The sequence below is a fragment of the Bdellovibrionales bacterium genome (genome assembly GCA_019750295.1).
Lineage (GTDB): Bacteria > Bdellovibrionota > Bdellovibrionia > Bdellovibrionales > JAGQZY01 > JAIEOS01.
Genome location: JAIEOS010000048.1, coordinates 57,672 through 115,342 on the forward strand (window position 1 = coordinate 57,672; position 57,671 = coordinate 115,342).

Genomic DNA, 57,671 nt, shown 5'->3' on the forward strand with positions numbered 1-57,671 from the left:
TTTCTTGATCAGGGATTTTTTCAACAGAAGCCCATTCCTACATCGAAAGACAACATAAAACCTCTAACGGATGACACTGCGACATTCACTCATCGTGAGTTGGCCTACCTGCCTCAATGGTATTTGGGTCTAGCACTATTGAGTGTGTTCATTCTTATTTATCTAGGGTGGAAATGGTTTGGCCGCGGAAATTATCTTTCGGTGGCGTTGCCTCTCTCCCTTACAGGTGTAGGCTATATGTTCTTTGTAGCCGGTCTTGCATCGAAGATATTTATCTGGTTAGGGCACCCGGCTTATGTTGTGCCTGCGCTTTACATTCCCCTCTATGCCATCAGTTTGATGGGTGGATTATGGTTACTGAAGGCGAAGTTTAGTAACGGTCTTTACTCTTTACTTATGCTTTTAGCTTTGGCCACGGGAATTTTAATCTTCGAGGCCCCGCTGTCAAAAGCGATACTCTCCCAACCGTCCTTTATGATAAAAGTTATTTTTACACTGATGACGGTCGGTATTTTTGCGATGCTTGCGGAGATACCCTACATTTTTGGGTTGCGAAGTTTTCAAAATACAACACTCGCTCGCGCCAATGCACTTGAGCATGTTGGTAATCTGACGGGCATCCTTTTTTCGCTTTACGTTCAGGAAATCTATGGCGTCGGCTTGTTGTTTAAACTGACTCTGGGTATTTTTGGGATCATTGCCGCTTTATTTATTTTACAGCTTTTTGGTAAAATTAAGATTCAGCAGGTTTAAATCGCAAAATATTTAATTGGTATCGAGTTTTAAAATAAACTGAGTGAGAAATGCAGAAAATCGCTCCTCGACGGACTGAGCGCGCTCGGTGACCTCTTCATGAGTGAGTCTGTTGTTGGATATGCCTGCAGCAAGATTGGTGATGCAACTGACAGCACAGACTCGTAAGCCCAGATGATTTGCGGCGATACTTTCGGGCACCGTACTCATCCCAACGGCTTTACCGCCGATCAATTGAAGAAAGCGAACTTCTGCGGGAGTTTCGTAAGCGGGACCACTCACGCCGCAATAGATTCCACGCCAAGAACGAATCTGCATAGCATCTAATGTCGAAATTAATTTTTGAGTGAGTTTTTTATCGTAAGCCTCTGTCATGTCGGGGAATCGTGGTCCTAGATTTTTTATGTTTGGTCCCATCAAAGGATTTATTCCCATCAGATTAATATGATCTTCGATGACCATAAAATCTCCAGGAGACATGTGAGGATCTAATCCGCCCGCGGAATTCGTCAACATGGCCATTTCAATTCCTAGCATGGCTAAGGTGCGAATCGGATAGACGACCTGCTCCATTGTGAAGCCTTCGTAGTAATGGACGCGGCCTTGGAGAATTGCGACGGGGGTTGCTCCCACGTGACCTAAAATTAAGCGGCCGCTGTGACCTTCTACCGTGGGTGCTCCGAAGTGAGGGATTTCGCTGTAGGGAATCGAAGTTTCAACTTTTACATTTTTAACAAAAGCGCCCAGCCCCGAACCCAATACGATTCCTAACTTAGGTTTGAGTGATGACTTGGCTCGGATAAAGCTTGTAGTTTCTTGTAGGTTCTCGATAACCGCCATGCCGCGTGCTTCCCGTTCTAAAGTTTGTCTAATATCAAACTGGTCATTGCCGGCTTTTGCAAGGAAATCTTATAAGCCGTAGTCAAAAACGCTTCGGACTGAAAGATCTTTTGCGAATCGCTACCAAAGACAGAAAAAAGTTTTTCGTTTTTATTGATCCGATCACCGACCTTTTTATGAACAATAATACTTGCAGCAAGGTCTAATTGTTCCCCAGTCACTTTACGGCCTGCACCGAGAGCAATCGCAGCATAACCGATAGCTTCGGTGTCGTAGTTGGCAAGGTATCCATCAGATGTGGCGCAAATATGATGCCATCCGTCTACAGGGGGTTGAATGATTTGGTCGGGATCACCACCTTGAGATTTTACAATCTCGCACCATTTTTGGTAGGCCCCACCGTTCTCTAAGGTGGTTTTAGCGTGCTCGTAGGCCGCCGGATGATCTTTCCATTGACCAGAGAGAACCAACATTTCTGCGGATAACTGTAATGTCAGTTCGCGCGTATCACTAAAATCTTGAGGACCATATCCGAAGTAAGACTGACCGGTCATGAGCGACATGCACTCTAAAATCTCAATGCCGTTTCCTATAAATCGACCCAAGGGCTCTTCCATATTTGTGATGTAAGCTCGAGTCTTAACTCCATTATCTTCACCCGTTTTAACTAGCCATCGTGCAAGTTCACGAGCTTGGGAAATATTTTTCATAAATGCACCGGAACCACATTTAACGTCTAACACAAGACCCTTAATACCTTCGGCAATTTTTTTAGAGAGAATACTTCCGCAGATGAGCGGAAGGGACTCTACAGTTCCTGTCACGTCTCTCAGAGCGTAGATTTTTTTATCAGCCGGGCAGATGTCTTCGGTTTGACCGATGATTGCACCTTTTATTTTTTCAACTTGCTCCTGAAACTGCTCCAAGGTGAGCTGAGTTTTAAATCCTTTAATGCTTTCTAGCTTATCAATCGTTCCGCCAGTGTGGCCTAAGCCACGGCCTGCAATCATAGGAACACGAACTCCGCAGGCGGCGACAAGGGGAGCAATAATTAAACTTGTTTTGTCACCAATTCCGCCAGTACTGTGTTTATCAACCGGAAGTGAGTCGGTGTTTTTGAAAGTTAATGTTTTACCAGAATGGAGCATGCAACGAGTGAGCACTGCGGTTTCAGCGGGTGTCATCCCTTTGAGAACAATCGCCATCAATAGAGCGCTCATTTGGTAATCGGGAATTGTTCCTTTGTGATATCCGGAAACAAAAAAATCAATTTCGTGTTCACTAAGATCTTGTCCATCGCGTTTTTTGCGGATCACGGCCGCAGGAAGAAGCATCATGAGCGGGCCATCCAGTCTTTAAGAATTTCTACGCTTTTGGAAGCACCGACACGTTCAACGTTGAGCGCATAAAACTTTTGGAAGTCATCGTAAGAACGAATCCCACCGCTCGCTTTGATTTTTAAACCGGGACGACCGAGTTCGCGCATCAACTTTATGGCCTCGACAGTCGCGCCCGTTCCAAAAAATCCTGTGGACGTTTTGATAAACTCTGCGCCGCTCTCGTTGACCGCCTGAATGGCTTGAGAAAGCTCCTCGCGGGTGAGGGCTCCGGACTCGACGATAATTTTTGATAAAGCTTTTTTATCGACGGCTTGGATCAAAGTTTTTAATTCGTTTTTGACGAGATTGAAGTCACCGCTCTTGAGTGCGCCGACGTTCATTACAAAATCGAGTTCGTCAGCACCCAACGAAATCGCATCTTGCGCTTCGGAGAGTTTAGCTTCTGTCGTGTTCGCTCCCAAGGGGAAGCCAATCACGGTGCAGACTTTGACGGCACTTCCTGCTAACTCTTTTTGAGTGAGGCGGATCCAGCAAGGATTTACACAGACCGAAAAAAAATTGTGCTCGCGAGCTTCGCGGCAAAGATTTTTCACATCATCGCTGGTAGCATCTTGTTTAAGAACTGTATGGTCGAAGAGATGAGCTATAGTTTTCATATAACAATAGGTAACAGTTCCCTTTTTGATATGCGATGTATAAAAAAACAATTTTGTTTTTTTATACATCGCATATCAAAAAGGGAACTGTTACCTATTGCATTAGCTGGTTTTTTTGGGGAACGGGGTGGGAATTCCGGGGGCGCCGAGGGGCGACTTGATCGTCGTGCTGGTGCCCGAATTTCTGTCGGAGATGGACTTTGCCATGAGAGCCTTTCCAGTTTCGATCGCAATTTGGTTTTCCTGCATCAGTTTCGTAAGAGCATCATCTAGAGTCTGCATTCCTTCAGCCCGTCCGGTCTGCATTGTCGATTTGATTTGGAAAATTTTGTTTTCGCGAATCAAGTTTCCAATGGCCGTGTTATTAATAAGAATCTCATGAGCTGCGACTCGCCCCTTTCCTAATTTAGGAAGAAGCAATTGCGAAACGACGGCGCGCAAGCTCTCTGACAGTGCGGAACGTATTTGAGACTGTTGATCCTCGGGGAAGGTGTCGATAATTCGGTCGATCGTTTTAGGTGCGCTCATTGTATGGAGCGTGCCAAACACCAAGTGTCCTGTCTCTGCGGCTTTCAATGCAAGGGCAATAGTCTCCGGATCTCGCAACTCTCCCACGAGAATCACATCTGGGTCTTCTCGAAGAGCGGCTTTAAGTGCGGTGCTAAATGATCGTGTATTCGTTGTGACCTCTCGTTGATTGATCAGTGACATCTTATTGGAGTGCACAAATTCGATAGGATCTTCCATCGTTAGGATGTGAAGTTTTTCCGAAGCATTGATCTCATTGATCATGGCCGCAAGTGTTGTCGATTTTCCAGAACCTGTGGGCCCAGTGACCAGAATGAGTCCCTGGGGGGCACGGATAATGTCGTAGAGAGGTTTTGGTAATCCGAGCTCGTCCATAGATTTAATTGTTTCCGGAATAAAACGAAAAACCGCTCCGACACCTTTGCGATGCAAGAAAACGTTGCAGCGAAAGCGACCAATATTAGGTGCTTGATACGCGCAGTCTAATTCCCAGTTTTCTGCGAATCTCTGGCGTTGCTCTTCGGAGAGGAGTTCAAAAATTAATGCTTTGCACTCTTCGTTGGTGAGGTCGCGATAATCGAGCTTTTCGATCTGACCATCGATTCTTAAGCAAGGAGGCGCTCCTGTGGTTAAATGAAGGTCAGAGGCCCCTTGTTTTACCATCAGTCTAAATAAATCATCGAGCTTTGCCATATCCACTCCGTCATTAAAATAACTCATATATTTTTCGGCATTTACGGGGTAAAAATGAAGAACTCGAACGAGGTTTTATGGTTAAAACTGAAATTCTTATCCAGTCCAATCGTCTAGAGACCCGTGTGGCGTATCTCGAAAAAGGGGAACTCGTCGATTACAAGGTCGAGCGAAATACAAACCCCACTTTGGTCGGTGCGGTTTACCGTGGCCGAGTGGTGAGAGTCCTGCCCGGGATGCAAGCGGCTTTTGTCGATATTGGTCTAGAGAGAGCGGCGTTTCTTTACGTGGGAGATGTTCGTGAGGAGGATTTCGTTTTCGAATCCGAAGATGAAGTCGCTGGTTTGTGGAGTGACAAAGAAAAACCAAAAATCCAGGAGCTGTTAACTGAGGGTCAGGCCATTCTCGTGCAAGTGGCGAAGGATCCTATTGGATCTAAGGGTGCGCGAATCACGACACATATTTCTATGGCGGGTCGACGGATCGTCTATCTTCCCACGCTCAGCCACTTTGGAGTCTCTCGCAAAATCGAAAAAGAAGCGGAGCGAGAACGACTCAAGGGTCTCATGGAAAAAAATATCACCGAAGGCGGAGCTATCGTTCGTACCGTAGGTGATGGAATGACCGAGGACGAGCTCCATAGCGATCTCGAATATCTTCAAAAAGTGTGGAAAGATATTCAAGAGAATTACAAATCTTCTCAAAATGTTGGAGCTGTTCACACCGAGGTGGAGTACAGCTTAAGAGTATTAAGAGACATGTTAAATCCGGATGTGGATCGCGTGTGGGTCGAAGGGCAGAATACCTACGAGCGGATTCAGAAATTTGTCTCTCAGTTTATGCCGATTTATACTAATAAAATTCATCATTACTTCGAAAAAGAACCCTTGTTTAGTCGGTTTGATATCGATGTCGAAGTGGAAAAAGCTCTCGCGCGCAAAGTGTGGTTGCGTTCGGGTGGATATTTAGTGATCGACGAGGCGGAGGCCTTGGTCGTTATCGACGTCAACACCGGAAAGTTCGTTGGTAAAAAAGATTTAGAAGACACCATCTTTAAAACCAATATGGAATCTGTCAAAGAGATCGCGCACCAGATTCGACTTCGTGATTGTAGTGGAATTATCGTGGTCGATTTTATTGACATGCTCGAGCAGGATCATCGGCAAAAAGTTCTTAAGGCTCTCGAGGAGGAAGTGAAGCGGGATCGGGTGCGCGTTTCGGTCATCTCGATGACGGGACTTGGACTTGTGGAAATGACGAGAAAACGTTTGCGCTCGAGTCTTCGTCGTACACTTTCGGACCCTTGTTTTTATTGCGAGGGATTGGGAACTCTCAAAAAGAAAGAGACCATCGTTTGCGAAATTTTTCGAGATCTCACTCAGGTTCTCACCAAAAAGACAATCACCCATCCCATGATTGTTCACTGTCATGGCGATGTAGTGAATTGGGTCTACAGCGAAGAGAGCGAAATGATGGACACTTTCGAGGAAGAGCTCGGCGTACCGGTGATTTTTCGCACAGACTCTCGCCTCCACTTTGAGGAATTTCGAATCGAAGTTTAATTTAGATTCTTTTTAGATATTAAAGAATTGAAGAGTGGTGGCGGATGGTTTTTCGATGACCGTCGCCTTAACTCCTGCGGGAACCTGAAGTTTAACCGTAGATATGTCGCCATTGGCAAGATAAGCCACGGCTTTCTTTCGCAATCCAGAGCTGCGGTCCACATCGATAAGGTAAAAGCCTGACTTTGAGATGACTTCGTTTGAAGCCTGAAGGAGAGCTCCTAGAGATTCACTTTCCAAAATCAGTAGAGACGTTTGAACTGTAGTTTTGCTTTGTCTAAAATATCCTTCAAGCAGCGAATCTGCGGGTTTCTCAATCCAACATAAATCCTGAGGCTTTACGGAAATGCGAATATCAGGCTCTGTGCAAGACCAAAGCTGCAAAGCCTGGCCATTGTGACTTTGTCCCGCTCTTAAGAGAGTAAAACGCGAGTCTGCACTGAGCTCATTTAAAGCCTGGTAATGATCTCCGATGGAATCAAAAGCCATCATAAGTAAATAAGGACATTTTATAGCCATAACAACTTTGACCAAAAAAACGAAATGCCGTCAAAGTTTATTTTCGGCAAGCATCGATAGTGCTTTTATATTTCTGATGGAGGCGAGGATTTGAGCGCAGAAGGCCCATGGACGTTTTGAAGTCGCTCGCCACCATCCGAGACAATTTACAGTTCTTTTGATAGGCAACAAGAGCATCATCATAACGTTTTGTTTGGTAGAGCGCGCGAGCTTGCCCTAAGTACGCGGGGGCGGAAGTGTTATCGATGCCGACGGCGGCTGTGTAGTGTTCAACGGCGGCGACGGGATTACCTTCTTTCATGTAAAAATCGGCTAACTCTTTTCTTGCCAAAAATGATTTTGGTGTCGCTGTGACCGCGCTGATTAAGGTCTTTTTTGCGAGCTCTTTAGAATCATTGGCCATATAGGCCTGACTCAAAAATACGGCGCCCTCGGGACTTTCCGGAAGTTGAGATCGTGCGGTTTCGCAAACTTTAATCGCTTCATCCCAGTACCGAGCCTCCACAGCGTATCGACATCGGTTAATCATATAGGCTTCTTTTTCCCCATTGTTCTCGATGAGCTTTCTGTACACTAAGGTGGCCTCTTCGGCGTAAACCGAAAGATACTTTTCAATCGTTGCCGCCCACTGAAGGTAGGCATCTTCTTTTTTGGGATCTATGCTGATGGCAGTTTTAAAAGCTTCGACAGCAAGAAGCACTTTGGCTTTCTTTTGTTCCATTGTGGCTTCCTTACCGGCGAGAAGGGCGTAGGATTTACCTTCGATAAATTTAGAATGAGCCGTCGGCGCATTTTTATTCGACCAAAAGGTGAGAATATTGAGGGCTCCTTTGGCATCGGCGATTTCGAGTTGTGCTTCGGCGAGGCGAATGAGTTCGGTGCCTGTGAGTTTTTCTTGAGCCGGCAGAATCACGTCCACTGCAGATTTCCACTGTTTCTTTTTGATGTAAAATTCGAAGAGAAATCTCCGACTTGTTACGTTTTCGGGGTTAGCCTGGAGATTTTTATACAATTGTTCGACTTCCGAAGAGGCTAAGTCTCTGTCGAGGGCATAGGCTTTTGAGAGGGAAAATACCCCCAAAAAGACGTACAGAATAAGTTTAAAAATGCCGATATTAGACATGTACGATTGTATTATCGGCATTTCACTGGAGAAACTTTTGGGAGCTCGACTTAAGACGAGTAAGGGCCTTTGGGGGCGTTTAGATCACCGCGGACAAGCGGTTCTCGAGTACATTTTAGTACTAGCCGTCACTGTCGCTATTATTCTCGGTGTGATGTACCAGTTTAGCGATGCCTTTAAAAAATATGTCGCCAGCTATTTTGGGGATTATGTCGCCTGTCTTCTCGAAACAGGAGAAATGCCTTCGCTCGGTGGCGATAGCGGTGCAACGGCCTCCATCTGTAATTCGGAGTTCGAACCATTTTCAATTGCCTCAGGCCGACCGTTGAGTGGCAATGGCGTGGGTAACGGGAGCGGGGATCGTAGTTCCGCCGCCGCGAGGAGGGCGGGTGAGAGTGCGGCCCGGGGGAGATCTCGCCGTTCGGGATCCGCCGGCTTTACATCCACGGGAAATACCACTCGCAACGGAGAAAATTTCCGTCGCCGCGGAGGTCGTTCTCGATACTCCCCCTCAGACTCGACTGGGAGTAGCGAGAATAAACAGAGTTTGAATTTGGCCCAGAGTGAAGATCGCAAAGGTTATCGAGCGCAACAAATGTATCGCCAGGGTCGCTCTCGATTAGGCAATCGATTTAGTGTTTTCGATGAAAAACGTTCGGAAAAGGGAGGCTTCTTTACGAAGCAAAAAATCACCGCCAAAACAGGTGAAACTATTATTAACAAACGCTTGCCCTTTGATCCTAAAAAACTAACGCTTCGACGAAATACGGCGTCGACGAGTTTGAGTCTGGATTTGTCGGTCAGCGATTATATCCGTTACATTATTGTATTTGGAATTATCATTGCGATAGTGATCTTCTTCGGTGGTCAGATTGCTCAGCTTCGCAAAAGCTGGGAAAAATAGTTCGAACAAGCTATTTGATTTCGACCGACCTTATCTCTCCAGGTTTAAGATTCGAAACAAAGATCGGTCTTTGATTTTTAGCCAAATGAAGAAGGACATCCATCTTTTTTTTCATCGGAATTTGGAGTGTCGGACCGCGCTGTTTCCAGAGAATGCGACCTTCTCGATCCGAAATACTTACCCATCGACTGCCACAAGTGAGTCGTAATTTGGGATCGCGACAGGTGAAAGTAATGGTGGTCATCTCGCTGGAGTGCTCACTCTCCGCGGGGTTCCGAGATCGGTCGGTTGCAAGTTGAGAACACCCTGCGGTTTCCTCACAGAGCATTCCTGCGGATGGAAAAGGGATCATTTCTTTTCTCGATGAACATGAAGCTAAAATAATGGAAATAAGGAAAAAGAAAATAATTCGAAGATTCATAAGAACCTCTCTTTCTACGCGATGAGCGTAATACGAAAGAGAGGCGTCTGTAAATACGAGAACTTTGAGCTCCCAAAAATTTTAAGAAGTTTTGCTGCCGCCCGTGGGGTTAACACCGCCCAACACACGTCGCTTATCCAGTCCGTACTTTTCAACCTTCATAATAAGCCCAGCTCGACTGATGCCGAGTTCCTTAGCTAATTTAGACTTGTTCCAGCCGGTACGGCGTAGGCCTTCGCGGATGAGGTCTTTTTCTAAATCTTCGATGGCGTCTTTTAAAGTACCCGCAACTCGAGTTCCCTGAATTTTTGTCGCTTCGTTGCTCTCGAGAATCTTTGGAGAGAGCATATCAGCGAGAATTTTACTTTCGGTGCCCGATAATACAACAGCTCTTTCCATCTCGTTTTGTAACTCACGAACGTTTCCTGGGAAAGGATAGTCATAGAGTTTCTCGAGAGCCCGTTTAGTGAGGATCCGTTTAGGGAGGCCTGCTTTTTTACATGCGGATTCAATAAAAGCCTCTGTGAGCAAAGGAATATCTTCCTTGCGTTCACGCAGTGGCGGAACGCGAATGTTAATGACGTTGAGGCGATAGTAAAGATCTTCTCGGAATGTTCCTTCTTCGACCATTTTGCGGAGATCGCGATTGGTTGCCGCAATAATGCGAACATCCACGCGCTTCATCTCCAGCGCACCGACGGGCGTAAAAGTTCCTTCTTGGAGTACTCGAAGAAGTTTAACTTGCATCTGAGGAGAAGTATCTCCGATCTCGTCAAGGAAGAAAGTTCCCTTGTCGGCAAGTTCAAATAGACCTTTTTTGTCCTTATGAGCTCCAGTAAAGGATCCTTTCGTGTGTCCGAAAAGTTCAGACTCTAAAAGATTATCGTTAAAGGCGGAACAGTTAGAAACCACAAAGGGTCGGTCTTTACGAACAGAATTGTAGTGAATCGAGTTCGCGATCAAATCTTTACCTGTTCCGTTTTCCCCCTGAATCAGCACGGTACTGTCGGTGGACTTGATCTTGTCCATCAAAGAGTAAAGACTTTGCATGGGTTTAGACTTTCCAATAATTTTATCGTACTTGTAACGGCTACCTAATTCTTTATTCAATTCTTTGATCCGCTCTTCGCGGCTAGTGATTTCGACATGGAGTGTGATGATCTCGCGAGAGATCAGCTCCACTAAGTCCATAAAGTGATTTTTTTCGTTGGGAGTTAAAAAGCGAAGACTCTCGATGATTCCCGCAATGGCTTCGGGGTTGATGCCACCCGCGGCAAAGCGCTCAGCCAATTCACTACGACGGTGAGTTTCGCTAGCGTCTTTAACAAAACCCATGGCGACGACAGTTCCCATAAATTCGCGTTCAATTTCTATCGGGAACACGGCAACATCAAAACCTGTGGCATCCCATTTCTTTACAGCATATCTGTTTTGAGACTGACGAAGATCCACCAAACTTTGGTTGACGAGTTGTGAAAGACTCTCGCGTGCATCTCCACTTTTAAGGAAGTGAAATACAGCTTTATTGACTTGATCACCTTCAGCGTTACCAAAACCACGGAGTGTTCCGGCTTCGTCTGTGAACACCACATCGATATTCCACCAGGTCGCTAAAATTTGTTTTAGTTTTTTGATGACATGGATGTGTTCGAATTCGTCCCAATTAATTAACATTGCGTGACCCCTTTATGTAAAATAACTCAACAGCTTATCGTCAAAATTTTAAACAACTTGATTGGGACTTTGGTAGAGAACTCTTCCGTTTCTCTCAGGGCTTTCGCGGAGAGAGATAACTGTACGAAGGTCTCCGTGCGGTGGGGGTGTGCAGGGAGGACGTTATCCTGAGCGAAGCGAAGGATCTTTCGGGAGTCTTTGCTTTGCTCAGAACGCATGTGCTTTTAGGGAGATTTGAATTTTCTGGGTGATCTTTGGGGGTTAGGGGAATTTGAATTCCGGTGTGAAATTCAGGGGTTAGTGGGAACGATTTGTTGCTATTTAATGGGGGATTTTATATGTTGCCCGCATGTGGAAATCAGCTCGAAAACTATGGCCTCTGGTCTATCCTTATCGTATGGGGCTCCTTGTGGCTTTTCTGGCGGGATTGGCGATCGCGGTGTTTTCAACGATCTTGCCTTTCATGGTCCAGCTTTTAATTCAAGCTTTAGAGAAGAAAGATATTTTAGGACTTAATCCAGAGCTGGAAAAAATTCTGCTCCATGTGTTTTCGCAGGAGACGCTTCGCAGTTTTTTTGAAAATCATTTTCTCGTGGTTAAGACGGTCGCACTAGGTTTACCGGTTTATTATCTGATTTTCGGTTTCTTTCGCTATTACAACACCTATAAGTTTCAATACATTGCCGAGATGGTCACCAACGAAATGCGTTTTCGTCTCATGGATAAGTTCCTTACTTTAAATTCTAAATTTTATATGCACAATACTCACGGATCCGGTGGTCTACTGAGTCGCACGCTCAATGATACGATGATGATTCAGGGGGGGATGGGTTATTATACGGATCTCTTCCGCGAGCCGATCATTGCTATTGTGCTTACAATTTATATGTTTGTCCTCAACTGGCAAATCAGTTTGTTTTGCGTTTTATTTTTGCCGTTTTTTTCTTATCTCATCCGTAAATTGACCAAAACATTACGTCGTCTCAGCACCGACAGCCAGGAAACATTAGAGCTCGTGACTAAGAATTTAAAAGAGGGCCTCGACGGAATGCGAGTGATTCAGTCATTTAACCTCGAAGATCACATGCGTGCCAAATTTAGGAATTCAATTAATGATTACAACCGAATTCGTCGGAAAGTCATTAAGCGTATGCAGCTTGCAAGTCCGGTGAACGAGGTTTTAGCGTCTCTGTTGACTGCCGGAATTGTCGTTTGGATTGGCCATATGATTTTTGGAGGGCAAGCTGATGTCGGTGAATTCATAGCTTTCATCGTAGCGGCGGGATTTCTTGATAAACCGGTTAAGCGCATTCAACAGGCGATGGTCATGTTACACCCGACATCTGTTTCTCTAGATCGAATCTTCGAGATCATTGATAGCGAGCAGCTCGTTTCCGAAATTTCAAACCCGAGACCCTTTCCTAAAGATTGGAAAACCATCGAATTTAGAAACGTCAGTTTTAGTTACGGAACTGAAATTGCATTGAAAAATGTAAATCTTAAAATTAATCGCGGCGAGATCGTGGCTCTTGTCGGAGAGAGCGGAAGTGGAAAGTCGACGATGATGAATCTGTTAGAGAGATTCTTCGACCCGGATCAGGGCGGTATCTATGTCGATAACATTCCGTTGAAGGACTTTTCTCTTAAGGATCTGCGCGCCAATATTGCGTTAGTGACTCAAGATGTTTTTCTCTTTAACGAAGATCTCGAAGAAAATATTCGCGCCGGAAATCATGTCAAAGACGTTTCAAAGGTCCATGAAGCCATTGATAAAGCCAACGCTCGAAAATTTATCGATCGTCTGCCCCAAAACATCAAATCCCTAGCCGGCGAGCGTGGATCTAATTTTTCAGGTGGAGAAAAGCAGCGAATTAGTATTGCGCGCGCTATTTTTAAAGATGCACCAATTCTTATCCTGGACGAAGCCACAAGCGCTCTCGACTCCGCCAGTGAGGTGGAAGTCCAAAAGGGGATCCAATCCCTCATGCAAGGTCGTACCGCGTTTGTGATCGCCCACAGGCTCTCAACGATCGCTAGTGCAGATCGTATCGTCGTTATGAGTAAGGGTGAAATCATGGAGGAAGGAACTCACAAGGAGCTCCTCGGAAAAGACGGAAGTCTTTATTCGTACTTCCACAAGCTGCAACTGCGATAATCTTATCTATCTTGAAACTCGTATCATATTGAGATGCGACTAAAGTTGAGGTCGTTTTATCCGATAAGTCTCGTAGAGGGGTACCTATGAAATATATTTTTATCATTGCCACATCATTCATCATCTCTGTTCATGCGTCCGCGCAATGTAGCGGTAGCGATGATTATTCGGATTGTGTTATCGACAGTAGCGATTCAGAATTTCAGGCGACTCCAGCGGTCAGCCATGGTGATGACGGGGCGCAACTCCAACAAGTGTCGAGTGATGTGGGGTGCCTCCAAAGCCCGACTGATAAAATTTATCGACATCCCATGGCCTCTATTAACGCTCATGTGAAGCATCTTAATAATGATTTTGGTCCGGCGGATAATGGCCGCCGTTGGCACATCATTAGTTGTGATTAAGTGATTAATTCGATGTCAGGTCTCATCAAACCGGCGCGCTCAAAGAATTCTCTATTAAATATGACTAGGCGTCGCCGGACCAACCGTCTTGGCTGAAATCTGGCTCCGCACCATCGCTGCTCGGCGGGGTCTGCGGCTCGTCGCCCTCAGAACTTTCAAAATTAACAGGTTTAATAGTTACTGCGCGATCTTCGCATTGCCAGCGCTCAGCGAAGGAACCATTGAGTCCCGGAGCGATCCAGCGAACTTGCCCCTCCGCTGTATTCGCGTAGCCGCGATTATCATACCCCTTTTGTGGAGAACACGCTCCATAAGCAAAAGCCGTCGACTGAGAAAATGTCGCTGCGAAAAAACTAACAGCCATAATTAATATTCCGAACACAGATTTTAACATCGAGCCTCCAGTCGAACGATAAGGAGTCGCATCCCCACCAGGTCACTTATCGGTGATTATGGACTAATCTTAAGTAGTGTCTCAGGGTGAGACACTCATTTTGCGAGTGAGACCAGCGCGCTCAAAGAACTCTTTTAAGAAGAGGCCGGTGTGTGTTTTTTTCTTTATAATCTCGAAGGGGGAGCCTTGCGCGACGATTTTACCGCCGCCTTCTCCGGCCTCGGGACCGATGTCAATAATATAATCCGAACGGGCGATGACATCTTGGTTGTGTTCAATCAAAATTACACTACCGCCCATGTCGACAATTTTATTGAGAACGGTCATGAGCAAGTGAACTTCGCGAAAGTGTAAGCCCGTGGTGGGTTCGTCTAAGATATACAAAGTCTCTCGGTGAGAGGACTCGCTCAGCTCTCTGGCGATCTTAATTCGCTGAATTTCTCCTCCGCTAAACGTGGAGGTATTTTGTCCCAGTTGCAGGTAATCTAAACCCACTTCTTTTAAAAACGATAGGGCTTTTCTAATTTGCGGATAGGCAATAAAGAATTCCATGGCTTCGAGAATCGTCATTTGCATGATGTCGTAAATATTTTTATTCTTATAACGAACATCGAGAATTTCTTCGCGAAATTTTTTTCCTTTGCAAGCCTCGCAAGTGATCTTCACATTATCCATAAAAACCATATCGACGTCTTCGTAACCTAGACCGCGGCAAACGGGACAGCGTCCTCCATCCACGTTTAAACTGAAAGTTCCTGGAGTATAGCCCCGCTCCTTGGCCAGCATGGTGGACGACATCATTTCTCGAATGGCATCGTAAATTTTTAGATAAGTCATTGGATTACTTCGCTCGGTACGTCCGACAGAGTGTTGATCGATGTAAAGAACATTTTTTAAATGCTCATAGCCCGAAATTTTTTTAAAGGGTTGGGCCTTTACATACTCTTCGGTTTCTAAAACCTGAGTGAGGGCTGGGAATAGAGTTTGCGTGATCAATGTGGATTTTCCCGAACCACTCACGCCAGTCACCGTTACTAAACGATTAAGAGGAATGTGGAGATTCACGTTTTTTAAATTGTGCCCGGAGGCGCCCTGGAGATGCAGCTGATATTTGTACACATCCATATCCACAGTTCGTGGAATGATGGGCACGATCGGTGCCGTTTTCGGCGCGAGATAGTTTGATGTGAGTGAATTGGGATCTTTGAGGAAGTCTTTGACGGTGCCCTCGAACATGACAGTTCCACCGAGAGAGCCTGAACCTGGGCCCATTTCGATAATGTGCGTACTGCTTCGGATCACGCTCTCATCATGTTCAACGACGACGAGAGTATTCCCGTAGCTATTGAGTCTTTTCAACTGATCAATCAAGCGATCGTTGTCGCGAGGGTGAAGTCCAATGGTCGGTTCGTCGAGCACATACAGTGTTTCCGAAAGCCCCATGCCCAATTGCTTCGCGAGCATGAGACGCTGGTACTCTCCACCGGATAAGGTTCGAGTGGGTCTGTCTAAAGTGAGATATTGAACTCCGATATTGACCAAAAACTCCAAGCGAGATTCCAACTGCGTGTAAACCTCTTTCACCGACTGCATCTGTGCTTCGGTGAGGGGGAGATTTTTGAGCCATGTCAGCGCCTCTAGCAAGGTCAGTTTACTCACATCCTGAACCGACTTGTCTGAGATCGTCAAATGACGGGTAAAGTTTTTGAGGCGCCCTCCATTGCAATCGGGGCACATGAACGAGCTTTTAAATCGCGATAAAAACACGCGGACATGCATCTTGTATTTTTTAGTTTCAAGATAATCAAAGAGCCCCAGCACGCCGTAGAAGGACGCGTCGCCCTTCCAGATAAGTCCCTTTTGCTTTGGCGGAAGATCTTTCCAGGGGAGGCGAGTGTCGATTTTCTTCGCCTTACAAAACTTGAGGAGTTCACGCTTATCATCTCGTGCGCTTGGCATTGTAAATGGGTGGAGAGCCCCCTGCTCGATGGAGAGATTGGGATTCGGCACCACTTTCTCTTCGTCGATGGTTAGAGTGTTACCAAAGCCATTACAAGTCGTGCAAGCTCCCATCGGCGAATTAAAACTAAAGAGCTGTGGAGAAAGTTGTGGAAACTGGTAGTGGCAAGTGTTGCACGATAAGGTCTCACTAAACGGGTAGGTATTCCCATCTGTGGACACTACTAACAGGCGACCTCCGCCCAAACTTCGGTTGAGATGAAGTGAGGCTTTGTAGGCTTGAGACATCGAATCCACCAGTCGACCCGAATCTTCTTTACTGACGGCGAATCGATCAATGACCACGTAGAAATCTTTTTTGGGAAGATCGCTGGTTTTACTTTTGGCGGTGAGTTCGGTAAAAGTTCCCAAATCTTCCAGAGAGGTCACTTTTTTCTTTTTCGCGTTCATTTGAAAAAGACGTGTGTAACCTTCGCCGAGAAGTAGTTTTAAGAATTTGGGATCGGCCAGCACCTGCGACTCTTTGTAGACGGGAGCGAGCAAGTACATTCTTTCGCCGGAATGATTCTTGATGAGTAGGTCTGTAATCGATGCGGGGGCGTACTTTGTAATAGGGCCGTGTCCGTTAGGGCACATGGCGGTACTGACTTTGGCGTAAAGGAGTCGAAGATAATCGAGAACGTCGGAGCTAGTTCCCACGGACGAGCGAGAGTTGCGAACAGAATTTTTCTGTTCTAAGGCAATCGCCGGCGGAATGTGATTGATGTATTCCACAAGAGGTTTGGGGGCTTTGTTTAAAAACTGGCGGGCGTAACTGTTGAGGCTTTCGATGTAACGCCGTTGGCCTTCGGCGTAGAGCGTTTCGAAAGCCAGAGAGCTCTTTCCTGAGCCGCTGGGCCCGCAAACCACAGTAAAAGATCCCAGAGGAATTTGGACATCCACTCCTTTGAGATTATTCTGCGTTACGTTTTTAAGTATGATGTGTTCCATACAGCGGATGAAGATACAGAAGTGATCCCCATTTTACAAGCGTAAGGTTCCAGCTCCCTACGTGCACTTTTCCCCACCGGCGTGGGGAAAAGTGCACGTAGGGAGCTGGAACCTTTAGAAGTCTTCGCGGAGGAAGCTTTTGTCCTCGACGTCTTTTTCTTGATCGGTCTGTGGGTTAGCTCCAGGTTCGGTTCCAGCGCGAAATGGGACACGAAGAGCGTCGGCACCATTTGAAACTTTACCCGTCACTTTATCTACCGTCGCAAACGTAATGCCTTCGGGGGGTTCAAATGTCGCAATCGGTAAATCTTTATGCACGTGCTGCATGTAGGGAAGCCAAATGGGGAGAGCGGAATCGCCGCCAGTTTCGCCGCGTCCTAATGTTTTCTCGGTATCTAATCCCACCCAAACACTCGTAGAGATTTGCGGTGTAAAACCGAGAAACCAAGCATCGTAATAACCATTCGTGGTTCCGGTTTTACCCCCAGAGGCGCGACCGAGGGCGGCTGCGCGTCCTCCGGTGCCGTCGGGCTCCATGGTGACTCCTTGGAGCATACTCACCATTAAGTATGCCGTTTGGGGCGAAATCAATTGATCGTGATCTGGAAAATAAAAAGAATTCACCAACGGTTTTAATTTGGGATCTTGTTCCATCTTTTGCTGATGGGCTTGGACCAGCCGAGGATATTCCTCTCGTTTGGTGGCGAACTCTTGCTCGATCGCCGCAATTTTTTCTTTAAATCTCTCATCGAGGGAGACATTTTTAAGTAAAGTGTTTCCTGCGTGGTCCTTCACCTCGCGAATGATAATAGGAGTAAAACGCTTTCCTTTGTTTGCAAAGACGGAAAAAGCTTTGTTCATCTCGTAGACGGTCACACCACTCGTACCTAGAGCCAAAGAGAGGTCCATGTTGAGCGGACTAAAAATTCCCAAGCGGCGAGCAAATTCCGCTGAAAAGGGCACGGTGGCTTTTTCCAACACTCGAATGGTTGGCGTATTTAAAGAGCGCTTGAGTGCTGTTCTCATAAGAACGTCTCCGGTAAATTTCCCGTCATAGTTCTCAGGCTTCCAAGCCTCTTCCTCTTCTTTGTCTTTGCTCGAAGCGGCTGTGGTTTGTGTATTCTCGTCCCCTTGTAATTTTTGTCCCCCGTAGACAATGGGAGCTCCCATGATCGGAGTCGCAGGAGTGAGGCCTGCATCCAGCCCCGCCGCATAAACGATCGGCTTAAATCCTGAGCCGGTTTGGCGCAAGGCTTGAATCGCACGATTGAATTTAGATTTTTTGTAGAAGTCGTATCCACCGACCATCGCAATAATGTCCCCAGTTTCGAGATCAAAGGACAGAAGAGCGCTTTCGACCTCCGGCTCTTGCTCTAATGCGAGATGCGCAAAGTTTTTATAATTTGTTTTAGGAGCATTTTTGCCAACGGCCGGGGCGCTGTAGGATTTATTGAGAATCATAACGTCGATCACGTCGCCGGGAAGCAACGCCTGAGAGACTTTTTTGATGTGGAGATGTTCTCCGTAATGAAGATCGGGATTAAATTTTCTCGCCCACGCCATATCCTTGAGGGGAATTACACCTTCGCCCTCGGCAAAGTTGACGTAAGCTACATTGGCCACATCATCAATTTTAACGACGAGGCCCTCGACGATTTCCCCAAGGGAGATGTAAGGAGGGATATTGTCCATTCCGTCGCCGACCGGTTGATGAAACGTCTTAAATTCTTTAAGCGTAGGAAATGATCCGTCGGCAGCGATCTCTAAATATTTTCTTTTATCTTTAAATAGAAAATCTCGGGTGGAAGTTAAAAATTTTTGAACATCCTCGGTATTGGCGAGATCAATTTTTCGTTTAGGCCCCCGATATCCACGACGCTTGTCAATGCGGCGTAGACCTTCCTGAACAACCTCTTGCGCTTTCTTTTGCGCGCTCAGATCCATTCCCATATAAATTTTTAAACCTTGATTAAGAACGACGTCCTCGCCTAAAGTTTCCACCAGAAGTTGGCGCACGATTTCGGTGTAGTACGGACCCACATCTTTATAAGATTTTTTAATCTGAACTTTGAGCACTTCCTCTACCGCTTTATCGGCTTCTTCTTGAGTGATACTCCCAACTTCGACCATTCGCCGAAGGACATGGCGCTGGCGATCTTTTGCGAGCTTAGGAGTCAGAACGGGATTCATTCGGCTGGGCATGGGTGCAAGGCCCGCGATCATCGCCATCTCGGCGAGGGATAATTTATCTATCGGTTTCCGGAAATACGTTTCTGCAGCCGCGACAATGCCGTAGGCTCCCTGACCGAGATAAATCTGATTGAGGTAAAGATAAAGAATTTCCTCTTTGGAAAGATGCTGCTCCATTTTGTAGGTAAGGAGAGCTTCCTTAATTTTACGTGTGTAGTTCTTTTCGGGAGATAAAAAGAGTGAGCGAGCGGTTTGTTGCGAGATGGTCGATGCTCCCTGCCGTTTGGAACCTGCCATGGTGTTGACCCAAATCGCTCGAGCAATGGCGATATAATTAAATCCGCCGTGAGTAAAAAATTCGTCATCCTCGACGGCAAGAAAGGCTTTCACAAAAAGAGGAGGCATTTTGTCATAAGGAACTAGAACGCGCACCTGATTGTAGAGCTCATTGACCTTTTGTCCTTTACGATCAAACACTTCCGAGACCAGTAAGGGTTTGTAATCAGCAATACTAAAAAGCGGCGGAAGTTGCTTGTATTGGTAATATAAAATTCCACCGGCAGAGACCGCCGCAAGAACAATGATGATGAAATTAACCAGAAGAATATTTTTAATGATTCGGCGCAAACGCAAAAGGGGGTCCTTTCCCTAAGATGTCGTATTCCTTATATTTTAAGGCTTAGGGAGAGTCGAGACAAGAGTGAGTTTTATTCTGCTAACGGACCTAGCAGTAGGTCCGTATAGATGGAAAGGTCATTTTGGAATTCGACCGACTGGTACTATTGAATACTTTGGCTACTTGTAGGTAGTCGTGTGGGCTCGGAGGCGGCTCCGTTCGAGGAGGCACAGCGAGTGGCGGGGCAGACCCGATTGGCTCTTTCAAAATGTTGAATGACGTCTCGTGGGACTTCGATTCCACGAGCCTGTAAATTGCTGTTCATACAGTGGTTACGAATTTGATCCATATTGTCCAAAGCCTGTTGAGCGGAGCTAAAGTTCGCCGCGCTTTCGTTTCGTTGGCCCTGAGAGGTCGCAATGGTGAGAGCTTGCATCATCATTGCCATCCTTTGCGTTTGCGCTTGCTGTTCAAGAGCTTCGCGTCTCATATCTGTGACTTTGTTCACGTGATCGCGCTGACTCTGCATTTGAGCTTCCAACTGTGGAATTTTATTTTCTGTATACTGAATATCGGCGGCAATCTCTTCGGCTTTTACTTTGTAAGACTGCATTTTTGTCGTCAGTGCATCGTCAGCTAATTTTTGTTTTTCGAGAGTCTCGGGATCGGACATACACTCGCTGTAGAAAACATTGCGTTGCTGCTTCATGCGGAAGCGAGTGCCGCGGGCGGCTCCAGTGCTTTGTGTTTCGAAACGAGTGGCGCCAGCTCGAGTGCGGTTCACAGCTAACATGTCGTTATAACGTTTTCTCGACTGCTGCCGGCACTCGACACGAATGGCAGCATGGGCGGCGCGCCGCTCCTGTTCTGCCTTTACGATCTCCTGGCGACGATTATATTCGCCTCGGCGATACTCGTGAATTTTATCTTGAAGCTGCATTCTTTGATTGAACTCTTCATTTTTGATTTTATTCATTTCCTCGAGATGTTTGACCTCTAAGTCCATCCGTTTGCCCTCAGTCTCCGCTTGCTTTTGCATGAGCTGGGCAATGGGGTTTGAGCTCGCAGACCCCGTAGAATTATTACTCGAAGTTCTTGTGGTGCCCCGGTCTCTCTGAACGATTTCTTTGAGTTTTTCTTCAGCCGCGCCCAGCGCGGTTTCACAGGCTTCTGGGCTTTTGGTTTCAGAATTCGCCCAAGCAAAAGAGCTGCCGAAAAGCAAAATGATAGGAAGAAATGCTTTTAAGTTCATAGGTCCCCCATGACTCTTATGTATCGGTAAAATACGGCCTAGACTTTAGCTTGCGAGGTAAAGATCTTGAAGAATCCAGACTGCGCCAAACCATAAACAAAACAAGGCGATAGGTTGATGGCGTCTCAAAATGAGAAACATCTCCGGGCGGGTTTTCTCAACCGCTTTGAGCCAAGGAACTTCAAGAACAAAGAACATCGTTAACCCATAAACAAAAGCGAGCCACATCGTCAGTTGATCTAAAAAGTCAATAGTCATAAAAACGTATCGGACTGAAACACCCATAAATTGAGGCCAAAAGTCATTTTTTTTGTGTCGCGACCTAAGGCATAACAACTCTAATAATTATGACCGAGATCCGGAATTTTGCTATGATCAGAGGTGAGATTTCTGTGGCATATGCTAAGAATACAGAAATCCTACAAGCAAATGTAAGGGGACTGTCCCTGACAATGGTGTGCAGGCCCAGTTTAAGCTGGGAAGCCTAAAGTTGTTATCATGGTCACCCACTTTAAGTCTTGGGATTTCCTTGTTTCTTCAGCGCCACAGATTTCTTTTTATTTTCTTTGTCATCCTGAGCAATTGCGAAGGATCTCTCACATTGACGTGGCTCCCTGCATTTATTACTCTTTCGGCGTGCAAAATTCCGATCCTCAAAAAAATAAAACGACAGTCAATAGCGCCTGGGCGTCTTTGTTAGAAAACAATGCTCCAGTGAAAACGTCACTGTCGACCTCGGGGAATCCGACGGCGATGCCCGCTGAGGTTGTGACGGCTCCATCAACAGTGGCGGAGCGTATCGGCCAGGAAACGGCAGAGCCCGCGGTGTTGACCGTGACGGGCTTAAACACGCTGATCAAAAAGAATATCGAAAACGAATTTCCAACCATTTGGCTCCAGGGGGAAATTTCGAATTTTAAACCGCACACTTCCGGTCACTATTATTTTTCTCTCAAAGATAATAAATCGCAAATCAGCGCGGTGATGTTTAAAGGTTTTAACTCCAAGCTTAAGTTCCGTCCCGAATCAGGGATGGAAGTGATCGTGCGGGGTCGCGTGACGGTGTACGAACCGCGTGGCACCTATCAAATATTTTGCGAAAACATGGAGCCTGTAGGAGCTGGGGCCTTACAGCAGGCCTATGAACAGCTCAAAGCTCAACTTCAAAAAGAGGGCTTATTTAATCCCGAACTCAAAAAGAAGTGGCCCGCGTTTCCTCAGCATATCGGAATCGTCACATCGCCAACGGGTGCAGCCATTCAAGATATGCTCAATGTTTTAACCCGACGTTATCGCGCAGCTCAGATCACCGTGATTCCGGCGCGTGTTCAGGGCGAGGGAGCGGCTGCAGAAATTGCTCGGGGAATTCAGTTAGCAAATCGAGTGAAAGACATTGATGTATTGATTGTGGGTCGAGGCGGCGGATCTATCGAAGATCTCTGGCCGTTTAATGAAGAGATCGTGGCTCGAGCGATCTTCGCATCGAAGATTCCGATTATTTCTGCGGTCGGGCACGAAATCGATTTTACAATCGCCGACTTCGTTGCCGACCACCGAGCCCCAACGCCCTCCGCCGCCGCGGAGATTGTCGCTCAGAGCGTGACGGAAACCACCGAGCGCCTCCGTCGCCAACAGCGTCAGTTATCTCACCTGATGCGACAAAAGCTCAGCGAGGTTTCTAAGTACCTTATTAATATACAAGCGCGCTTGGTGGATCCGAAACGCCGCCTCGAGGATTTAAGCCTGCGTTGTGACGAACTTTCCCATCGATTAAATTTAGCAATGCAACAAAAACTGCGAGAGCGCAAGATGCGAGTGCAACTTTTACGGACTCGCATGCCATCACCTAAAGATATGGTCAGTGCGGCGAGAGACGTGCTTAAACGCTTGCAACATCAGTTGGTGCTCCAGCAAAAAGCCATGCTCAGTCGAGCGCGCGAAAGCGTCGAACAGCAAATGACTTTATTGGATTCACTCAGTCCGCTGAAAGTCTTACAGCGGGGCTACTCGGTTGTTTTTAAAAATGAAAAAGTGATTCGAAGTTTTAAAGAAGTTCAGCCTCAAGATCGTTTGCGCGTTCAATTGGCTGATGGTGTTTTAGATGTCGAAGTTCAAAACGGGAGTAAACCATGAATTTTGAAAAACGTATCGGTCGAATGGAAGAGATCGTAAGTAAGATGGAAAGTGGCGAGCTTTCGCTCGAGGATTCCTTAAAGCTTTTTGAAGAAGGTGTTTCACTTTCTCGAGAGTGTCACAAGGAGCTCGAAAGTGCAGAACTTAAGGTGCAAACATTATTGGGTGTCGACGACTCGGGGAAACCGGTTGTAGGAGAATTCAAAACTCCATGAGTTTAGACTTCGCCACCACCCATCAGGACCTCATCAATGCTTTTCTTAAGGATTACTTTATTCATCTGCGCGAGGATTCGCGCGCGTATTCGACACCATTGATAGAAGCGATGGAGTATGGGGTTCTTAATGGCGGGAAGCGCTTTCGCCCGATGCTGTGCTTTTTGGCGGGTGAAGCTTTTGGCGCCACGACCTCTCAGTTGATGTCTTTTGCAGCGGCCGTCGAGATGATTCACGCCTTTTCACTCATTCACGATGACTTGCCTTGTATGGATGACGATGATCTGCGCCGAGGTCAGCCAACGACCCATAAAAAGTTTGGCGAGGCGTTGGCTCTTCTTGCGGGGGATGCCCTTTTAGCCGAAGCATTTTCTTTAATTGCTCGAGATTATAAAAACGAGAGCGCCGGGATGTTGCTGGTACAGATTTTGGCTCGAGCGACCGGTGCGCGGGGAATGACCGGGGGCCAAGCGCTCGACATGGGATTTGGAGAACCCATCTCCACTTTGGATATGCTCAAGAAAGTTCACGAAGGAAAAACGGGAGCTCTCATCGCCTCCGCCGTCGAAGGTGCGGGTGTCATCGCTCGCTTATCAGGACCTCAACAGGCGAAAGCCGCTCAATTTGGCCAAATGGTGGGACTTTTGTTTCAGATTAAAGATGATCTGCTGGATCAGCATGAAGACGCTCCTCAAAAAAATTATCCGCAAATGATGGGCGTGGAGCAGACATCTCAAGCGCTTCATTCTTTATCTAAAGATGCTGTTCGTCTTTTAAAAGATCTCACCCATCAGTGGCAAAATCTCGAAAAACTGCTCATCTATAATCTCGAACGAGACCACTAGACTCGTTGCGCGCGCGTTGCCGCGTTAAACAGAGAGTGCTACTTTTGAGGTATGAGAACACTTCACATTGCTTCTATTGCAGTTCTGGTCTTCACGCTCTTGGGATGTCAGCTCGTTAATAAAAGATCTTCACCTCAAAGTCCCAGCACTTCAGGAGTTGGCCCCAAGCCGTCGGTCACGACCGCCCCCCCAGCTCCTGTGCAATTGCCAGAGTTTGTCGGTCAGCGTGCGCCTCGCGTAGGGTTAATTTTGGGACCCGGCGGGGCGAAAGCCTTAGCTCACGTGGGAGTTCTTCAAGAGCTGGAGCGGAATAAAATTCCCGTGGTCGCCATTGCGGGGTTGGAGTGGGGAAGTCTTATTGCCAATTTGTACGCGACCAATGCTCAAAGCCACGAGGTCGACTGGAAAATTTCCCAAATCACTAAACCGAATATTGGGGCTAAAAAATTATTCTCCAAAAAATGGGACCCAGTTGCCGATCAAGAATACGATGCGTATTTGCAGAAGATATTTTTACAGAGCAAATTGGATTCCAACAAAATTCCGTTCGCCTGTCCTTTTATCAATGGTCGCAAAGTGGGGCTTGCTAAAAAAGGTTCGGCGGTGACCATCGTAAAGTCTTGCATGCAGTTTCCGCCGATCTTTGAGCTTAAAGACAATATGGCCGCTCCGTTTGCTTTAGGAGAGGTCACAGAGTTCTTACGAGGAGAAGGAGCCGAGCTGATCATTCTGGTGAACGTGCTTCCACGAGTTGAAAAGTCTGATTTTGCAGCATGGGCTATGGAAGATTGGTCTTGGTTCGCGTGGCTCGCCACTCAGGAGTCTTTAAATCAGGCGAAATTTTTTGGAGTTCACGAAGTGATTAAGGTCGATACAACCTCCTTCAGTATGGTTGAGGTCGATCAACGTCTACGTTTAATTCAGGTTGGCAAACAGGGATCTTCGGACGCCATCGACCGTATTGTAAAGAAGTATGATTTCTAAAGGAAAATATGCAAAACCGAACTTACAAAGATTTATCTGAATTTAAAAAACGTCGTGAGCACATCGCGCAAAAATATGCGGGTTCGGCTATTATTTTATTTTCAGGAAACGAAGGTCATTGGGAGCGATTTCGCGCACAAAGTAACTTTGTTTATCTGACGGGTTTCGAGGAGCCCGATTCGGTTTTGGTCTTCCTTCCCGGTCAAAAGAACCCGTATAAACTCTTCGTCAGACCTCGTGATCCTGCCAAGGAAATTTGGGATGGTTATCGTTACGGTTTAGAAGGGGCCAAATCGGTTTTTGGTGCCGATGAGTCTTTCGATGTGAACCATTTCTATCAAGAGCTCCCAAAACTCTTAGCTAACGTCGATCGTATTTATGTATCTCTCGAGGGTGGGGAGCGCGATCTTCAGATGATTCGGTCGCTGCAACAATACGTGATGACCCTTGGGAGAACCGGTCGCGGCCACATTCCCATTCATGATCCTAAAGAGATTCTCGGTGAGATGCGGGTCATTAAAAGTGCACAGGAAATTGAATGGCTGAAGGAGTCCTGTAAAATTTCGGGCATCGCTCATCGCAACGTCATGGCTCAAACTCGACCGGGAATGAACGAGAGAGAACTTCAGGCTCTTTTATTTAAGGAGTTCTATAGTCAGCAGGCCATGCGCGAGGGTTATTTTTCGATCATCGCGGCCGGAGCTAACGCCACAATTCTTCATTATCGCGATAACAACTGCGACTCTAAAAACGGGGATCTGGTGCTGATCGATGCGGGAGCAGAGAAAAACTACTACACGGCCGACATCACTCGCGCCTACCCCATGAATGGAAAATTTTCTGCCGCTCAAAGAGACGTGTACTCTCGCGTTTTAAAGGTTCAGAAAAACATTTGCGCCATGGTTAAGCCGGGTCTCCCTTACGATTCACTCCAAGAAGAGGCGCGCAAACAGCTCACGCAAGAACTTATCGATATGAAACTATTAAAAGGCACCGTCGATGAAAACATTTCTTCCGGCGCCTACCGCAAATACTATCCTCATAATATTGGACATTATTTAGGGATGGATGTTCACGACATCGGACTTTATCGCGTGAACAATCAGTCTCGCCCTCTCGTAGCGGGAATGACTCTCACCATCGAGCCCGGAATCTACATTCCTGCTGATGATGAAGTGGCGCCTAAGGACTATCGCGGAATTGGTGTTCGAATCGAGGACGATGTCCTGGTCACTCCTCATGGCCACGAAGTGATGACGGCGCTGGCCCCCAAAGAGATCGAGGAGATTGAATCAGTGATGAGTCAAAAAGAACTTTATTCTTCTTCAGCGTCTTCGTAATTTTCTTGGCTATCTACGCCGCTAGACGGTGGTGGAGGCGGAGGAATCACCTTGAGGGCTGGTTTGTTGGCCTGAGATGCGGGGACGCGATCAAAGCGGACGACTTCGAGTTTATCGTTAAACTCTACAGCGTAACCCATGGCTTGAGCTTCGCGCTTAAAATCAGACACGTATTTTTGTCTTTGAAGTTGAGTGAGTTGTTCGTAGCGCTGCTTTTTAAGGAGAAAGTCGTTGATTTGAACTTGTAATGACTGAGGAGCTTCGCGAGACGAATCCTCTCCCGAGTCAAACGCCGCATGGCTTTGCGAAGACTGTAATCGTAGACCACTGTCTCCAACGCTCGAGTCCTTCACTTGGCGGTATCCAGTCGGGAGCGACGGCGCATTCTTAAAATTGTCGACCATGGCTTTATCTTGTTGAAGGCGCTTTTGCTGAAGCACATCTTTTTTTAATCGATCCACTTTTTTATAGGTCACCACACCGGGGCCCTCATTAGGATTCGTGGATTGTGAAAGTTGCGAGAACGTGAAGTAGACTCCGATAAGGACTAAAACTCCACCAGCGATTAAATATGTGTTTCTATTGTCTTGCATGATTGAAGTATCGGGTAACCGGCAAGATTTCTTTAGGATTCTGATTTTGAAGAGTCTTTAGATTTCGCCGGAAGCTGAATGGTAAATTCAGTCCCCTTCCCAACCTGAGAATTCACTAGGATATCACCGCCATGGCTTTTGATGATTCCGTAGGAAATGCTGAGGCCTAAGCCGGTCCCTTGACCAACGTCCTTCGTCGTAAAGAACGGGTCAAAGATCTTGCCTAAGTTTTCCGGCGTGATGCCGCTGCCGTTGTCTTTTATTTTTACAATAATCTGATCTTTCTCGTCTATGTAAGACACCACAATCTGAACTTTTCCATTGTCGCCCACAGCTTGGTACGCGTTGGAGAGAATATTCATAAACACTTGGCTGATTTGGTTGGGGTTACCTTCCATGAGTGGAACGAAATCGGCGTAGGATTTATTCAGTTGCACCACGGATTTTTTTGAGGCCCCGACGAGGAGATCTAAAGTGGAATCTAAGCAATCTGTCACACTAAATTTTTTCTGATCCTTATCACTGGAGCGAGAAAACGTTCTGAGTCCGTTGACGATATCCCGAGTGCGGCGAGCCCCCTCTTCACAGGAAGCAATTAATTTTGGAAGATCTTTAGATATAAAGTCATAGTCATATTTCTTTTTGATCTTATCACCGTCATTCGACTTTTTACTGAGATCCTCGATCACTCCGATGAGACTGGTCGTATACTCTCTTAAGTGTTGCATGTTGCTGTAGATAAAACCGATCGGGTTATTGAGCTCATGCGCCACTCCTGCCACGAGCTGACCAATACTGGCCAACTTTGCAGACTGAATCAATTGGTTTTGCGCCTGCTGTACATCCACATTGGCTTTTTCGAGCGCGACCACTTGCTTCTGAAGATCGTTTTGGTAATCGTAGACCTTTTGCGAGAGATCATTAAAATTATCGGCGAGGAGTCCGATCTCTGTATTCGTTTTATGTTCGATGACGATGGGCTCATTGTACTCTTGCATGGCCTTCATGCTTTGTACGAGCTGACCTAAAGGTCGAATCACCTGATGAGTAAAGAGATAGCTAAAGAGCGCGAGGCACAACAGGAGTAGAACAATTGCCCCTAAAAAAATGTACATCAGCTGACTCACCCCTCGCGTGAGATTTGTTTTCATAGCGCCAATGGCAATTAAGAAATCTCTGGAGCCCCAGCTCACCGCTGTCGAAATAAAGCCAAAGGTCGATCCTTGAACGTTGAGATCAAAAAAGTGATTGTTGCCCTTAAGAAAATCTTGAGAGGCCTGTCCTTGGAGCTCTTCTTCGGGGATACTTGATAGAAAAATCTCACCTTTAGGCCCAAAGAAAATAACATCTAAACCGAACCGGGTTTTTATCTGTTTAACAATCTCTTCATCCAAAAGAATAATTTTTTCGATGTAACCTTGCCACTTTAAACTATCGTCCTTCAGTTTCTTAACCACGCTCAAGTTAAGATACATTTGTTTATTCACAGAAAAAAAGTAGGCGTAGGCTTGTCGATCTTTATCTTCCAAACGCTCGCGAAGAGCGGCCGATAAAGTTTTTGGACCCACCTTCGCTTTTTCGCTAGATGAGACACGCACGAGTTCGTTTCCGTTCTGGTCGTAGACGACATAGGCGGAAGGTAAGTCGGATTCGACAAATCGTTGGAGGCTCGACTGGAGTTGATCAATCGACTGCGTTTTTAGATAATAAAGAATTTCGTTATCCGAGACCACATCATTTAAGCGATCTGTGGCATAGGTTTCGTACTCAGAAAAAAGATCTTGGATTTGTTTAGTATAGACCAATAGACGTTCAAAAATCTCGTCCTGAACGGCGTTTTTAAATTGATAGGAAAAAATACCAGCGACAAAGATCAGCGGGATCACCGAGAACAAGAGGAGCCATCTTAAAAAGAGGGTTCTCAGAGAAGTATATTTCTTTGTCGCCATCAGTGGCTCGATTAATCAGTCGTAACTTGTTTAAGAAGGTCTAACTCATCAAGAACTTTACCAGAGCCCATCACAACGCAGGTCAAAGGGTTCTCGGCGATGGTCACTGGGAGACCGGTTCTTTCGCGAAGAAGAATATCCAGGTTGTGAAGGTTCGCACCACCACCGGTGAGCACGATACCATTATCTACGATATCCGAAGCTAATTCAGGAGGTGTTTTTTCGAGCGCGGTTCTTACAGCATCGACGATCTCGCTTAAAGGATCTGTGAGTGCATCATTAATCTGTTCGCTAGTAATTTCGATCGTTTTAGGAGCTCCGGCGACCAGATCGCGGCCCTTAATCACCATCGTGCGCATTTCATCAAAAGGATAAGCGTTACCAATAGAAATCTTAATTTGCTCGGCCGTTCTTTCACCGATCAATAAGTTAAACTGGCGGCGAACATAGTTGATAATGGCTTCGTCTAATTTATCTCCAGCAACTTTGATGGATTTACAGTAAACGATACCACCTAAAGAGATCACCGCAACGCCGGTCGTACCGCCGCCGATATCAACCACCATACTTCCCACAGGCTCAGTAATGGGAAGGCCGGCGCCAATCGCGGCCGCCATAGGTTCTTCGATCAAGAAAACTTCGCGCGCTCCTGCAGATAATGCCGATTCGCGAACCGCTTTCTTTTCCACTTGAGTAATCCCGTAAGGAACGCAGATGATAATGCGAGGACGAATAAAGCTACGGCTATTGCCCATGGATTTAGAGATAAAATATTTAAGCATGGACTGGGTGACTTCGAAGTCGGCAATAACGCCGTCTTTGATGGGGCGGATGGCCACAATCGTGCCCGGAGTTCTTCCCAACATTTCTTTGGCGTCTTTACCAACAGCAAGCACGCGATTTTGCATCCCACGATAGTTCTTTTGAACCGCAACCACCGAGGGTTCGTCGATAATTACAGTTCCTGTGGCTTTCGAAAAAACCAAGGTGTTCGCAGTTCCCAAATCGATGGCGATGTCGTTGGATATACTTTCAGTAAAACGCTTCCACCAGGCCATACATGTCTCCATTCAAGTTCAAATTGATGAATCGTCTAAGATTAAAATTCTATAAAATGAGAGTCAATACAATAACTTGATTAACCTGAGCCCGGGGGAGAGTAACGCAAAGCCTCTAGCGACGGATGGCTTTGAGCTCTTTGGAACTCAAAGCCAGAACCGCGTCGATCTGTTTTTGAGTTTCGTCGGCAGACCACTTGAGGTGGGTGGCGAATTCCTTGGCGATCGCCGGTAGAAAGCGCAAGCCATTGTCTTTATGAAATAAAAAGAGAGGGGTTCTTCTCCAGTAAAAATCGATCAAATTCAAACACATTTCTTCGCGAATACAGAACGGAGCTTCTGCCAGCCAATAGCGCTCCTCCATGGAGGGATTTTTAAGGCGCGTCATTTTTTGGAGGATCTCGTGCCCTTCTTCTCCGCGACGTAAGAACGCTTGTTTGACGAGCGGGAGGGGCAGATTCATTTCTTCAGATAAGCTTTCTGAATAGAGAAGACCACGTTCAATCTTCTCGGCGGTGGCCGAAGAATTTAATATGTCTTCGGTTTGGCTGGTCTTGAGGGTCATTTTTTGCTCAAAGGGAAACTTTGCTAAAACCGTGTCGACAATTTCCAGAGCCATCGATCGATACGTTGTATATTTCCCGCCGGCCACAAGGGTGACCTTGTCTGAGTATTCAAAAATATGATGTTCGCGACTGGTTTTGCCTTCGGTTTGTGCGCCATCATCGACCAGAGGTCGAATCCCGCTGTAGCAGGAAATAATATCCTTGTGGGACAAATTAACGTCCGGGAAATAGGAGTTCGTGGCTTTGAGGAGGTAATTGACATCGTCTTCGTCGACCAAGACATCGCTAGGGTCTTTGGCGTAATCCGTATCGGTTGTGCCCACGATGGTGACTTCGCCTCGAGGAATGACAAAGATAATGCGAGTTTCGACAGCCATAACCACGGCTTGTTTAACATCGAGTTTTTCTCGGGGAAAGATGATGTGCACACCCTTAGTGGGGCGCAGAGATTTCTTCCATCGAGGTAAGCTCTTCTCGGCAAAGAGATCAGTCCAGGGACCGACGCAGGAGACGACATGTGTGGCGGAGACATCGCATTCTTTTTTTCCAAGAACATCTCTCACTTTAATGGTAACGCCTTCGTTGGTTTCGGTGATTTTATTCACCTCGACGTAATTGACCACATCGGCCCCAAAGTTACGGGCCGAGCGCAGAGTCTCGATCACTAAGCGATCGTCTTCCATAAAAGCGTCCGAGTAAATGAAGCCACCCTTGAGTTCCCCTTGATTGAGTAAAGGCTCCTTAAACTCAATCTCTTTGGAAGAGAGTCTTTCGTGGAGCTTGGGGGCCTCAAACGCTGAGAGAATATCATAAGCAATCATTCCCAGTCCCATCTTTAAGAAACCCACACGCGAGGATTTATAAATGGGAATAAGAAAGCGCAAGGGATGCACCATATGAGGCGCGATCTTGAGTAAAATCTTTCTCTCGGTGAGGGCTTCGTGAACTAAACCGAACTCTAAGTTTTCCAGATATCGAATGCCACCATGAACGAGTTTGCTTGAGCGAGAGCTTGTGCCCGAAGAGAAATCGTGGGCCTCAAAGAGAATCACTTTTAATCCTCGAGAGGCCGCATCGCGAGCTACGCCAGCCCCGGTAATTCCACCGCCGACAATGGCAAGATCGTAATGATTCTGCGAAGCTTTGTTTATGATGTTCTGCCGATAAATCGGATTCAAAATTACATCCGCGTTGTGTTCAGAAAAATTAAATTCTCATCTTCATTCACATTACAGAAATTAATTGCGTTTGAAAACGGCAAATTTTTGCCAAAATATACTTTTTGCAAATGTTTGTCTTTGGCCCAGCGATACGCGATCATGATCATCTCGACACCAATAGCCTCGGTCTCTGCATTGACATGTTCAATCCAAAGGACCTGAGTCCACGATTTGAAAAAAAGAAGAGGTTGGGCGATAACGTATCCAACAACTTTATTATCCACACGTTTTACAAAAGACCAGCCTCGGGGGATATAGTGCTCGAGAGCTTCTTTCCGCCACGGAGCATGCCAAGACGAAATTTCTCGCTCGATGCCTTCGCCCGGTAGTCTTTCCATCTCGAAGTTGAGAATTTCATCTAGATTTTCTGCAGTGAGAATTTTAATTTCTTCCATAATGATGTCTCTTTTACTAACATAGCTTCCATGATGTACAAGACATTTTCCAATGAGATGCTGAACGCCATTTTAGCGAAGGTCGATGACCTCAAAAAAAAATTTCCGCCCCCCTATTATGCGGCTTTTGATGCCGATGGAACTCTCTGGGACAGCGATGTCGGGGAGAATTTTTTCCAGTTTCAGATCGACCACTGTGATCTTGCCGCACTCAAGGGAATTGATCCCTGGGAGCATTACTTGTCTCTCAAAAAGAAGCATCCACCGGAGGCCTATCTTTGGCTCGCCCAGATCTGTAGTGGGTTCTCGTTAGCACAAGTGCGGCTGTGGGCCCAAAAGGCCGTTGAACTTCGACCTCCCGAGGTCTTCGAATCACAAAAAATCCTTGTGGCCGAGCTAGTGAAAAGAAATGTACAGGTCTACGTGGTAAGTGCCTCAGTCCATTGGGCGGTCGAAGCCGCACTAAGTACAGTCGGTTTACCTCTCACTTCTGCGATGGGTGTAAAAACTAAAGTGGTTGGCGGAAACATTACGAAAACTCAGGATGGCCCGATCACTTGGAGGGCTGGCAAAGCGGAAGCTCTGATGCTGGCGACAAAAGGTATTCCACCGATTTTCTGTTCGGGAAACAGTTCCGGCGATGTTCAGCTTCTCCAGTGCTCCGTCGGGGATGCTCTTGCCATCCAGACACAATCTCGCTCCAGTCAGCATCAGTCTCTCTACGCTGATGAGCAGAGTCTTTTAACTATTGCTCAAGAACAGGGCTGGTGGGTTCACAGCTTTATCTGAGGGCGTCATCAGTCCGGGCGGCATCCTCCACCAAAGCGCAGGACCTCGTGGACATCGTCTCGAAGTCTTTGATAGGATCATGTGATCGGAGGAAAGTTATGCTTAAGAATAGTTTATTAGTTTTATTATTGGCCTTTGCGGCAGTGGCGATCCAAGGCTGCGGAGAAAAGCAGTTCACCAAAGGTTCGTACGATGATGTTGATCAGGAAAACCTGCTCAATGATAAGTGGTCCGAAACGGACATGCAAAAAGCGGTGAGTGAATTGGCGCAAAGCTTACTTTCTTCACGCGTTCTTGCCGAAGCGAAAAAGCCACCCGTTGTGATGGTCACGCGCCTTGAAAACAAAACCAGTGAAATTATCGAAACTAAAAGTATTACCAGCATGATGATGGTGGAGCTCACTCAATCGGGCAAAGCCCAGTTTGTGGATAAAGATGCCCGTCAAGATCTCGCCGAAGAATATGAATATCAAAATTCAGGCATGGTCTCCAAAGAGTCTAAAAAAGGTCCTGGAGGTCAAATCGGCGCGGACTACATTCTTAATGGCCGTATCGATTCGATCGTTCAAGAAGTGGGAAAAGATAAAACGGTTTATTACAAATTATCTTTTAGTCTTTCAAATATGAAAACCAGTCTGATCGAGTGGGCTGGACAAAAGCAAATTCGCAAAAAATTTAAAAAGAAACGCGTTAGCGGCTGATAGGTCGCTCTGTGCGATATTTCGCATCCCTTCTTTTATTCCTAGCTGTCTCCTGCGCCACGTACCAGAAAGATGTATCTGGCGCTCGAGATCTTATGCAGTCAGGACAATACGATCAGGCTGAAGCGATACTTAAGGAGCAAGTGGATACCCGAAAGGGTGATCGATTGGCTTATCTCTTGGAGTACGCAACGGTTCTCTACCAGGCTCAAAAATTCGAGGAGAGTAGTAAAAAATTTAACGAGGCCGATCAGAGTGCTGAAGTGAATGATTACACCAGTTTGTCGCGCGAATTCGGATCCATCATGATGCGCGAAGATCTGGTGCAATTTAAAACGGAGTCGTTTGAATTTCTTTTGATTAACGTTTACCAAGCGCTCAACTATCTTATGCTGGATAATTTTGAGAACGCCATGGTCATGGCTCGAAGGATCAACGATAAAATCAACAAAATTGAATTAGATAGCGACACGAAAAAACGTCAGTTGTCATTTGCCGCCTACCTCGCTGGTTTATTATGGGATGCCGAGGGAGAAAAAGACTCCGCCTACATCATGTACAGTAAAGCCTTGGAGGGCTCCGACTTCCCCGCGATTCAGAGAGACACTCTGGTGGCTGCGAAAGTATCTCGTCGTGAGGAAACCTACGATCGTTTGAAAAAGAAATGGCCGGAAATCGATGGGAGCATTGATTGGAATGGGATCCGCAACAAGGGTGAACTGGTCGTGCTATTGCAACAAGGCTGGATCCCTCGTAAAAGTCCACGTCCTGACAATCATCGTATGCCGATGTTGGTTCCAGTTCCAAGTCAGATTCGTCATGTTCGTATCGAGATTTCGGGAAAAGGGTCGGTGACGAGCCAGATCGTTTACGACTTGGAAAGCGTCGCCATTCAAACACTGAACGAGGACTACAAACGATTGGTTGCAAAAAAAGTGGCGGGCCTTGCCGGAAAACTGGTTCTTAGAGAGGCCGTGAATCGCAAGAATCAAGGACTAGGGGATTTGGCGTTTTTGGCTTTAGATGCTATGGACCAAGCGGACGTCCGGCAATGGTCTACGCTGCCGGCGACTTTTCAGGTGGCGCGCAAATATCTTCCCGATGGCAAATACACCGTAAAGATGTTTCCGGCCGACCAGCAATCCGGGGAGCCCATTTGGACCAAAGAGATCCAGATTAAGAAAAATAAAAAATTATTTATCCCCACTCGTGTCTTTTAAATGATCTCAGCCCTTTTAATCGCTCGCGTCTTTGCGCGCAAAGGGTGCAATATTTTTTGTTTATCCCTATATTATGAGGACCATGAACTCAGTGAATTCCTCTCCGAATACGTCTGAAAACTACTTTAAAAATTTAGTCGATTCATCGCCAGCGATGATTTGGATGACCGATGTGAATTCGCAATGCACTTATCTTAGTAAGCAATGGTACGAATACACGGGGCGGACCCCTGAACAAGATTTAGGAACGGGGTGGCTCGAAAACATTCACCCTGATGATTTGCCCAACACCTCAAAAGTTTATACTCAGGCAGTTCAAAATAAAGGCCCACTGGAGGTGGATTATCGCCTCCGAAAGAAAGATGGTCAGTACCGCTGGGCCGTGGACGTGGGCTATCCTCGATTCGACAGCCAGGGACAGTTTGCTGGCTATATCGGAACGGTCACTGACATTCATGATCGCATCGCCGCCGAAAATGAATTGGGCCTCGCCAAAATTAGATTTGATCGTTCTGCGGCGGCGACGGATCTCGGGATTTGGTATTGCGATTTACCCTTTTCCGATCTGAACTGGAACAAAGAGGTTAAAAATCATTTCTTTTTAAAGCCCGATGCCCATGTGGATATCAATGTCTTCTATGAGAGGATCCACCCGATGGATCGCGAAATGACTCGATCTGCGATCCAGTACTCCATTGATAATCATGCTCCCTATGACATCATCTATCGCACCACTCATCCGGAGGATCCCTCAAGGATAAAATCCATTCGAGCCATCGGGTGGACAGACTACGATCAAAAGGGAACACCGGTCCGTTTCGACGGAATCACTTTGGATGTAACTCAACAGGTAAAAACGCAAGAAGAACTCAGTCTCTCCAAGGAGCTCGCAGAAAAAGCGAATCTTGCAAAATCGGCATTCTTGGCAAACATGAGCCACGAGATAAGAACACCGCTCGGCGCGATCATGGGTTTCGCCGATCTCGCTCGATCGCCAGGACTTTCTCGCGAAGATATTTTGTCTCATCTTGCGGTGATCGAGAGAAACTCGGCTCAGGTGCTACGTATTATTGACGACATTCTCGATCTGGCGAAAGTAGAAGCCGATAAGATTATTTTAGAATCCATCGAATTTTCGTTTTCGAGTTTTCTTGCAGATTTCAGTTCCTACGCAGGTTTTCAAGCGCGGGAAAAAGGAATTGGCTTTGTGATCGAACCGCATACGGAGTTGCCCGATATGATTTGTGGAGATCCCACAAGGCTTCGACAAATTCTTAATAATGCGATTAGTAATGCGATTAAGTTTACGACAAAAGGAAAAGTGACACTTCACCTTTCGTTTAAAAGTGGCGTTTTAGAGTTCGGAATTGAGGACACTGGAGTTGGTATTTCCAAAGAACAATCAGAAAATCTTTTCCAGGTTTTTGTACAAGCCGATCCGTCGACAACCCGTCGTTTCGGGGGCACAGGCTTAGGTTTGGTTTTAACAAAAAAGCTCTGTCAATTGATGAGCGGTGACTATAAGTTGGTTCGCAGTGAACTCGGAATCGGCTCACTTTTTTTAGCAACGATGAAAGTGATCACTCCGGCTCCAGTGACTCAAGATGTGAGTGGCGGCTCATTAACTCATCCTTCCGCTCCGAATGCAGGACGTTCTATGGAACAAAAATTAAAAGGCAGATCCATCCTTCTCGTGGAAGATTCTCCAGATAATCAATATCTCATTAGTCGGATTCTCGAAATACAAGGTGCAAAGGTCGATGTCGCTGATGATGGTAATCAGGGAGTCGATAAAGCCCTTAACAATAATTACGACCTCGTGATTATGGACATTCAGATGCCCCATATGGATGGGCACCAAGCGACCAAAAAGTTGCGCGGCATGGGATATTCTAAACCGATAGTCGCACTCACTGCGCACGCGATGAAAGAAGAGGCCGAGCGAGCGATTGAATCAGGGTTCACAGAGTTTCTCACGAAACCCGTACAAAGAGATCTCGTCATTTCTACCGTTCAAAAGTTAACATCGAGATAAATTCGCTACTGCGAGCGGAAGTTACTGACCTGATCGATCATGCTTTTAATGGCTTTCATTTGGGCCCCGCTTTTCGTGGCGTAATTGGCTCCAGTGAACCCGAACCAGTCCCAACAACCATATGGATTTTTCTGAGCGATCTTATCCGACTGAGGATAGAGCACAACGATGTTATTGGACTCGGCCCATTCGTTATATCCAGCGTGTTTTACAAATTGATCCTGAATGTCGGAAGGACTCATTTGGCAGCCATGGAGAGCGACATGAAGTCGACAGCTGGCACCGGCTCGACAGGCGGTGGGGACGTAAATCCACCCAGTACTATAAAGCGGAGTGGAAGAGTTTCCGAAGGCTGACTGAGAAAAAGGAATCAAGTTTTCTGCAACGAAACTTCCGCGGGGTAAGAGCTGAGCGTAAAGCTTTTCGAGCAATGTCCCAGCTGTGTCCATCTGACAATTGAGAAGCCACGGAGATCCGCCGGCACTGCAGCTGCTTCCGTAATTTAAAGTCGGGAAACCATGAGCCGTCGATTGAACGTAGTCTTTAATGATTTGCGAGCTCGGAATAAAGTTTTGCATAAACTGAATCAGACGGTCGCTATTGCTCGGATGAATAATATAGTCCTTCGTGCTCGCAAAAACATAAACGATATCATTGGATAAGTTTTCCAGAGCGTCGATCTCATTTAAAGATTGATACGTTTTAGCTTGTTCGATCTGTTTGAGCGGAGCTTGCTGTTTTTTGATTCCCGCACAATCGATTTGTGCTTTGAGTGTTTCTCCCTGAGCGCACCAATAAACTCCTCCAGCGATACTGGCCGAGCCGGAAAACGTTTGCGAATAGGCGACGTGCAACTGCGTAGACATGTACGCGCCCGAGGAAATTCCAGAAACAGTAATTCCGTTTTGATCGATATTCAGCTGGGGCAGAGCTTGAGGGTAAGCCGTAGCGGGGAATGTGCAAAGAACTAAAATTAAAAGTTTAGACAGCATACAACCTCCGTGTTGGTGGGATTATGTTAAGCCGTGGGACTCCGAATCCGCAAATAAAAAAGCCTCCGAGCGGAGGCTTTGTGTCGTCGTCTATCTGAGCGATCGCTAAGACTGTAGTGACGCGCGAGATCCTTTGCGGAGCAAAGGGTGACCCGATTTACTTCGCGGTCATCCTGATGGTTTTGTCAGCAAGAGCGGCTTCCACAGGAGAGAATTTTCCGTCTCCATTGACTAGGGACATTGAGGCGTTTCCAACTGTTCCGCAATAGTAAGAACTGATGTTTTTGCACGAAAAACCTTTAAACGAATGTTCTTCAGCGATTTCCATGCAGTCGGACTTACTGAGTGGTTCATTATCCTCATCTTTATCGGCAATCACGATATCGTGGACTGTGTTTGCGGGATCCATGATGGTCGCGACGTAAGCGAAGTTGTTGTAACCTTTGACTTGCTTACTGAGAGCTTTGGCTCTCGCTTCACAGTCTTTGGCCGTATGGTCGGGCTCAACGATGTTGGAAACAAGAAAGCGACCTTTGGCGCTCATACGATCTTGCATCACATGATAGATTTTTGCGTTTTTATCGGGAGGCGGAGGATTGGCCGAAGCGGGGAAGCGACCATTGTTGTCGGGCCTATCGTTACTGCTAGAGCAAGCGATGATAAAAGTTAGGCACGGTATGAGAAGTAAGAAGCGCATTGAACCTCCTGTTTAAGCGCGGAAACTCGAATTTCTTGGAGTCTGCCTCTATTATGTAGGACGTCGCTTTCGACGATCAATTTATTGTGGAAAACCTGAAAGAATTTGCACCAAGGCCGAGAGCCTAAAGTCCAGCCCCCCAAACTGTCCGGCAGGTACGCCGATACTTTTTGAGAACCGGTGCGTCTAGAGCTAGACGCACCGGTTCTCAAAAAGTATCGGCGTACCTGCCGGACAAATAAAAAAGCCCACGCTGGGGTGGGCTTTTTGAAACATCTGTTCTAAATCTAAGATTAGAACTTGTTGTTCGGATTTGGAAGACTTGGAGTTTCTTCAGGGACTGGTAAAGTCGTGTAGTCTGAACTCTCCTGAGTGGCTGCCTGGGCGATGCGGTTTTCGATAGATTGCTTTACAGTATCGTAAGACTGAGCGGCTTTATCGATCACAGATTCCTGCTGAGCTGACTTCGATGTTGATGGTTGAGCCGCTTTAACGATGTATTCTTTAGGAAAAGCACCGAGTTTCGCGAGGTAGCTCGAAATGCTGCCGTTGGCGTGCTGGATGATTTCTCTTAAAGTGAAAAGGGGCGCGTATTGAGAAGCCTTCTTTTCGGATTCAAAGATGATTTGTGTTAACGTGGCTGCCGTAATGTCATTCTTTGATTTGTTATCGATCACCATAACTTCTTCGTCAGAGCGGATCATTTTGGCGATATCATCGAGCGTAACATAACAGCTCTGTTGTGTGTCATAGAGCTTGCGGTTTTGGTAACGCTTAATAATTTTCACCTTTTTGTTGTCTTGGCTCGTGTTAATCAAAGGGTCCTCCCACTTGGTTTCTTTAGCTTAGCTTGTAGTGACTCGACTATTTATGCAGCAAGAAGCCGTTCAGAAAGAGCTTATATTCGCTGTTTCTTTAGGCTTTTTGCGCTCTGTAGCGTCGTCGGAACAGCGCGAACATAGAACTGGCGCCACATGTTGTCAAGCCTGGCCCGGAGCGTTTTAAATATTCTTTCGCCCGTCTTTTCATCAGGGATAAGCCCCAGGCCTCAGGACTACAAAGGATTTCTTATAGAATCATAAAGTATTGAAATAATTATATTTTGTTAGAATTGGACCTAGGGATAGTTCTCCGAATCAGCCTCAACTCCCAGGTGCGGATCACCGATACGGACTATATGGGAGACGTAATGCGTCTAAATCAAAGTATCGGATTCGTGGGTCTAATTGCCTGTTTGAGCGGCTGCTCAAGCTTTCCTCTTTCGTCGCCGGGCGTGTACAAAAGCTCAGCTTATGATGTGAAGGGTGATGCGCCTCAAAGTATGGCGTTATTGCCTGAAGAAAAACTCAACGAAATACAATCGCAAAGCAAAGCGGATTACCATTTCACTCTTGCTGAAACGTATAGCATGCAAGGGGAATGGGCAAAAGCCATCGAGAATTACAAAATGAGTTTGGTGTACGATCCCAACTCTTATCGCAGTCACTTTCGTTTAGCGGGAGAGTATGTACGCGCGGGCCTCGTCAACCAAGCGGTTGAACATTGCGAATTCTCTCTCAAATCAAATCCGAAATTTTCAGAAGCTCAAGTCCTGCTCTCGAGCCTTCACTCCGTATTGGGTTTCCACGAAAAAGCACGTCAAGGATATCGTCAACTTTTACAGATCGACCCCGCCAATCAAGAAGCCTCTCTATTGTTAGGGGCCACTTATGTTGACGAAGGTAAAATGGATCAAGCCATTAAGTATTTTGAATCGCTCGTGAAGAACTCTCAGAGTCCCTATCTCGTATGGTATTACATTGGTCGTACTTATCTTCAGAAAAAACCAGCAAGTATGGATAGCGCCGAAGTGGCTTTTAAAACTTCGGTCCGTTTGCAGCCTCAGTTTGTTCAGTCTGTTTTAGAGCTAGGATCTATTTACGAAAAGCGCGGACAGAACGAAAAAGCCCGCAATCTTTACGAAGGCTTCCAGAAAAACTATGGTCCCGATGTTACGGTCGCCGAAAGCCTTGTGCAGATCTATCTCGGCGATTCCAATTATGCGAAAGCCTTCGAGCAGCTTAAAATCATCAATGATTTAGATCAAGGTAACCTCAACGCCCAACTCAAAATGGCATTTATCCTTGTCGACCAAAAGAAGTACAAGGAGGCAATTCCTCTTCTCGAAGCGATTCTCCATCAGACACCTGATTCGGATCGCGTGAGATTTTATCTTGGAGCCGTTTATGAAGAAGTCAAAGATTACTCCGCCGCGCTTCAAGCGTTTAAGGGTATTCCTAGAACCAGCAAATATTATCCCGATGCGATCATGCACGCAGCCTATCTTTATAAATTAACCAATGATGTGGAGAGTGCCCTCGCATTGTTAGAGAAAAGTTTACCGATCCTCGACGATAACCCTAAAATCTACGCACTTTATGGCTCTCTATTAGATACGCAAAAGAAATATGAAGAAGCGAAGAAAGTTCTAGAGGCCGGTGGAGAAAAGTTCCCGAAAGATACTCAGCTTCTTTATCAATTGGGCGCGGTCTATGATCAGCTCAATCAAGTCGAGAAAACTGTAATGGCGATGGAAAAACTCTTGGCCATTGATAGTAACCACATTGAGGGGCTCAATTATCTGGCCTACGTTTATGCGGAAAAGACTCAAAATCTCGAGACGGCAGAGAAGCTGGCCCGAAGAGCGTTGGCATTAAAACCGAATGATGGTTTTATATTGGATACTCTCGGTTGGGTTTTGTTTAAACAAAATAAAATTGCAGAAGCCATTCGGACTTTAGAAAGAGCCCATCAGTACGAAGATGGAGAGAGCGTCATTGCCGAGCATTTAGGTGATGCTTATTTTAAGAATGAGTTGCCGAATAAAGCAAAAGACATGTACATTAAAGCGGTACAGAATGAAAAAAACGAAGCTAACGCTAGAAAAATAAGAGACAAAATTGATACTATTGAAGTCCGCATCCAGTCCGAGCAGAAAATCCGTAATCGCGTTCCCGCATCGGCTCCTTCTTCGGGTAAGTAGTCTTCTTTCATTTGTGGTGCTGGCCAACTGTCAGCACAAAGTCCCAACTCCAGGTCCAATTCAGTTTTTTAAAGGCAAAGCCCAAATCTTTGATAAGCAAAAAAATAAAACGGATTATGTGAATTTCGAAGCCTCCGTGGAATACCCACTACGGTTGCGTTTAGACGTGAGCATGGTCACCATCGGACTTCCTCTCGCCGTGCTCGCGATTGACAACGAAAGAGCAACGATGCTCAGTCTTAACGATCGCAAGGCTTACCAAACGGAGCAAAGCAGTTTACTTTTAGAGCGTTTATTGAAAGCGCAGATTTCGGCCTATGACATTACCGGTGCTTTCGCAGAACGATTTCCTTTGAGTCGTGCGTGGTCCTGTAAAAAAGAGGGCGATGTTCACCAATGTAGAACGTCGGGGGTAAGTCTCGAGCATACGATGGCGCCAGAACAAAGTCGCCAAATGGTGATCGATAGCGAGCGCTCGAAGGTGACACTGATTTATCAACCGACAAGCTCTGGTTCGACTCAATTCAACGTGAAAGTTCCCAAAGAGTTTAAGTCCATCGAACTTTAAAAAAAGCTCGAGAATAAAAGTTAGTCATTTTCCAAAACTTTTCAAGCCACTTGCGTACCAATCTGATTCTTCCAGAGTTGAACACATCTCATTTTTACCGCACTTGGGTTAGTATATTTCTTAGCAAGGGGTATTTTAATGAAGTACTGCACATTACTGATTTTGGCCTTATGTACCATCAACTGCAGTTCTCTCTCCAGAGGACCCGCCAGTGTGAGCGTATCGCGTGAAGTGACCGGCCGACCGGCGGAAGGTCTCTTTGCAAAGATGAAACAAAATCCGAACTCCGAAGTTGTTAATCGTTTTCGCCATATCACCGGTGAGAGCCAAATCTTTACCGTCGAGCGAGTCGCTCTAGGGCAAGACGCCTGTGAAAAACGCGAACTGGGTGGTTCGATCACCTATAAATGTGTGCAGAATGCTCAATATGATCAAGAGATTTTAGATCGCGAAGGTTATCAACCTCCTCCTCCAGACGAACCCTATAAAGTTCAGAAAGAAGAGTACCGTTCGGAGTACGTGGAGCTAAGGTACTAGTCCACCTGAGCCCAGCGAAGGATCTCGGGCGCGAGTGTCTCACACAGGGACAGATAAGACCCTCGAATGAGACATATAAGCTACCTTTTTGAGACAAAAAATCTGTGTTAATTTTGATTATTTATTAAACTTTCCCACCTAGACTTGTGTCTAAACTTGGGGCTTAAATCCGCGCCTAAGGTATCGAAAATTGAGTAATAAACTGTACTAAGGCATAATAAATATACGTGGCGGCTGTCTTTTAGGCCCGTAACCCTCGCCCGTTTCAAGGAGAGAAAATGGCATCGAACATCAGTCTCGCTAGCATTATCAATAACTGGAAAGATAAAGATGACTTCAAAGACCTGGCTTGGCACGGGACCTTCGATGATTATCTGGCGATGATTAAAGAGTCTCCTCGCATTACAAGGAACGCCTATCAGCGTATGTACGACATGATCATGGAACATGGTCAGGATGAATACATCGACTGTAAAAAGAAAATCACTCGTTACAAATTTTTTGATGATGCTGTTAATGATGGTAAAGACGGAGTGTTTGGTCTCGATATTCCACTCATGAAGCTCGTCAATGTATTGAAGGCCGCATCTTTGGGTTACGGTACAGAAAAACGTGTTATTCTCCTTCACGGTCCCGTGGGAAGTGCAAAGTCGACCATTTGTCGTCGACTAAAAAAAGGCCTTGAGGCTTACTCAAAAACAGAATCGGGAGCACTCTATACTTTTGAGTGGGTCGATCATAATGGGGATTTGGGCGATATCCTCGGGAAAGATGTAAAATCCTTTACCAGTCCTATGCACGAGGAGCCTCTCCTCTTAATTCCAGTTCCTCTCCGACCTAAAGTTGAAGAAGAACTCAATCGCGGCATGCAGGGCGAGTTTAGAGTTAAAATCGACGGGGAACTTTCTCCTCCGAGTCGCTTTATTTTTAAAGCACTCATGGAAAAATATAATGGTGATCTTCAAAAAGTTCTTTCTCACGTTCGCGTCAAGAGATTGGTTTTAAGCGAAGCCGATCGTATCGGTATTGGAACCTTTCAACCTAAAGACGAGAAGAATCAAGATAGCACAGAACTGACGGGTGATCTGAACTACCGTAAAATTGCTGAGTACGGGTCGGATTCTGATCCACGCGCTTTTAACTTTGATGGAGAATTTAACGTCGCTAACCGCGGAATGATAGAATTCGTCGAAGTCTTAAAGTTAGATGTAGCTTTCTTGTACGATCTCCTCGGGGCTTCGCAAGAGCACGTCGTAAAACCTAAAAAGTTCGCACAGACTCACATTGATGAAGTGATCATCGGGCACACCAACGAGCCGGAATATCGTAAACTTCAGAACAATGAGTTCATGGAAGCTCTTCGCGATCGTACCGTAAAGATCGATATTCCCTATATCACCAAATTAGGTGAAGAGATTAAAATTTACGAAAAAGATTTTAACAAGAGACGCATTAGAGGTTTAAGTATTGCTCCGCACACGATTCAGGTGGCAGCGATGTGGGCCGTATTAAGCCGTCTTGAGAAGCCGAAAAAGGCCAACCTCACTCGTCTTCAAAAAATGAAGTTATATGATGGTAAGACTTTACCGAATTACACAGAGGACAATATTAAAGAGCTTCGCAAAGACACCATTCGCGAAGGCCTCGAAGGTGTTTCTCCTCGGTATATTCAAGATAAGATCTCTAACGCCCTCATTCAAGCTCAGCAATCCAACCGTGGATCGGTCAATCCGTTTATGGTTCTTAACGAGCTCGAATCTGGTCTTAAAAACCACTCATTAATTTCTAACGAAGAACTTAAAAAAGAGTATCGTGAGTTGATCGATGTTGTAACCAAAGAGTACGAAGAGATTATTAAATCCGAAGTTCAAAGAGCGATCAGTGCGGATGAAAGCGCGTTGTCTCGACTTTGCGGCAACTATATCGATAACATTAAAGCTTACACGCAGAAGGAACGCGTAAAGAATACGTTTACGGGTCGTGATGAAGAGCCGAACGAAAGACTCATGCGTTCGATCGAAGAGAAGATTGATATTCCTGAGTCGAGAAAAGATGATTTCCGCCGTGAGATCATGAACTACATCGGCGCCCTTTCTCTTGAAGGTAAAAAGTTTGATTACAAGATGAACGAACGTCTCCATAAGGCCATCGAACTTAAGTTGTTCGAAGACCAAAAAGATAGCATTCGCTTATCTTCTCTCATCACGTCTTCGGAAGTGGATAAAGAGACGCAAGTAAAGATTGATATCGTTAAAGCACGTTTGATTAAAGATTTTGGTTACGACGAAATCTCCGCAACGGACGTCTTGCAATACGTCGCAAGTATTTTCGCTCGTGGGGATGTAAAGGATAATAAGTAATTTTTTTACTTTACGTTAGGGAATGAATGTCCATACGCAGGGATCAGAGTCGATTTAAGGATATCGTCCGCGGGAAAATACGCGAAAACTTTAAAAAGTATGTTACGCAGGACGAGCTCATCGGTAAACGGGAAAAGGAATTCGTTAAAATTCCGGTTCCCTATATCGATATCCCCCGTTTTAAATACGGCCCCAAACAGCAGGGCGGTGTGGGGCAAGGTGAAGGCCAACCCGGTGATTCCGTGGGTGGTGAACCTCAAGAGGGACAAGGGCAAGCGGGGAATGATCCGGGTGAGCATTCGCTGGAAGTCGAAGTGTCATTTGACGAGCTCGCCGATATTCTCGGTGAAGAATTGCAACTTCCACGCATTGAGCCTAAGGGTGGAAAAATTCAAGACGAAAAGACGAATTACACCGGAATGGCTCCCGTGGGTCCTGACTCCTTAAGACATTACAAGTCCTCCTATAAAAGAGCATTAAAAAGGTATATTTCGAGCGGCACTTACGATCCGAAAAATCCAGTGGTTATTCCCGTGCGAGCGGATATGCGCTACCGGTCGTTTAAAACGACGGAAACGCCTCAAGCGAATGCGGTCGTGATTTACATCATGGACGTTTCGGGATCGATGGGTGATGAGCAAAAAGAAATCGTTCGACTGGAAAGTTTTTGGATCAATGCGTGGTTAAAGAAACATTACAAAGGCTTAGAGACGCGATTTATCGTGCATGATGCTGCGGCCAAAGAGGTCGACGAGGATACTTTTTTTAAAACCAGCGAATCTGGTGGAACTCTCATCAGTTCCGCTTACAAATTGTGTCGGGATATTATTAATGAACACTATCCTCCGAGCCAGTGGAACATTTACCCCTTCCACTTTAGCGATGGTGATAACTGGAGCAGCGACGATACCAAACTCTGTATGAATGTTCTCAAGAACGAACTTCTGCCGTATGTTAATTTTTTTGGCTACGGCCAAGTCGAAAGTAAGTATGGCAGTGGGCAGTTCTTTAAAGATCTGGAAAAAGAATTTCCGACCGAACAAAAAATGATTTTAAGTAAGATTAAAAACAAAGAGGCCATCCTGGGCTCGATCAAAGACTTTTTAGGAAAGAAGCGATAATGGCTCATCTTCCCCCCGATCTCGAAAAAGCGAGAGTAAAAATTCTAGAATTTGCAAAAAAATACGGCCTCGATTGCTATGAGACGATATTCGAGCTGATCACTTACGATCAAATGAGTCAGTTCGCCGCCTACGGGGGTTTTCCCGTGAGATATCCACACTGGCGTTTTGGAATGGAGTACGAAAGACTTTCCAAGAGTTACGAGTACGGGCTCTCTAAAATCTACGAAATGGTAATTAACAACGATCCTTGCTATGCCTATCTTATGGAGGGGAACCGCCCGGTAGATCAAAAATTAGTGATGGCACACGTTTACGGTCACTGTGATTTCTTTAAGAATAATAAGTGGTTTGCTCCTACCGATCGAAAAATGATGGACACAATGGCAAACCATGCCACGCGAATCCGTCGCTACATTGATCGGTACGGCTTGGATGAGGTCGAAACTTTTATCGATCAATGTCTTAGTTTAGAAAATTTAATTGATCGTTATAGTCCGTACAATCCAACTCCGAATTCTAAAAAGGCCGAAACCGACGAAACTCGTCGTTCTTCTCTTTTATCGGGTGGAAAAGAATTTATGGATGAGTACATCAACTCGACGGCCCGCTACCAACACGAAGAAGAGGTGGCGAAAGAAAAAGAAATTTCCGAGATGGCCAAGTTCCCCGAACGCCCCGAGCGCGATGTGCTCTTGTTTTTGATGAGCCACGCTCCGCTTAAGAACTGGCAGCAAGACGTATTATCCATCGTCCGCGCCGAAGCTTACTATTACGCACCCCAAGGAATGACAAAAATCATGAACGAAGGCTGGGCTTCTTACTGGCATTCAAAAATGATGACTGAAAAAATTTTAGATGATAGCGAAGTGATCGATTACGCTGATGCGTGTGCGGGGACCTTAGCGATGTCCCCCACAAGTTTTAACCCCTATAAAGTTGGGATTGAGCTTTTCCGCGATATCGAAGAGCGTTGGAATAAAGGACAATTCGGTCGAGAGTGGAACGAGTGTGCGGATGTGGAGATGAAGCGCCGCTGGAATCGAGAGACCAATCAGGGTCGAGAAAAGATTTTTCAGGTACGACGCGATTACAATGACGTCACATTTATCGACGAATTCCTTACGGCTGAGTTTTGTATAAAAAATAAAATGTTCGTTTATAAGTTCAATCAAAGAACCGGTCAGTACGAGGTCGACACTCGCCAGTTCGAAACGGTCAAGAAGCAGCTTTTGTTTCAATTGACCAACTTCGGGCAGCCGATTATTCACGTGGAAAACGCGAACTATAAAAATCGCGGTGAACTGCTTCTCAAGCACCTTTTCGAAGGTGTAGAAATGCAGCAGAACTACATGGAAGAAACGCTTAAGAATTTACACAAGATTTGGAAGCGTCCGGTGCATATCATGACTAATTCCGACGGGAAAGACCTCGTCGTCGGTTTCGATGGTAAAGAATTTTCTCAGACATAGAAAAAACAATCGGTCACTTGGAGACCGTTCATAGAATCCATTAATTTTTGAACTTCCTCTTTAGACAATGCCTCCCGCGCCAGCGGCATTCGATGTAGGATTGGTAGCCCAAATTTGTATCAACGATGGATTCCTGTGCCCCCTTAGGTCTTATGATTAAAGTATTGCAAGGGAGCTGCCACAAGATGTGATTTCAAGAAATTTCCCGAATTAACGGGGGCCGGTGGAGACTTCGCGTTCCGCTGCGTTTACACCTGCACCATAATATAGAATCTGTTGGAAAATTTGCGAGGCGTTGGATTTGACGCTAATAATTGCCGGTTCGAAGGGAGCTTTAGGATCACTCATAAGAGCTTGAAATGCTTTACTATGACTGGTGAGCAGCGCTCGAGTGTTCTCCTTTGAATTCGTCCACTCACGGGAGTCGATAAGGTTCGAATCGCCAATCAACATAGAAATGATAGAGCGACGAATGGAACTCATCGCCGCATTAATCACGACGGCTGGGATACCATCCTTGTTAAGGATTAAACAGTTGGTTTTCTCAGAGCCATTGCACTCGATGATCGAATACTGATTTTCACAATCTAAAAGAAGAATACGACCAGCTTCGGTGCGTAAAGCTCCTCCGTTGGGTGAATTCTTGCCTCGGCACAAGGGGTTGGGGTGGGCTACCTTTCGGAAATAAACCGTTTTGAGGACTTCGTCCTTCTTTCCGTCGTCGGCATTTTGCATTGTTGTGACCAACAGGTCGTCGGAATAGATAGAGGTCATTTTGGAGGAGCTGGCTAAACTATAGACACTCCAAACAATTAATGCGAAAAAGAGGGAACAAGGCTTCATTAAGACATCCTTTATATTGTTAGAGTTTTAAAGAGCAAGAGCCGTGCCCGATGCGTTTTTCTTTGTAGATATTTTCTGAAGGAAGTCGCAACTTGTCGCTCCCCCAAAAATCTTTTATATCATGGGCATGTCAGACAAATTTCAAGGTACAATTCGCGACATTTCGGCGCAGGGACTAGGGGTGGTCGATCACCCCGATGGTCGCGTATTCTTCGTGCGGGGAGGATGGCCGGGAGATCAGGGTGAATTTATGATTGAGTCGGTGGAGAAGCGCTATGGCTTCGCTCGTATCTCTCATCTTGAAAGAGCTTCCGCGGATCGCACGGATATTCCGTGTGTTCACTCAGGAACGGGTATGGGAGAATGTGGCGGTTGTCCCTGGATGGGGATTCAATACGACAAGCAGCTTGAACAAAAACAAAAAATGATCGCTTACTTGTTAAAGCGCATGGGCGCCGAGTCCGAAGGCGTCACGCAACTTAAGCCCATCTTGCCTTCGTCAAAGATATTTGGTTATCGCAATCGAGCCGAGTTTAAAACCGATAGCGAAAGAATAGGCTATGTTTCGCCGGGAACTAGGTCCTTAGCTCCCATCAACAACTGCATTATTGTTTCGGAAAAAAACCAACAGCTCTTTCGGCAAATCAAGGCACAGCTTCCGCGGAAAGATTGGTTGCCCAGCGAAGGCTACTTATGGAACTTTATTCAGATTGACGAATGGATGGTTATAGATGACGTTAAATTGAACAAACGACGTCCCTTTCGGCAAGCCAACTCTCAGCAAAACGAAATGATGAGGGAGTGGTTGCGCGAAAAATTAAAAAGCGAAAATCGTGAAACTTGCGTCGTTGAATTATTTTGTGGTTCTGGAAATTTTACGAAAGTGTTGGTCGAAGAGGGCTTTCGAAATATTCACGCCGTCGAGGGGGTAGAGGTATCGATCCAAAAATTACGGGAGAAAAACTGGATCGGAGTTCGGGGATATGTTGCCAATCTTTTCTCTCCGAGTGATTGGAAAAAAGTGCTGCCCCACTGCCTGGATGCAGAAGTACTCATTTTAGACCCTCCTCGGGATGGCTTTAAACGTCTCCACGAGTTTATTAAAAAGTTTAAGCGACTCCGTCGGATCCTCTACATCTCTTGTGAGACGAGTCAAATGGCTTCTGAGATTCGCGAAATTAAAAAGTACGGATGGGTTCTCAAAGACATCCAGCCTGTGGATCAGTTTCCGCACACCCCCCACATCGAAACTTTGAGCGAAATTGTTCGCGAAAAGTGCCGAAACCCCGCCGTCGAATAGGCGTTGCCTTTTCGGTGAGAGATCGGTTAGACAGGGATCATGTCCATTAAAAAAGAAGATACATTTCAGCTCATGGAGCAGGGGAGCACTCGACCTCTAAAAGCTATCGTGAGCGATCTTAAGACAAAAGGCCTTACACATCTTGATCTCTGCCACTATATCGCAGAATTTATCACCCGGCGCCCATTGATCACCCAAGTTTACCGACTGAATCGCCAGTCTAAAATCCTGCAGTTTAAAAAAGAATATGGCCCAATGTCGGACACTTCGATTTTGACCGATCTTGTGAATACCGCTGAAAATGAAAATACCTTCGCCTATAAACTTATTTCTTTGTTCGAACAAGAGTACGGGGACATTCGAGATGTCTTTATATTTATCATCATGCAGAGAAACGAAAACCGCATTGGTTACTTTAAAAAGCTTGTAGAGTCGATGAGCCTTAGGTTTGATCGTCCCGAATGGCTCGATAAACCTAAAACCATGTTTGATGGTTCGTTTTTAGCGGCTCTCCAACAACTTAAAGCCCAGGGTATTCCATTGCAGGAGGTCGGCGGTCGAACGAACACACTCCTCAAACTTTATGACTGGTGTTTCGATGACGAGTTCAAAGCCGACACTGGATTTGGCGAAGTGATAGAATCAAAATATGACGTCTGTTACGATTTAGGAGGCGGATTTACAACGCCGTACCTCAACGAAAGATTTAAAAAGAATTTTATCTGTCTTGATATTTACGACCCAAGAACTTTTGAACAAGATCATCAATATCTCGAAAAAATATATCGAGAGTCCGATATGGAGTATAAACCTAATGAGATTTCATTTGAGTATTTTGATGTTTTTAAAAATGATTATCCTCTCCACTTTGAAAAATACTTAATAGCTTCCTTTGGTTTTTTAAGCTCAACCATCGCGAATCTAACTCCAGATGCCGGGGGTCCCAAAGTCTTCAGCACAACTTATGCCGCTATCGAAGGTATCTCTCGCCTTATTTTGGCGGGCAAGGAGCTGACACTTTGTAGTTATAGTCGACCCTCCTACGCCAAATTTTCGAGCCGTTGCTTTACGCTCAAGTTTAAAGAGGAGCGTTTAGTCATGGCCAAGAGTATGACTCAGGACTGTCATCGGGATATTGGCTTGAGTCGAACAGGTCACAAGCGCCTCAAGAAATTTTTGAGAGCCGTTGAATTTTCTTAGGCCCACCAGTTCTCCTAAAATGTCACCACAAAGCACCATTCGGTGTGTGAGGCTTGCCATCCACTGGATCCCCAGTGCAATAATATGCCGGTTGATTTAGAACGTTTAAAAGTTTAGCTCTTTGGAGCGACGGGAGTTTTATGAATATTTCTAGTTTTTTAATAGCTTTGTTTATGCCAGCGGTTTTGATGGCGCAGACCGTGGACCTTAAAGACATAGGGAATAATACCGAAGAGCGCACTACCATCGACATCCGCAAAGGTAAGCCAGTTTCCGATGTTCCCAAGATCGTTTGGGAAACTCAAGACGGTACGGCTGACATCGAAGGCGATGATCAGACCTCGAGCAAGGAAGCCAAGGCCGAGTGGAAAAAAGCGTGCGACGCTTGGAAAAAAGAATTTCGCGCTGACAATAAAGATAACAAAATTATTAGCATGAATTGCGGTAAACAAGAGTGCGCCAATGATTTGGGTAAGCACACATGTAAATCGACGGCCGCTTACAAGATCAAAGTGAAGTCCGAAGAGTAATTCGAAGAATTCTTTGTAACTCGTCACCCCTCCTTATGGGGAGGGGGATGGCACACGTTTCAAAGCGAGACGTTACTAGACTCGATACACTCATATCACCGTGTCTATCTTGGAGACAGGCAAAAGAGCCTAGACGCTTTCTATTGCTTCCTATCCCCGAAATTTTGGCCTTTTTTTTGTATTCATAAGTTTGATACGGGGGTCTCGCATGTTTAAACTTAAAGTTCAATTTTCTTCGACCATTTTTTCTATCGTATGTTTAAGTGCCTCTATGAGTTTTATAGTCGGTTGTAATAAGGCAGAGGTCTCTAACCACGAAATCTCTCGTTCTTATGAGGGCCAGTGGGTCGAAAAGGTAACGTATGACGCTCTCATCACCTCCAGAGCATCCGTGCCTTGGGAAACTGATTGTGCTCAGACTTCTCTCAAGGGGGCGCAGGCTCTCCGAATAGATATTATCAAGGTGAATGCGACCGGTCGAGTCGAGCGCGCCACGCAGATCACTCCGCAATCCAGTCTAGCATATAGTCACTTTGGAGATGTGGATGGCCAGGGAGTATTTATTTACACGACCGAAGCCAATCCGGCCAATCCCGCTTTTTTTTCAAGCGATATCGAAATTCAGAAACATGATGTTAGATTTTCTGTAAGCGAAAGCCAACTCACTGTGAGCAGCGACCTTCGAGTGAAAGCAAATGGGGCAGAAAAAACTTTCGAAGACGTCGATCAATTCACAAAAGTCTCTGATCAGGAATTTACAAAACTTCTTGAGCGCGTTCGTTCGTGCTTACGTTCCGGGCTTATCGAACAAGAAAATCAGCGGCAACAACCTCCCGATCAGCAACAGCCCCAACAACGTCCGCAGGCCTCTGATTTGCGGGAAGCTTAGTTTTAAAAATCATCCAGCTTTGGAGCAGAGTCTTTGCTCCTCTTACTCAATCGGACCAACATGAGCCCATGTTAAAGGATGTTCTCGGTCCTCATAGTGCTCGAAATCTAAAATATCTTTTTATTCATTTGGGAATAGTTTAATTAAGACGGTGGCTTTTTTAAAAGCTGTCGTCATTCTGAAGTTCAGCGAGAGTACTTGTGGGATTCACAAGAATCTTCGCTGCGCTCAGAATGACGAGTTCGGGCCAGTCTTTCATACTACAGGTCGTAGTAAAGATTAAACTCGTAAGGAGTTGGGCGCTGTTGCATCGGTAAAACTTCTTTTTCCATTTTGTAATGGATCCAGTTCTGAATAAAGTCTTTACTGAAAACTTCGCCTCTCAAAAGGAAGTCGTGCTTTTGAGTTAAGTTACTTAAAGTTTGATCTAAAGTTCCTGGGATCGACGGAACTTTTGCGGCTTCCTGCGGAGGAAGCCCGTAGATGTCTTTATCGAGCGGATCTCCGGGATGAATTTTGTTTTGGATTCCATCGATACCTGCCATCAACAAAGCTGCAAATGAGAGATAAGGATTCGATCCGGAGTCAGGAGTTCTAAACTCAACCCGCTTCGCTTTGGGATTGTCACCCGTATTCGGAATGCGGATCGCTGCGGAACGGTTTTTAAAGCTGTAAGCCAACTTGATGGGAGCTTCAAATCCCGGAACCAAGCGCTTGTACGAATTCGTGAGAGGATTTGTAAATGCGCAAAGAGAAGGTGCGTGTTTTAAAATTCCACCGATAAAGAAAAGAGCGGTTTCGGAGAGTCCCGCATACTGATTGCCGGCAAAAAGGTTTTTTCCACCCTTCCACAGCGACATATGAACGTGCTGTCCGGATCCATTATCACCAAACAAAGGCTTTGGCATAAATGTCGCCGTTTTATTGTGTCGGCGAGCGACGTTTTTCACAATGTACTTAAACCACTGAAGTGTATCCGCGGATTTTACAAGTTCGTCGAACTGATAATTAATTTCGCCTTGAGACGCGGCGACTTCGTAATGGTGTCTCTCAACCACAACACCGATTTTATCAAGCTCTAAGCAAACTTCGGTGCGGATGTCGTGATGAGTATCAATCGGCATCGCTGCAAAGTAACCTTCTTTGTGGCGAGGTTTGTAGGCTAGATTACTTCCACCCTCGTCACGGCCGCTGTTCCAACCCGCCGCCGAAGAATCAATCTTATAGAATCCGCCGTGAGACGTTTGTTCAAAACGAACGTCGTCGAAAATAAAAAATTCCGCTTCGGGACCGAAGTAAGCCACATCGGCAATGCCGGTGGAGCTGAGATAAGCCAAGGCTTTTTTTGCGATCTGACGGGGATCACGGTCATAAGGAGTTAAAGTTTCGGGAAGGACGACATCACATAATAAAGAGACAGTAGGGACCTGTGCGAAGGCATCCATTTTTGCCGTTGAAGGATCTGGCATTAATACCATGTCCGATTCGTTGATCGCGCGCCATCCGCGGCAGGAGGATCCATCAAATCCCATTCCCTCTTCGAAGACATCCGCCTTCAATTTATATAAGGGAATCGTTAAGTGTTGCCATGTGCCCAACATATCCGTGAACTTGAGGTCCACCATTTGAGCTCCATGTTTATAGGCATAATCTATGGCTTCTTGTGCGTTCATGTCCCGTCTCCTCGTAAATGTTTTAACTTAAACGTTTAAATTGCTTCTTCATCTTTATCACCGGTGCGTATCCGTAGAGCTTGCTCGACGTTGTACACAAATATCTTTCCGTCTCCCACTTTTCCGGTATGGGCAGAATTGCGAATGGCCTCTACGGCTAAAGGGGAGAGAGTATCGTTCACAATAATTTCGATCTTAATTTTAGGGAGAAAGTCGACGACATATTCGGCACCACGATAGATCTCGGTGCGGCCTTTTTGACGGCCAAAGCCTCTCACTTCTGTAATACTTATTCCTTCGACACCGATCTCTGTCAGGGAATCCACGACATCATCAAGTTTAAAAGGTTTAATGAAGGCTTCGATTTTCTTCATTGAATTGCTTTCGAAAGTAGTCGGTTTTTCGTCGTCTGTCGACAAATAAATAGAAATATAATGGGCCGGAGGGCCGCCGGCAAAGCCTATATTGAAGCCTGTCAACACTTTGCGCGTTGATCGGAAGTTTGCGCCGGTGCTTAAAACTTGATATAGGCTTAACCTCTGTTTTTTGGGGTTTTAAAAAAACTGGTAACTTTAAGGGTGGGTATGGGATTTAAATTCTTTCTCTATGGCGTTTATGATGAGGGACAGAAGTGTCACTCTCGTTTTCAGAATCTGATTTCTTCTCAACAAAAAGCACAGGTCCGCGGAACTCTTTATCAATTGTCGTGCGGCTTAACTCTTTTACAGCCTGAGGGTGATGCCCTCGTTTCTGGTCTCTTGGTCGATTTAAATATTAACGAGTCTCATTGGCCCTATTTGGACGCAATGAATGGTTATAACGAATGCAGTCCTAAGAAAAGCTTCCTTTTGCGAAAAACCGTCGAAGTGATCTTGGCGGACGGGTCTTCGATTCAGGCTCAAACCTATTGTATTAACGACGATAAAAAAACTTCGGCGAAACCGGTGACAGAGCCGATGGCGGTCCCTCAAAAAGAGATTCTGATCGATCGTCTGACCGATCGCCAGCAGCTTTATATTCGAAAACTTTCGCAGGCGAAGGGACGTGAAATCGTTCCGGTGGATATGGCTCTTTATCGAGAGCTGATGTCCCTAGAGTTGATCGTTGATAAAGGTCGTCGTCTGGCACTGACTTCCTTAGGCCAAGAAGTGAGCTTATTTTTATAAATGCCGATCTCTCCGCAAGACGCTCTTTTTAATGTTGTTCTTGTGGAGCCGGAAATTCACCACAACACAGGTAACATCGGTCGTACATGTGTGGGTATGAATTGCCATTTACATCTTGTGCATCCCCTCGGCTTCTCAATGGATGACAAACATCTTCGTCGAGCGGGACTGGATTACTGGCCGCAACTCTTGATGACTCAGCACGATAATTTTGCGCAATGGGAAAGCTCTCGCCCGAGTGGGGCAAGATGTTATTTTTTTTCGACCAAAGCGGAGAAAAGTTTTTTCGATGTGGAATATCGAAAGGGAGATTTTCTTGTCTTTGGACCTGAAACACGCGGCTTATCCGCGCCTGTTCTCGAAAAATACTCATCTCAGCTTGTCAAACTGCCCATGGTAGGTCCCACTCGAAGTTTAAACTTGTCGAATGCGGTTGCCGCCGCTGTCTATGAAGCCTTTCGGCAGATCCGGCCTTGCTAAAAAATTAATACTCCTCAACTTGATCAAAAGGGTGAGCTCACCTACACTAAACCCTTGTCACTCAAAGGTGGATTTGCATGCTTAATTTACTGACCAAGGTCTTCGGCACTCAGCATGAGCGCGAAATGAAGTCCATTCGCCCAATCATCGATCGTATTAATCAGCTTGAATCTAAAATGCAGGCGATGAGCGATGCGGAACTTCAAAATCAGACTCCGTTGTTCAAACAGCGCCTTGCCGCGGGGGAAACTCTCGACGATATTTTACCAGAGGCCTTCGCCGTATGCCGTGAAGCGGGTAAACGCGTCCTTAATATGCGCCACTACGACACCCAGTTGATCGGTGGATACATTCTCCATCGCGGATCCATCGCCGAGATGAGAACGGGTGAAGGTAAAACTTTAGTGGGAACATTACCCGTGTACCTGAATGCCCTGAGTGGAAAAGGTGTGCACGTCGTAACTGTCAACGATTACCTCGCAAAGCGGGATGCGGAGTGGATGGGTCGTTTGTACAAATGGCTCGGACTTTCCATTGGAATCATTGTTCACGATTTGGATGATTCGGAGAGGCAAGCAGCTTACGCCGCGGATATTACCTATGCGACCAACAACGAATTAGGTTTTGATTATCTCCGCGATAATATGAAGTTTAGACTTTCCGATTACGTCCAGAGAGATTTAAATTTTGCGATTGTCGATGAGTGTGATTCGATTTTGATCGACGAAGCGAGAACGCCATTGATCATCTCGGGGCCGGCAGAGGACAACACGGCCATTTATCAAGAAATACAAAATATAGTAAAGCATCTTAAGCCAGAAATTCACTTCACCATGGAAGAAAAATCTCGATCCGTGGCGGTGACCGAAGAGGGCAATGCGAAGTTAGAAGAGTTGATGGGTGTGGAAAACATTTACGATCCTCAACACATCGATAAGCTCCACAATATTTACCAAGCTCTTAAAGCCAACCATTTATTTAAGATCGACGTGGATTACATGGTCAAAGATAACGAGATCGTCATCGTGGATGAGTTCACAGGTCGACTCATGGAGGGCCGACGCTGGAGTGATGGGCTACACCAAGCTGTTGAAGCTAAAGAAGGTGTAAAAATTAAAAACGAAAGCCAAACGCTAGCTTCAATCACGTTCCAAAACTACTTCCGAATGTACAAAAAACTTTCGGGCATGACGGGAACGGCGGACACCGAAGCCGCGGAATTTCGCAAAATTTATAACTTAGGTGTTTCGGTCATCCCTACCAATCGCCCGATGATTCGTAAAGATTTAGAAGACGTAGTTTACAAAAGCGAAGCGGGAAAGTTCAACGCCATTATCAAAGACATCATCGAACGTCGAAACAAAGGTCAACCCTCTCTCGTCGGTACCGTCAGTATCGAAAAATCAGAAGCCCTGGGACGCGCGCTCACGGCACAAAAAATTCCGCACACGGTTCTCAATGCCAAATATCACGAGAAGGAAGCAGAAATCGTCGCCCAAGCAGGACGAAAAGCCGCAGTGACGATTGCGACCAACATGGCCGGTCGAGGAACTGATATTATCTTAGGTGGAAACGCCGAGTTCATGACCAAAGCCGCCACCAACGAACCTCCGGGTTCCCCGACCTACGAAAAACTGTATGCCGATTTTAAACGTCAGTGCGAAAACGAAAAGCAAGAAGTGCTGGCCGCGGGTGGATTGTACATCGTCGGTACAGAGAGGCACGAATCCCGTCGTATCGATAATCAGTTACGCGGTCGTTCGGGTCGTCAAGGGGATCCTGGTGCCACTCAGTTTTACCTTTCT

General features: G+C 45.9%; 51 protein-coding genes and 1 other RNA gene (2 of these 52 cut by a window edge). 28 read left to right on the top strand and 24 right to left on the bottom strand.

The features are described 5' to 3' along the window. A protein-coding gene (locus K2Q26_09430) for a class I SAM-dependent methyltransferase (protein MBY0315729.1) crosses the window boundary here: on the top strand, positions 1–753 show its 3' portion. The gene continues 1,101 nt to the left of window position 1, outside the view; the window shows 753 of its 1,854 coding nt (coding positions 1,102–1,854); its start codon lies beyond the left edge, outside the window; the stop codon is at positions 751–753. Between the two features lie 12 nt (positions 754–765). Here K2Q26_09430 and K2Q26_09435 read toward each other — a convergent pair whose 3' ends face one another. The 4 genes from K2Q26_09435 to K2Q26_09450 form a co-directional block, all read right to left on the bottom strand. Further along, on the bottom strand, positions 766–1,593 hold the full coding sequence (locus K2Q26_09435) for a purine-nucleoside phosphorylase (GenBank protein MBY0315730.1): 828 nt from the start codon (positions 1,591–1,593) through the stop codon (positions 766–768). A gap of 17 nt (positions 1,594–1,610) precedes the next feature. Beyond that, a complete protein-coding gene (locus K2Q26_09440; GenBank protein MBY0315731.1) occupies positions 1,611–2,930 on the bottom strand; it encodes a thymidine phosphorylase in 1,320 nt (439 codons plus the stop codon). Then, a complete protein-coding gene (deoC, locus tag K2Q26_09445) occupies positions 2,927–3,589 on the bottom strand; it encodes a deoxyribose-phosphate aldolase (GenBank protein ID MBY0315732.1) in 663 nt (220 codons plus the stop codon). The genes K2Q26_09440 and deoC overlap by 4 nt, the downstream gene beginning before the upstream one ends. A gap of 102 nt (positions 3,590–3,691) precedes the next feature. Beyond that, on the bottom strand, positions 3,692–4,810 hold the full coding sequence (locus K2Q26_09450; protein MBY0315733.1) for a type IV pilus twitching motility protein PilT: 1,119 nt from the start codon (positions 4,808–4,810) through the stop codon (positions 3,692–3,694). A gap of 77 nt (positions 4,811–4,887) precedes the next feature. Between K2Q26_09450 and K2Q26_09455 the strand changes: the two genes are divergently transcribed. Next, on the top strand, positions 4,888–6,372 hold the full coding sequence (locus K2Q26_09455) for an Rne/Rng family ribonuclease (protein ID MBY0315734.1): 1,485 nt from the start codon (positions 4,888–4,890) through the stop codon (positions 6,370–6,372). A 12-nt stretch (positions 6,373–6,384) separates the two neighbouring features. Here K2Q26_09455 and K2Q26_09460 read toward each other — a convergent pair whose 3' ends face one another. Both K2Q26_09460 and K2Q26_09465 read right to left on the bottom strand, forming a co-directional pair. Then, positions 6,385–6,891 (bottom strand): hypothetical protein, encoded by a 507-nt coding sequence (locus K2Q26_09460; GenBank protein MBY0315735.1) that lies wholly within the window; start codon positions 6,889–6,891, stop codon positions 6,385–6,387. Positions 6,892–6,928: 37 nt separating this feature from the next. Further along, positions 6,929–7,903 carry a tetratricopeptide repeat protein gene (locus tag K2Q26_09465; GenBank protein MBY0315736.1) on the bottom strand — a complete coding sequence of 325 codons (975 nt, stop codon included), beginning with the start codon at positions 7,901–7,903 and terminating at the stop codon, positions 6,929–6,931. Between the two features lie 94 nt (positions 7,904–7,997). Here K2Q26_09465 and K2Q26_09470 point away from each other — a divergent pair, with 94 nt between their 5' ends. Next, positions 7,998–8,918 carry a hypothetical protein gene (locus K2Q26_09470; protein ID MBY0315737.1) on the top strand — a complete coding sequence of 307 codons (921 nt, stop codon included), beginning with the start codon at positions 7,998–8,000 and terminating at the stop codon, positions 8,916–8,918. 10 nt (positions 8,919–8,928) lie between these two features. On the opposite strand, the gene K2Q26_09475 is transcribed toward K2Q26_09470, so the two are convergent. After that, complete coding sequence (locus K2Q26_09475) at positions 8,929–9,270, bottom strand: hypothetical protein (protein MBY0315738.1); 342 nt, start codon at positions 9,268–9,270, stop codon at positions 8,929–8,931. A gap of 150 nt (positions 9,271–9,420) precedes the next feature. Next, a complete protein-coding gene (locus tag K2Q26_09480) occupies positions 9,421–11,013 on the bottom strand; it encodes a sigma 54-interacting transcriptional regulator (GenBank protein MBY0315739.1) in 1,593 nt (530 codons plus the stop codon). Between the two features lie 349 nt (positions 11,014–11,362). Here K2Q26_09480 and K2Q26_09485 point away from each other — a divergent pair, with 349 nt between their 5' ends. Both K2Q26_09485 and K2Q26_09490 read left to right on the top strand, forming a co-directional pair. Then, a complete protein-coding gene (locus tag K2Q26_09485; protein ID MBY0315740.1) occupies positions 11,363–13,168 on the top strand; it encodes an ATP-binding cassette domain-containing protein in 1,806 nt (601 codons plus the stop codon). Positions 13,169–13,254: 86 nt separating this feature from the next. Next, positions 13,255–13,572 carry a hypothetical protein gene (locus K2Q26_09490; GenBank protein MBY0315741.1) on the top strand — a complete coding sequence of 106 codons (318 nt, stop codon included), beginning with the start codon at positions 13,255–13,257 and terminating at the stop codon, positions 13,570–13,572. A gap of 64 nt (positions 13,573–13,636) precedes the next feature. Here K2Q26_09490 and K2Q26_09495 read toward each other — a convergent pair whose 3' ends face one another. The 5 genes from K2Q26_09495 to K2Q26_09515 form a co-directional block, all read right to left on the bottom strand. Next, on the bottom strand, positions 13,637–13,966 hold the full coding sequence (locus tag K2Q26_09495; GenBank protein MBY0315742.1) for a hypothetical protein: 330 nt from the start codon (positions 13,964–13,966) through the stop codon (positions 13,637–13,639). A gap of 81 nt (positions 13,967–14,047) precedes the next feature. After that, complete coding sequence (uvrA, locus tag K2Q26_09500) at positions 14,048–16,915, bottom strand: excinuclease ABC subunit UvrA (GenBank protein MBY0315743.1); 2,868 nt, start codon at positions 16,913–16,915, stop codon at positions 14,048–14,050. Positions 16,916–17,029: 114 nt separating this feature from the next. Next, complete coding sequence (locus K2Q26_09505) at positions 17,030–19,738, bottom strand: PBP1A family penicillin-binding protein (protein MBY0315744.1); 2,709 nt, start codon at positions 19,736–19,738, stop codon at positions 17,030–17,032. A 146-nt stretch (positions 19,739–19,884) separates the two neighbouring features. After that, positions 19,885–20,973 carry a hypothetical protein gene (locus K2Q26_09510; GenBank protein MBY0315745.1) on the bottom strand — a complete coding sequence of 363 codons (1,089 nt, stop codon included), beginning with the start codon at positions 20,971–20,973 and terminating at the stop codon, positions 19,885–19,887. 45 nt (positions 20,974–21,018) lie between these two features. Continuing rightward, positions 21,019–21,231 (bottom strand): hypothetical protein, encoded by a 213-nt coding sequence (locus K2Q26_09515; protein MBY0315746.1) that lies wholly within the window; start codon positions 21,229–21,231, stop codon positions 21,019–21,021. 126 nt (positions 21,232–21,357) lie between these two features. Between K2Q26_09515 and ssrS the strand changes: the two genes are divergently transcribed. The 6 genes from ssrS to K2Q26_09545 all read left to right on the top strand — a co-directional run bounded on the left by ssrS (position 21,358) and on the right by K2Q26_09545 (position 26,490). Further along, positions 21,358–21,529: non-coding RNA, 6S RNA (gene ssrS, locus K2Q26_09520), on the top strand. A 50-nt stretch (positions 21,530–21,579) separates the two neighbouring features. Beyond that, positions 21,580–23,106: an exodeoxyribonuclease VII large subunit gene (xseA, locus tag K2Q26_09525; protein MBY0315747.1), complete on the top strand. Its 1,527-nt coding sequence runs from the start codon at positions 21,580–21,582 to the stop codon at positions 23,104–23,106. Beyond that, complete coding sequence (locus K2Q26_09530; protein MBY0315748.1) at positions 23,103–23,321, top strand: exodeoxyribonuclease VII small subunit; 219 nt, start codon at positions 23,103–23,105, stop codon at positions 23,319–23,321. The genes xseA and K2Q26_09530 overlap by 4 nt, the downstream gene beginning before the upstream one ends. Beyond that, positions 23,318–24,166 (top strand): polyprenyl synthetase family protein, encoded by an 849-nt coding sequence (locus K2Q26_09535; protein ID MBY0315749.1) that lies wholly within the window; start codon positions 23,318–23,320, stop codon positions 24,164–24,166. The genes K2Q26_09530 and K2Q26_09535 overlap by 4 nt, the downstream gene beginning before the upstream one ends. A 51-nt stretch (positions 24,167–24,217) precedes the next feature. Next, entirely contained in the window at positions 24,218–25,150 is a 933-nt protein-coding gene (locus tag K2Q26_09540; GenBank protein MBY0315750.1) for a hypothetical protein, read from the top strand. A gap of 8 nt (positions 25,151–25,158) precedes the next feature. After that, positions 25,159–26,490: an aminopeptidase P family protein gene (locus K2Q26_09545; GenBank protein MBY0315751.1), complete on the top strand. Its 1,332-nt coding sequence runs from the start codon at positions 25,159–25,161 to the stop codon at positions 26,488–26,490. On the opposite strand, the gene K2Q26_09550 is transcribed toward K2Q26_09545, so the two are convergent. The 5 genes from K2Q26_09550 to K2Q26_09570 all read right to left on the bottom strand — a co-directional run bounded on the left by K2Q26_09550 (position 26,466) and on the right by K2Q26_09570 (position 32,271). Next, positions 26,466–27,083, bottom strand: a complete 618-nt coding sequence (locus tag K2Q26_09550; protein MBY0315752.1) for a hypothetical protein — start codon at positions 27,081–27,083, stop codon at positions 26,466–26,468. The two genes, K2Q26_09545 and K2Q26_09550, sit on opposite strands and share 25 nt — an antisense overlap. A 32-nt stretch (positions 27,084–27,115) precedes the next feature. Continuing rightward, positions 27,116–29,032 (bottom strand): HAMP domain-containing protein, encoded by a 1,917-nt coding sequence (locus K2Q26_09555; GenBank protein MBY0315753.1) that lies wholly within the window; start codon positions 29,030–29,032, stop codon positions 27,116–27,118. 11 nt (positions 29,033–29,043) lie between these two features. Then, entirely contained in the window at positions 29,044–30,090 is a 1,047-nt protein-coding gene (locus tag K2Q26_09560) for a rod shape-determining protein (GenBank protein ID MBY0315754.1), read from the bottom strand. Positions 30,091–30,205: 115 nt separating this feature from the next. Next, the gene (locus K2Q26_09565; GenBank protein MBY0315755.1) at positions 30,206–31,834 is read right to left on the bottom strand and encodes a glycerol-3-phosphate dehydrogenase/oxidase; all 1,629 of its coding nucleotides are present in this window, start codon (positions 31,832–31,834) and stop codon (positions 30,206–30,208) included. A 2-nt stretch (positions 31,835–31,836) separates the two neighbouring features. Next, positions 31,837–32,271, bottom strand: a complete 435-nt coding sequence (locus K2Q26_09570) for a hypothetical protein (GenBank protein MBY0315756.1) — start codon at positions 32,269–32,271, stop codon at positions 31,837–31,839. Positions 32,272–32,301: 30 nt separating this feature from the next. Here K2Q26_09570 and K2Q26_09575 point away from each other — a divergent pair, with 30 nt between their 5' ends. From K2Q26_09575 to K2Q26_09590, 4 genes are all read left to right on the top strand, one after another. Next, entirely contained in the window at positions 32,302–33,060 is a 759-nt protein-coding gene (locus K2Q26_09575) for a haloacid dehalogenase-like hydrolase (GenBank protein ID MBY0315757.1), read from the top strand. 98 nt (positions 33,061–33,158) lie between these two features. Then, positions 33,159–33,761, top strand: coding sequence for a penicillin-binding protein activator LpoB (lpoB, locus tag K2Q26_09580; GenBank protein ID MBY0315758.1), 603 nt, complete (start codon positions 33,159–33,161; stop codon positions 33,759–33,761). A gap of 95 nt (positions 33,762–33,856) precedes the next feature. Further along, on the top strand, positions 33,857–34,981 hold the full coding sequence (locus tag K2Q26_09585; GenBank protein ID MBY0315759.1) for a hypothetical protein: 1,125 nt from the start codon (positions 33,857–33,859) through the stop codon (positions 34,979–34,981). A gap of 82 nt (positions 34,982–35,063) precedes the next feature. Continuing rightward, positions 35,064–37,016 carry a response regulator gene (locus K2Q26_09590; GenBank protein MBY0315760.1) on the top strand — a complete coding sequence of 651 codons (1,953 nt, stop codon included), beginning with the start codon at positions 35,064–35,066 and terminating at the stop codon, positions 37,014–37,016. Between the two features lie 5 nt (positions 37,017–37,021). Here K2Q26_09590 and K2Q26_09595 read toward each other — a convergent pair whose 3' ends face one another. From K2Q26_09595 to K2Q26_09605, 3 genes are all read right to left on the bottom strand, one after another. After that, a complete protein-coding gene (locus K2Q26_09595; GenBank protein MBY0315761.1) occupies positions 37,022–38,008 on the bottom strand; it encodes a PHB depolymerase family esterase in 987 nt (328 codons plus the stop codon). Between the two features lie 157 nt (positions 38,009–38,165). Then, a complete protein-coding gene (locus K2Q26_09600) occupies positions 38,166–38,705 on the bottom strand; it encodes a hypothetical protein (GenBank protein ID MBY0315762.1) in 540 nt (179 codons plus the stop codon). Between the two features lie 293 nt (positions 38,706–38,998). Then, positions 38,999–39,523: a polyhydroxyalkanoate synthesis regulator DNA-binding domain-containing protein gene (locus tag K2Q26_09605; protein ID MBY0315763.1), complete on the bottom strand. Its 525-nt coding sequence runs from the start codon at positions 39,521–39,523 to the stop codon at positions 38,999–39,001. Positions 39,524–39,894: 371 nt separating this feature from the next. Between K2Q26_09605 and K2Q26_09610 the strand changes: the two genes are divergently transcribed. From K2Q26_09610 to K2Q26_09635, 6 genes are all read left to right on the top strand, one after another. After that, a complete protein-coding gene (locus K2Q26_09610) occupies positions 39,895–41,727 on the top strand; it encodes a tetratricopeptide repeat protein (protein ID MBY0315764.1) in 1,833 nt (610 codons plus the stop codon). Positions 41,728–41,740: 13 nt separating this feature from the next. Further along, entirely contained in the window at positions 41,741–42,295 is a 555-nt protein-coding gene (locus K2Q26_09615; protein ID MBY0315765.1) for a hypothetical protein, read from the top strand. Between the two features lie 138 nt (positions 42,296–42,433). After that, positions 42,434–42,832 (top strand): hypothetical protein, encoded by a 399-nt coding sequence (locus K2Q26_09620; GenBank protein MBY0315766.1) that lies wholly within the window; start codon positions 42,434–42,436, stop codon positions 42,830–42,832. 278 nt (positions 42,833–43,110) lie between these two features. Beyond that, a complete protein-coding gene (locus K2Q26_09625) occupies positions 43,111–45,192 on the top strand; it encodes a serine protein kinase (GenBank protein MBY0315767.1) in 2,082 nt (693 codons plus the stop codon). Between the two features lie 26 nt (positions 45,193–45,218). Continuing rightward, positions 45,219–46,313 (top strand): DUF444 family protein, encoded by a 1,095-nt coding sequence (locus K2Q26_09630; protein ID MBY0315768.1) that lies wholly within the window; start codon positions 45,219–45,221, stop codon positions 46,311–46,313. Then, positions 46,313–47,785, top strand: coding sequence for a SpoVR family protein (locus K2Q26_09635; GenBank protein ID MBY0315769.1), 1,473 nt, complete (start codon positions 46,313–46,315; stop codon positions 47,783–47,785). The genes K2Q26_09630 and K2Q26_09635 overlap by 1 nt, the downstream gene beginning before the upstream one ends. Before the next feature lie 210 nt (positions 47,786–47,995). Here the strand turns inward: K2Q26_09635 and K2Q26_09640 are convergent, their stop codons facing one another. Continuing rightward, positions 47,996–48,628 (bottom strand): hypothetical protein, encoded by a 633-nt coding sequence (locus K2Q26_09640; protein ID MBY0315770.1) that lies wholly within the window; start codon positions 48,626–48,628, stop codon positions 47,996–47,998. 127 nt (positions 48,629–48,755) lie between these two features. On the opposite strand from K2Q26_09640, the gene K2Q26_09645 reads away from it, so the two are divergent. From K2Q26_09645 to K2Q26_09660, 4 genes are all read left to right on the top strand, one after another. Next, complete coding sequence (locus K2Q26_09645; protein ID MBY0315771.1) at positions 48,756–49,928, top strand: hypothetical protein; 1,173 nt, start codon at positions 48,756–48,758, stop codon at positions 49,926–49,928. Positions 49,929–49,967: 39 nt separating this feature from the next. Then, a complete protein-coding gene (locus K2Q26_09650; protein ID MBY0315772.1) occupies positions 49,968–51,128 on the top strand; it encodes a hypothetical protein in 1,161 nt (386 codons plus the stop codon). Positions 51,129–51,268: 140 nt separating this feature from the next. Then, entirely contained in the window at positions 51,269–51,658 is a 390-nt protein-coding gene (locus tag K2Q26_09655) for a hypothetical protein (protein ID MBY0315773.1), read from the top strand. Positions 51,659–51,866: 208 nt separating this feature from the next. Further along, positions 51,867–52,547 (top strand): hypothetical protein, encoded by a 681-nt coding sequence (locus K2Q26_09660; protein ID MBY0315774.1) that lies wholly within the window; start codon positions 51,867–51,869, stop codon positions 52,545–52,547. Positions 52,548–52,807: 260 nt separating this feature from the next. On the opposite strand, the gene glnA is transcribed toward K2Q26_09660, so the two are convergent. Together glnA and K2Q26_09670 are read right to left on the bottom strand one after the other, a co-directional pair. Beyond that, positions 52,808–54,220 (bottom strand): type I glutamate--ammonia ligase, encoded by a 1,413-nt coding sequence (glnA, locus tag K2Q26_09665; GenBank protein MBY0315775.1) that lies wholly within the window; start codon positions 54,218–54,220, stop codon positions 52,808–52,810. Between the two features lie 35 nt (positions 54,221–54,255). Then, complete coding sequence (locus tag K2Q26_09670; protein ID MBY0315776.1) at positions 54,256–54,594, bottom strand: P-II family nitrogen regulator; 339 nt, start codon at positions 54,592–54,594, stop codon at positions 54,256–54,258. A 210-nt stretch (positions 54,595–54,804) separates the two neighbouring features. Here K2Q26_09670 and K2Q26_09675 point away from each other — a divergent pair, with 210 nt between their 5' ends. From K2Q26_09675 to secA, 3 genes are all read left to right on the top strand, one after another. Then, complete coding sequence (locus K2Q26_09675; GenBank protein ID MBY0315777.1) at positions 54,805–55,386, top strand: gamma-glutamylcyclotransferase; 582 nt, start codon at positions 54,805–54,807, stop codon at positions 55,384–55,386. Beyond that, on the top strand, positions 55,387–55,866 hold the full coding sequence (locus K2Q26_09680; protein ID MBY0315778.1) for a tRNA (cytidine(34)-2'-O)-methyltransferase: 480 nt from the start codon (positions 55,387–55,389) through the stop codon (positions 55,864–55,866). Positions 55,867–55,943: 77 nt separating this feature from the next. Continuing rightward, on the top strand, positions 55,944–57,671 hold the 5' portion of the coding sequence (gene secA / locus K2Q26_09685) for a preprotein translocase subunit SecA (GenBank protein MBY0315779.1). Its footprint extends 921 nt past the window's final position; the window shows 1,728 of its 2,649 coding nt (coding positions 1–1,728); the start codon lies at positions 55,944–55,946; its stop codon lies off the right edge, out of view.

Coding starts and splice junctions, on each gene's coding strand:
- K2Q26_09485 (MBY0315740.1), top strand. CDS start 11,363: ATGTGGAAATCAGCTCGAAAACTATGGCCTCTGGTCTATCCTTATCGT.
- K2Q26_09480 (MBY0315739.1), bottom strand. CDS start 11,013: ATGTTAATTAATTGGGACGAATTCGAACACATCCATGTCATCAAAAAA.
- K2Q26_09620 (MBY0315766.1), top strand. CDS start 42,434: ATGAAGTACTGCACATTACTGATTTTGGCCTTATGTACCATCAACTGC.
- K2Q26_09585 (MBY0315759.1), top strand. CDS start 33,857: ATGCAGTCAGGACAATACGATCAGGCTGAAGCGATACTTAAGGAGCAA.
- K2Q26_09460 (MBY0315735.1), bottom strand. CDS start 6,891: ATGGCTATAAAATGTCCTTATTTACTTATGATGGCTTTTGATTCCATC.
- K2Q26_09570 (MBY0315756.1), bottom strand. CDS start 32,271: ATGGAAGAAATTAAAATTCTCACTGCAGAAAATCTAGATGAAATTCTC.
- K2Q26_09675 (MBY0315777.1), top strand. CDS start 54,805: ATGGGATTTAAATTCTTTCTCTATGGCGTTTATGATGAGGGACAGAAG.
- K2Q26_09635 (MBY0315769.1), top strand. CDS start 46,313: ATGGCTCATCTTCCCCCCGATCTCGAAAAAGCGAGAGTAAAAATTCTA.
- K2Q26_09625 (MBY0315767.1), top strand. CDS start 43,111: ATGGCATCGAACATCAGTCTCGCTAGCATTATCAATAACTGGAAAGAT.
- deoC (MBY0315732.1), bottom strand. CDS start 3,589: ATGAAAACTATAGCTCATCTCTTCGACCATACAGTTCTTAAACAAGAT.
- K2Q26_09600 (MBY0315762.1), bottom strand. CDS start 38,705: ATGCGCTTCTTACTTCTCATACCGTGCCTAACTTTTATCATCGCTTGC.
- K2Q26_09650 (MBY0315772.1), top strand. CDS start 49,968: ATGTCCATTAAAAAAGAAGATACATTTCAGCTCATGGAGCAGGGGAGC.
- K2Q26_09490 (MBY0315741.1), top strand. CDS start 13,255: ATGAAATATATTTTTATCATTGCCACATCATTCATCATCTCTGTTCAT.
- K2Q26_09595 (MBY0315761.1), bottom strand. CDS start 38,008: ATGCTGTCTAAACTTTTAATTTTAGTTCTTTGCACATTCCCCGCTACG.
- K2Q26_09535 (MBY0315749.1), top strand. CDS start 23,318: ATGAGTTTAGACTTCGCCACCACCCATCAGGACCTCATCAATGCTTTT.
- K2Q26_09435 (MBY0315730.1), bottom strand. CDS start 1,593: ATGGCGGTTATCGAGAACCTACAAGAAACTACAAGCTTTATCCGAGCC.
- K2Q26_09440 (MBY0315731.1), bottom strand. CDS start 2,930: ATGATGCTTCTTCCTGCGGCCGTGATCCGCAAAAAACGCGATGGACAA.
- uvrA (MBY0315743.1), bottom strand. CDS start 16,915: ATGGAACACATCATACTTAAAAACGTAACGCAGAATAATCTCAAAGGA.
- K2Q26_09470 (MBY0315737.1), top strand. CDS start 7,998: ATGCCGATATTAGACATGTACGATTGTATTATCGGCATTTCACTGGAG.
- K2Q26_09530 (MBY0315748.1), top strand. CDS start 23,103: ATGAATTTTGAAAAACGTATCGGTCGAATGGAAGAGATCGTAAGTAAG.
- K2Q26_09450 (MBY0315733.1), bottom strand. CDS start 4,810: ATGGCAAAGCTCGATGATTTATTTAGACTGATGGTAAAACAAGGGGCC.
- K2Q26_09630 (MBY0315768.1), top strand. CDS start 45,219: ATGTCCATACGCAGGGATCAGAGTCGATTTAAGGATATCGTCCGCGGG.
- glnA (MBY0315775.1), bottom strand. CDS start 54,220: ATGAACGCACAAGAAGCCATAGATTATGCCTATAAACATGGAGCTCAA.
- K2Q26_09660 (MBY0315774.1), top strand. CDS start 51,867: ATGTTTAAACTTAAAGTTCAATTTTCTTCGACCATTTTTTCTATCGTA.
- lpoB (MBY0315758.1), top strand. CDS start 33,159: ATGCTTAAGAATAGTTTATTAGTTTTATTATTGGCCTTTGCGGCAGTG.
- K2Q26_09540 (MBY0315750.1), top strand. CDS start 24,218: ATGAGAACACTTCACATTGCTTCTATTGCAGTTCTGGTCTTCACGCTC.
- K2Q26_09640 (MBY0315770.1), bottom strand. CDS start 48,628: ATGAAGCCTTGTTCCCTCTTTTTCGCATTAATTGTTTGGAGTGTCTAT.
- K2Q26_09680 (MBY0315778.1), top strand. CDS start 55,387: ATGCCGATCTCTCCGCAAGACGCTCTTTTTAATGTTGTTCTTGTGGAG.
- K2Q26_09455 (MBY0315734.1), top strand. CDS start 4,888: ATGGTTAAAACTGAAATTCTTATCCAGTCCAATCGTCTAGAGACCCGT.
- K2Q26_09610 (MBY0315764.1), top strand. CDS start 39,895: ATGCGTCTAAATCAAAGTATCGGATTCGTGGGTCTAATTGCCTGTTTG.
- K2Q26_09475 (MBY0315738.1), bottom strand. CDS start 9,270: ATGATCCCTTTTCCATCCGCAGGAATGCTCTGTGAGGAAACCGCAGGG.
- K2Q26_09575 (MBY0315757.1), top strand. CDS start 32,302: ATGATGTACAAGACATTTTCCAATGAGATGCTGAACGCCATTTTAGCG.
- K2Q26_09495 (MBY0315742.1), bottom strand. CDS start 13,966: ATGTTAAAATCTGTGTTCGGAATATTAATTATGGCTGTTAGTTTTTTC.
- K2Q26_09645 (MBY0315771.1), top strand. CDS start 48,756: ATGTCAGACAAATTTCAAGGTACAATTCGCGACATTTCGGCGCAGGGA.
- K2Q26_09515 (MBY0315746.1), bottom strand. CDS start 21,231: ATGACTATTGACTTTTTAGATCAACTGACGATGTGGCTCGCTTTTGTT.
- K2Q26_09550 (MBY0315752.1), bottom strand. CDS start 27,083: ATGCAAGACAATAGAAACACATATTTAATCGCTGGTGGAGTTTTAGTC.
- K2Q26_09590 (MBY0315760.1), top strand. CDS start 35,064: ATGAACTCAGTGAATTCCTCTCCGAATACGTCTGAAAACTACTTTAAA.
- K2Q26_09670 (MBY0315776.1), bottom strand. CDS start 54,594: ATGAAGAAAATCGAAGCCTTCATTAAACCTTTTAAACTTGATGATGTC.
- K2Q26_09510 (MBY0315745.1), bottom strand. CDS start 20,973: ATGAACTTAAAAGCATTTCTTCCTATCATTTTGCTTTTCGGCAGCTCT.
- K2Q26_09655 (MBY0315773.1), top strand. CDS start 51,269: ATGAATATTTCTAGTTTTTTAATAGCTTTGTTTATGCCAGCGGTTTTG.
- K2Q26_09555 (MBY0315753.1), bottom strand. CDS start 29,032: ATGGCGACAAAGAAATATACTTCTCTGAGAACCCTCTTTTTAAGATGG.
- K2Q26_09545 (MBY0315751.1), top strand. CDS start 25,159: ATGCAAAACCGAACTTACAAAGATTTATCTGAATTTAAAAAACGTCGT.
- K2Q26_09560 (MBY0315754.1), bottom strand. CDS start 30,090: ATGGCCTGGTGGAAGCGTTTTACTGAAAGTATATCCAACGACATCGCC.